Origin of the sequence: Anoxybacillus sp. CHMUD, from assembly GCF_013096965.1 — a bacterium.
GTDB lineage: Bacteria > Bacillota > Bacilli > Bacillales > Anoxybacillaceae > Anoxybacillus > Anoxybacillus kestanbolensis_A.
On record NZ_SDLG01000003.1, the window covers coordinates 56,981 to 114,651 of the forward strand.

Annotated in this window: 52 protein-coding genes and 2 riboswitches (2 of these 54 running past the window's edge); of the genes, 15 read left to right on the forward strand and 37 right to left on the reverse strand. The window is 44.5% G+C overall.

Annotation, left to right across the window (positions count from 1 at the left end; all coding sequences use genetic code 11):
• From ETB99_RS02735 to metH, 3 genes are all read left to right on the forward strand, one after another.
• Nucleotides 1-387, forward strand: partial view of a YajQ family cyclic di-GMP-binding protein gene (locus ETB99_RS02735; protein WP_021094041.1) — the 3' portion only. 105 nt of this gene lie to the left of the window's left edge; the window shows 387 of its 492 coding nt (coding positions 106-492); its start codon lies off the left edge, out of view; the stop codon is at nucleotides 385-387.
• 90 nt (nucleotides 388-477) lie between these two features.
• Nucleotides 478-579, forward strand: a riboswitch (SAM riboswitch).
• A gap of 69 nt (nucleotides 580-648) precedes the next feature.
• On the forward strand, nucleotides 649-2,496 hold the full coding sequence (locus tag ETB99_RS02740) for a bifunctional homocysteine S-methyltransferase/methylenetetrahydrofolate reductase (RefSeq protein WP_171699839.1): 1,848 nt from the start codon (nucleotides 649-651) through the stop codon (nucleotides 2,494-2,496).
• Nucleotides 2,489-5,878, forward strand: coding sequence for a methionine synthase (metH, locus tag ETB99_RS02745; protein ID WP_171699840.1), 3,390 nt, complete (start codon nucleotides 2,489-2,491; stop codon nucleotides 5,876-5,878). The genes ETB99_RS02740 and metH overlap by 8 nt, the downstream gene beginning before the upstream one ends.
• Before the next feature lie 40 nt (nucleotides 5,879-5,918).
• Here metH and cobO read toward each other — a convergent pair whose 3' ends face one another.
• The 25 genes from cobO to ETB99_RS02870 form a co-directional block, all read right to left on the reverse strand.
• Entirely contained in the window at nucleotides 5,919-6,440 is a 522-nt protein-coding gene (cobO, locus tag ETB99_RS02750) for a cob(I)yrinic acid a,c-diamide adenosyltransferase (protein ID WP_077427678.1), read from the reverse strand.
• The gene (cobA, locus tag ETB99_RS02755) at nucleotides 6,434-7,183 is read right to left on the reverse strand and encodes a uroporphyrinogen-III C-methyltransferase (protein ID WP_171699841.1); all 750 of its coding nucleotides are present in this window, start codon (nucleotides 7,181-7,183) and stop codon (nucleotides 6,434-6,436) included. Before cobA ends, cobO begins: the two co-directional genes overlap by 7 nt.
• Nucleotides 7,176-8,201: a nicotinate-nucleotide--dimethylbenzimidazole phosphoribosyltransferase gene (gene cobT / locus ETB99_RS02760; protein ID WP_171699842.1), complete on the reverse strand. Its 1,026-nt coding sequence runs from the start codon at nucleotides 8,199-8,201 to the stop codon at nucleotides 7,176-7,178. Before cobT ends, cobA begins: the two co-directional genes overlap by 8 nt.
• Entirely contained in the window at nucleotides 8,191-9,705 is a 1,515-nt protein-coding gene (locus ETB99_RS02765; protein ID WP_171699843.1) for a cobyric acid synthase, read from the reverse strand. The genes cobT and ETB99_RS02765 overlap by 11 nt, the downstream gene beginning before the upstream one ends.
• Complete coding sequence (locus ETB99_RS02770) at nucleotides 9,698-11,056, reverse strand: cobyrinic acid a,c-diamide synthase CobB (RefSeq protein ID WP_171699844.1); 1,359 nt, start codon at nucleotides 11,054-11,056, stop codon at nucleotides 9,698-9,700. Before ETB99_RS02770 ends, ETB99_RS02765 begins: the two co-directional genes overlap by 8 nt.
• Nucleotides 11,053-12,132, reverse strand: coding sequence for a cobalt-precorrin 5A hydrolase (locus tag ETB99_RS02775; RefSeq protein ID WP_171699845.1), 1,080 nt, complete (start codon nucleotides 12,130-12,132; stop codon nucleotides 11,053-11,055). The genes ETB99_RS02770 and ETB99_RS02775 overlap by 4 nt, the downstream gene beginning before the upstream one ends.
• Nucleotide 12,133: 1 nt before the next feature.
• A complete protein-coding gene (gene cobM, locus ETB99_RS02780; RefSeq protein ID WP_171699846.1) occupies nucleotides 12,134-12,901 on the reverse strand; it encodes a precorrin-4 C(11)-methyltransferase in 768 nt (255 codons plus the stop codon).
• Complete coding sequence (gene cobI, locus ETB99_RS02785; protein ID WP_171699847.1) at nucleotides 12,898-13,599, reverse strand: precorrin-2 C(20)-methyltransferase; 702 nt, start codon at nucleotides 13,597-13,599, stop codon at nucleotides 12,898-12,900. The genes cobM and cobI overlap by 4 nt, the downstream gene beginning before the upstream one ends.
• Nucleotides 13,589-14,800: a precorrin-6y C5,15-methyltransferase (decarboxylating) subunit CbiE gene (cbiE, locus tag ETB99_RS02790; RefSeq protein ID WP_171699848.1), complete on the reverse strand. Its 1,212-nt coding sequence runs from the start codon at nucleotides 14,798-14,800 to the stop codon at nucleotides 13,589-13,591. The genes cobI and cbiE overlap by 11 nt, the downstream gene beginning before the upstream one ends.
• The gene (locus ETB99_RS02795) at nucleotides 14,766-15,878 is read right to left on the reverse strand and encodes a cobalt-precorrin-5B (C(1))-methyltransferase (protein ID WP_171699849.1); all 1,113 of its coding nucleotides are present in this window, start codon (nucleotides 15,876-15,878) and stop codon (nucleotides 14,766-14,768) included. Before ETB99_RS02795 ends, cbiE begins: the two co-directional genes overlap by 35 nt.
• Before the next feature lie 2 nt (nucleotides 15,879-15,880).
• The gene (locus ETB99_RS02800) at nucleotides 15,881-16,528 is read right to left on the reverse strand and encodes a precorrin-8X methylmutase (RefSeq protein ID WP_021094025.1); all 648 of its coding nucleotides are present in this window, start codon (nucleotides 16,526-16,528) and stop codon (nucleotides 15,881-15,883) included.
• On the reverse strand, nucleotides 16,529-17,305 hold the full coding sequence (gene cobK, locus ETB99_RS02805) for a precorrin-6A reductase (RefSeq protein WP_171699850.1): 777 nt from the start codon (nucleotides 17,303-17,305) through the stop codon (nucleotides 16,529-16,531).
• Nucleotides 17,306-17,315: 10 nt separating this feature from the next.
• Nucleotides 17,316-18,149 (reverse strand): sirohydrochlorin chelatase, encoded by an 834-nt coding sequence (locus ETB99_RS02810; RefSeq protein ID WP_171699851.1) that lies wholly within the window; start codon nucleotides 18,147-18,149, stop codon nucleotides 17,316-17,318.
• A 5-nt stretch (nucleotides 18,150-18,154) separates the two neighbouring features.
• Nucleotides 18,155-19,675 carry a precorrin-3B C(17)-methyltransferase gene (gene cobJ / locus ETB99_RS02815; RefSeq protein ID WP_171699852.1) on the reverse strand — a complete coding sequence of 507 codons (1,521 nt, stop codon included), beginning with the start codon at nucleotides 19,673-19,675 and terminating at the stop codon, nucleotides 18,155-18,157.
• Between the two features lie 6 nt (nucleotides 19,676-19,681).
• Nucleotides 19,682-20,461 carry an energy-coupling factor ABC transporter ATP-binding protein gene (locus tag ETB99_RS02820; protein ID WP_171699853.1) on the reverse strand — a complete coding sequence of 260 codons (780 nt, stop codon included), beginning with the start codon at nucleotides 20,459-20,461 and terminating at the stop codon, nucleotides 19,682-19,684.
• Complete coding sequence (locus ETB99_RS02825; RefSeq protein ID WP_171699854.1) at nucleotides 20,445-21,167, reverse strand: CbiQ family ECF transporter T component; 723 nt, start codon at nucleotides 21,165-21,167, stop codon at nucleotides 20,445-20,447. The genes ETB99_RS02820 and ETB99_RS02825 overlap by 17 nt, the downstream gene beginning before the upstream one ends.
• A complete protein-coding gene (locus ETB99_RS02830) occupies nucleotides 21,160-21,429 on the reverse strand; it encodes an energy-coupling factor ABC transporter substrate-binding protein (RefSeq protein ID WP_171699855.1) in 270 nt (89 codons plus the stop codon). The genes ETB99_RS02825 and ETB99_RS02830 overlap by 8 nt, the downstream gene beginning before the upstream one ends.
• The gene (locus ETB99_RS02835; RefSeq protein ID WP_171699856.1) at nucleotides 21,426-22,178 is read right to left on the reverse strand and encodes an energy-coupling factor ABC transporter permease; all 753 of its coding nucleotides are present in this window, start codon (nucleotides 22,176-22,178) and stop codon (nucleotides 21,426-21,428) included. The genes ETB99_RS02830 and ETB99_RS02835 overlap by 4 nt, the downstream gene beginning before the upstream one ends.
• A complete protein-coding gene (locus tag ETB99_RS02840; protein WP_171699857.1) occupies nucleotides 22,175-22,537 on the reverse strand; it encodes a (2Fe-2S) ferredoxin domain-containing protein in 363 nt (120 codons plus the stop codon). Before ETB99_RS02840 ends, ETB99_RS02835 begins: the two co-directional genes overlap by 4 nt.
• Before the next feature lie 138 nt (nucleotides 22,538-22,675).
• Nucleotides 22,676-22,856: riboswitch (cobalamin riboswitch) on the reverse strand.
• A gap of 83 nt (nucleotides 22,857-22,939) precedes the next feature.
• Nucleotides 22,940-23,974 carry a LacI family DNA-binding transcriptional regulator gene (locus ETB99_RS02845; protein ID WP_171699858.1) on the reverse strand — a complete coding sequence of 345 codons (1,035 nt, stop codon included), beginning with the start codon at nucleotides 23,972-23,974 and terminating at the stop codon, nucleotides 22,940-22,942.
• Nucleotides 23,975-23,990: 16 nt separating this feature from the next.
• Nucleotides 23,991-26,318, reverse strand: coding sequence for a glycoside hydrolase family 31 protein (locus ETB99_RS02850; protein ID WP_171699859.1), 2,328 nt, complete (start codon nucleotides 26,316-26,318; stop codon nucleotides 23,991-23,993).
• An 18-nt stretch (nucleotides 26,319-26,336) separates the two neighbouring features.
• Nucleotides 26,337-27,854, reverse strand: a complete 1,518-nt coding sequence (locus ETB99_RS02855) for an alpha-amylase family glycosyl hydrolase (protein ID WP_171699860.1) — start codon at nucleotides 27,852-27,854, stop codon at nucleotides 26,337-26,339.
• Between the two features lie 95 nt (nucleotides 27,855-27,949).
• On the reverse strand, nucleotides 27,950-28,792 hold the full coding sequence (locus ETB99_RS02860) for a sugar ABC transporter permease (protein WP_019417913.1): 843 nt from the start codon (nucleotides 28,790-28,792) through the stop codon (nucleotides 27,950-27,952).
• A gap of 1 nt (nucleotide 28,793) precedes the next feature.
• On the reverse strand, nucleotides 28,794-30,077 hold the full coding sequence (locus tag ETB99_RS02865; RefSeq protein WP_171699861.1) for a carbohydrate ABC transporter permease: 1,284 nt from the start codon (nucleotides 30,075-30,077) through the stop codon (nucleotides 28,794-28,796).
• A gap of 111 nt (nucleotides 30,078-30,188) precedes the next feature.
• Entirely contained in the window at nucleotides 30,189-31,481 is a 1,293-nt protein-coding gene (locus ETB99_RS02870) for an extracellular solute-binding protein (RefSeq protein WP_171699862.1), read from the reverse strand.
• A 278-nt stretch (nucleotides 31,482-31,759) separates the two neighbouring features.
• On the opposite strand from ETB99_RS02870, the gene ETB99_RS02875 reads away from it, so the two are divergent.
• Nucleotides 31,760-33,523: an alpha-glycosidase gene (locus tag ETB99_RS02875; protein WP_171699863.1), complete on the forward strand. Its 1,764-nt coding sequence runs from the start codon at nucleotides 31,760-31,762 to the stop codon at nucleotides 33,521-33,523.
• Here ETB99_RS02875 and ETB99_RS02880 read toward each other — a convergent pair.
• Nucleotides 33,507-34,355: a helix-turn-helix domain-containing protein gene (locus tag ETB99_RS02880; protein WP_128999840.1), complete on the reverse strand. Its 849-nt coding sequence runs from the start codon at nucleotides 34,353-34,355 to the stop codon at nucleotides 33,507-33,509. The genes ETB99_RS02875 and ETB99_RS02880 overlap by 17 nt on opposite strands.
• A 114-nt stretch (nucleotides 34,356-34,469) precedes the next feature.
• Here ETB99_RS02880 and ETB99_RS02885 point away from each other — a divergent pair, with 114 nt between their 5' ends.
• A complete protein-coding gene (locus tag ETB99_RS02885; RefSeq protein ID WP_171699864.1) occupies nucleotides 34,470-35,822 on the forward strand; it encodes an MATE family efflux transporter in 1,353 nt (450 codons plus the stop codon).
• A 34-nt stretch (nucleotides 35,823-35,856) separates the two neighbouring features.
• Here the strand turns inward: ETB99_RS02885 and asnB are convergent, their stop codons facing one another.
• Entirely contained in the window at nucleotides 35,857-37,707 is a 1,851-nt protein-coding gene (gene asnB / locus ETB99_RS02890; RefSeq protein WP_171699917.1) for an asparagine synthase (glutamine-hydrolyzing), read from the reverse strand.
• Between the two features lie 124 nt (nucleotides 37,708-37,831).
• On the opposite strand from asnB, the gene ETB99_RS02895 reads away from it, so the two are divergent.
• Complete coding sequence (locus ETB99_RS02895; protein ID WP_128999838.1) at nucleotides 37,832-38,353, forward strand: DUF2777 family protein; 522 nt, start codon at nucleotides 37,832-37,834, stop codon at nucleotides 38,351-38,353.
• Here the strand turns inward: ETB99_RS02895 and ETB99_RS02900 are convergent.
• Both ETB99_RS02900 and ETB99_RS02905 read right to left on the reverse strand, forming a co-directional pair.
• Nucleotides 38,347-40,290, reverse strand: coding sequence for a putative bifunctional diguanylate cyclase/phosphodiesterase (locus tag ETB99_RS02900; RefSeq protein WP_171699865.1), 1,944 nt, complete (start codon nucleotides 40,288-40,290; stop codon nucleotides 38,347-38,349). The two genes, ETB99_RS02895 and ETB99_RS02900, sit on opposite strands and share 7 nt — an antisense overlap.
• A gap of 108 nt (nucleotides 40,291-40,398) precedes the next feature.
• On the reverse strand, nucleotides 40,399-40,755 hold the full coding sequence (locus ETB99_RS02905) for a YisL family protein (RefSeq protein ID WP_006318991.1): 357 nt from the start codon (nucleotides 40,753-40,755) through the stop codon (nucleotides 40,399-40,401).
• Between the two features lie 96 nt (nucleotides 40,756-40,851).
• Here ETB99_RS02905 and ETB99_RS02910 point away from each other — a divergent pair, with 96 nt between their 5' ends.
• On the forward strand, nucleotides 40,852-42,093 hold the full coding sequence (locus ETB99_RS02910) for an ornithine--oxo-acid transaminase (RefSeq protein WP_171699866.1): 1,242 nt from the start codon (nucleotides 40,852-40,854) through the stop codon (nucleotides 42,091-42,093).
• 20 nt (nucleotides 42,094-42,113) lie between these two features.
• Here the strand turns inward: ETB99_RS02910 and ETB99_RS02915 are convergent, their stop codons facing one another.
• Nucleotides 42,114-42,977: a fumarylacetoacetate hydrolase family protein gene (locus tag ETB99_RS02915; protein WP_077427708.1), complete on the reverse strand. Its 864-nt coding sequence runs from the start codon at nucleotides 42,975-42,977 to the stop codon at nucleotides 42,114-42,116.
• 186 nt (nucleotides 42,978-43,163) lie between these two features.
• Between ETB99_RS02915 and ETB99_RS02920 the strand changes: the two genes are divergently transcribed.
• Nucleotides 43,164-43,343: an aspartyl-phosphate phosphatase Spo0E family protein gene (locus tag ETB99_RS02920; protein ID WP_035046237.1), complete on the forward strand. Its 180-nt coding sequence runs from the start codon at nucleotides 43,164-43,166 to the stop codon at nucleotides 43,341-43,343.
• 5 nt (nucleotides 43,344-43,348) lie between these two features.
• Here ETB99_RS02920 and ETB99_RS02925 read toward each other — a convergent pair whose 3' ends face one another.
• Together ETB99_RS02925 and ETB99_RS02930 are read right to left on the reverse strand one after the other, a co-directional pair.
• Nucleotides 43,349-44,458: a DUF418 domain-containing protein gene (locus ETB99_RS02925; RefSeq protein ID WP_171699867.1), complete on the reverse strand. Its 1,110-nt coding sequence runs from the start codon at nucleotides 44,456-44,458 to the stop codon at nucleotides 43,349-43,351.
• Between the two features lie 71 nt (nucleotides 44,459-44,529).
• Nucleotides 44,530-46,122: a long-chain-fatty-acid--CoA ligase gene (locus ETB99_RS02930; RefSeq protein ID WP_171699868.1), complete on the reverse strand. Its 1,593-nt coding sequence runs from the start codon at nucleotides 46,120-46,122 to the stop codon at nucleotides 44,530-44,532.
• Nucleotides 46,123-46,261: 139 nt separating this feature from the next.
• Between ETB99_RS02930 and ETB99_RS02935 the strand changes: the two genes are divergently transcribed.
• The 7 genes from ETB99_RS02935 (at nucleotide 46,262) to ETB99_RS02965 (ending at nucleotide 48,376) form a co-directional block, all read left to right on the forward strand.
• Nucleotides 46,262-46,486, forward strand: a complete 225-nt coding sequence (locus ETB99_RS02935; RefSeq protein ID WP_009361956.1) for a spore germination protein — start codon at nucleotides 46,262-46,264, stop codon at nucleotides 46,484-46,486.
• A gap of 3 nt (nucleotides 46,487-46,489) precedes the next feature.
• Entirely contained in the window at nucleotides 46,490-46,711 is a 222-nt protein-coding gene (locus ETB99_RS02940) for a spore germination protein (protein WP_021093991.1), read from the forward strand.
• Nucleotides 46,712-46,723: 12 nt separating this feature from the next.
• Nucleotides 46,724-46,936, forward strand: coding sequence for a spore germination protein GerPB (locus tag ETB99_RS02945; RefSeq protein WP_077427714.1), 213 nt, complete (start codon nucleotides 46,724-46,726; stop codon nucleotides 46,934-46,936).
• 73 nt (nucleotides 46,937-47,009) lie between these two features.
• The gene (gene gerPC / locus ETB99_RS02950; protein ID WP_171699869.1) at nucleotides 47,010-47,594 is read left to right on the forward strand and encodes a spore germination protein GerPC; all 585 of its coding nucleotides are present in this window, start codon (nucleotides 47,010-47,012) and stop codon (nucleotides 47,592-47,594) included.
• Nucleotides 47,591-47,788 (forward strand): hypothetical protein, encoded by a 198-nt coding sequence (locus tag ETB99_RS02955; protein WP_021093988.1) that lies wholly within the window; start codon nucleotides 47,591-47,593, stop codon nucleotides 47,786-47,788. The genes gerPC and ETB99_RS02955 overlap by 4 nt, the downstream gene beginning before the upstream one ends.
• Nucleotides 47,785-48,180 carry a spore germination protein GerPE gene (locus ETB99_RS02960; protein ID WP_171699870.1) on the forward strand — a complete coding sequence of 132 codons (396 nt, stop codon included), beginning with the start codon at nucleotides 47,785-47,787 and terminating at the stop codon, nucleotides 48,178-48,180. Before ETB99_RS02955 ends, ETB99_RS02960 begins: the two co-directional genes overlap by 4 nt.
• The gene (locus tag ETB99_RS02965) at nucleotides 48,155-48,376 is read left to right on the forward strand and encodes a spore germination protein (protein WP_077427720.1); all 222 of its coding nucleotides are present in this window, start codon (nucleotides 48,155-48,157) and stop codon (nucleotides 48,374-48,376) included. The genes ETB99_RS02960 and ETB99_RS02965 overlap by 26 nt, the downstream gene beginning before the upstream one ends.
• On the opposite strand, the gene ETB99_RS02970 is transcribed toward ETB99_RS02965, so the two are convergent.
• The 5 genes in view from ETB99_RS02970 to addB are tightly spaced (at most 12 nt apart) and all read right to left on the reverse strand, a layout consistent with a single transcriptional unit that may run on beyond the window.
• Nucleotides 48,373-48,651: an HNH endonuclease gene (locus ETB99_RS02970; RefSeq protein WP_171699871.1), complete on the reverse strand. Its 279-nt coding sequence runs from the start codon at nucleotides 48,649-48,651 to the stop codon at nucleotides 48,373-48,375. The two genes, ETB99_RS02965 and ETB99_RS02970, sit on opposite strands and share 4 nt — an antisense overlap.
• Nucleotides 48,652-48,663: 12 nt before the next feature.
• Nucleotides 48,664-52,023, reverse strand: a complete 3,360-nt coding sequence (locus ETB99_RS02975) for an AAA family ATPase (RefSeq protein ID WP_171699872.1) — start codon at nucleotides 52,021-52,023, stop codon at nucleotides 48,664-48,666.
• The gene (locus tag ETB99_RS02980) at nucleotides 52,020-53,180 is read right to left on the reverse strand and encodes an exonuclease SbcCD subunit D (RefSeq protein WP_171699873.1); all 1,161 of its coding nucleotides are present in this window, start codon (nucleotides 53,178-53,180) and stop codon (nucleotides 52,020-52,022) included. Before ETB99_RS02980 ends, ETB99_RS02975 begins: the two co-directional genes overlap by 4 nt.
• 1 nt (nucleotide 53,181) lies before the next feature.
• The gene (addA, locus tag ETB99_RS02985) at nucleotides 53,182-56,811 is read right to left on the reverse strand and encodes a helicase-exonuclease AddAB subunit AddA (RefSeq protein WP_171699874.1); all 3,630 of its coding nucleotides are present in this window, start codon (nucleotides 56,809-56,811) and stop codon (nucleotides 53,182-53,184) included.
• A 4-nt stretch (nucleotides 56,812-56,815) separates the two neighbouring features.
• A protein-coding gene (addB, locus tag ETB99_RS02990; RefSeq protein WP_171699875.1) for a helicase-exonuclease AddAB subunit AddB crosses the window boundary here: on the reverse strand, nucleotides 56,816-57,671 show its 3' end. It continues 2,609 nt past the right edge of the window; 856 of the gene's 3,465 nt are visible here — the last part of the coding sequence; its start codon lies beyond the right edge, outside the window — the gene reads right to left on this strand; its stop codon occupies nucleotides 56,816-56,818.

Sequence of the window (57,671 nt, forward strand, 5' to 3'; positions counted from 1 at the left end):
AAAGGGAGCAAAAGCGACATTTCGCTTGAAAAAGATGAGCTTATTCTCATTTCTGACGATGAATTTAAGCTTGAACAACTGAAAGATGTGCTCATCGGCAAACTTATTAAACGTGGCGTCCCTACAAAAAACATTCAATACGGAAAAGTGGAAGCTGCGTCTGGCGGAACGGTGCGCCAGCGTGCGAAACTCGTTCAAGGCATCGACAAAGACAACGCGAAAAAAATTAACACAATCATTAAAAATACAGGGTTAAAAGTAAAAAGTCAAATTCAAGAAGACCAAATTCGCGTCAGCGGCAAAAGTAAAGACGATTTGCAAAAAGTAATCGCCGCGATTCGCGAAGCAGATTTACCGATCGACGTCCAATTCGTCAACTACCGTTAAGAAGGCGCGCTGCCTTCTTTTTCTTTTCTAATTAAAAATAGTTGAATATTTCTAAAAAATCAGTTACATTTATGAATAACTTCATACAACGTCTTATCGAGAGAAGGGGAGGGACTGGCCCGATGAACCTTCAGCAACCTGACGATCGTCAAGGTGCTAAGTCCAGCAAGCGATTCGCTTGGAAGATAAGAAGGAGCGCTTCACGTCTTCTTCTTATGAGGAAGACTTTTTTACTTTAAACGGAGAAATGGAGGAATGGACGTGGGATTGTTAAATGACTTAAAAGAACGCATCGTCATCGCGGACGGAGCGATGGGCACGTTATTATATGCACACGGCATCGATCGTTGTTTTGAAGAATTAAACGTCACAAAACCTGAAGAAATCGTTCATATTCATGAAGCGTATATTGATGCAGGTGCTGAAATCATTCAAACGAACACATACGGCGCTAACTACGTCAAACTGGCGCGTTACGGGCTACAAGATGACGTAAAAAAAATAAACGAAGCAGCGGTCAGTCTTGCGAAACAAGCCGCAAAAGGACGCGCCTACGTGCTCGGTACGATCGGAGGATTGCGCAGCACAAACAAAAGTACGATTTCCCTTGAAGAAGTGAAACGAACGTTTCGTGAACAGCTGTACGTCTTGTTAAACGAAAATGTTGATGGGCTTTTACTTGAAACGTATTACGATTTTGAAGAATTGCAAACTGTTCTGTCCATCGCTCGCCAAGAAACAACGTTGCCGATCATCGCCCACGTCACATTGCACGACATTGGCGTCTTACAACATGGCATGCCGCTTGCAGATGCGCTGTATCAACTCGAACAGCTTGGCGCCGATGTCGTCGGCTTAAACTGCCATCTCGGCCCATATCATATGTTGCGCTCGCTTGAAGAAGTGCCGATTCCATCGCGCGCCTTTTTATCTGTATACCCAAACGCAAGCTTGCCGCAATATCGCGACGGGCGATTCGTTTACGAAACGAGCGAACAATATTTTGAAGAAACCGCTCGTGCGTTTCGCGATCAAGGGGTGCGCCTCATCGGCGGCTGTTGCGGCACAACGCCAAAACATATTGCCGCCATCGCTCGCGCCCTTTCTGACCGCACACCTGTATATGAAAAAAAAGTGAAACAACGGCATACAATCGTCGTGCAAGAAGCGGAACAAACATCTGCACCTTCCCTAGCTGACATCGCGCGCATGCGTCGGTCAATTATCGTCGAGCTTGACCCGCCGAAAAAACTCGGCTTAACGAAATTTTTAGAAGGCGCAAAAGCGTTAAAAGAAGCACATATTGATGCGCTAACGCTCGCCGACAACTCGCTGGCGACACCACGCATTAGCAACGTCGCTGTCGGAACGATCGTCAAACAACAACTGAACATGCGCCCGCTCATTCACATTACATGCCGCGATCGCAACTTAATCGGCCTACAGTCACATTTAATGGGGCTTCATACGCTCGGCATGACCGATGTGCTTGCTTTAACCGGCGATCCATCGAAAGTCGGCGACTTTCCGGGGGCAACGTCCGTATACGATTTATCGTCATTTGACCTTATTTCGTTAATTCGGCAATTTAACGAAGGGCTTTCGTATTCGGGCAAACCGCTCGGACAAAAAACGAACTTTTCGATCGCCGCTGCCTTTAACCCGAACGTGCGCCATTTAGATAAAGCGGTGAAACGGCTCGAGAAAAAAATTGAATGTGGTGCCCATTATTTTTTAACACAGCCGCTTTATAGCGAAAAACAAATTGAAGACGTCTATGAAGCGACAAAGCATTTATCAACACCGATTTACATCGGCATTATGCCTTTGACAAGCGCGCGCAACGCCGACTTTTTACACCATGAAGTGCCGGGCATTACATTGTCTGATGACATTCGCGCTCGCATGGCCGCTTGCGCCAACGACCCGATTCAAGCAACAAAAGAAGGATTGGCAATCGCCAAATCGCTTATCGACGCAGCATTCGATTTATTCCAAGGCATTTATTTAATTACACCGTTTTTACGCTACGACATGACAGTCGAACTCGTTCGCTACATTCATGAAAAAGAACGGCTCGCAAAAGAAAGGACGGTTTACTATGGCTAGTTTATTTGCACAGCTTGAGAAAAAAATTTTAATTATTGACGGCGCGATGGGGACGATGATTCAAGCGGCCAATTTAACGGCGGACGATTTTGGCGGGGAAGCGTACGAAGGATGTAACGAATATTTAACGCTCACCGCCCCTCATGTCATCTCACATATTCACGAAGCATATTTCGCCGCAGGGGCGGACATCGTTGAAACAAATACGTTTGGCGCGACCCGCATCGTCTTAGACGAATACAACCTCGGGCATTTAGCGCTTGAATTAAACATTGAAGCAGCGAAACTCGCCAAAAGAGCGGCTGAAAAATATACAACGAGCGATCACCCTCGCTTCGTCGCCGGTTCGATGGGTCCGACGACAAAAACGCTATCTGTCACAGGCGGAGCGACGTTTGCCGAACTCATTTCTTCCTATGAAGAACAAGCGCGCGGTTTATTGCTTGGCGGCGTCGATTTGTTGTTGTTAGAAACGTGCCAAGATACGTTAAACGTGAAAGCTGCGTTTCTCGGCATTACGAAAGCGTTTCAAGCGGTTGGAAAACAAGTACCGCTTATGATTTCTGGAACGATCGAACCGATGGGAACGACGCTTGCCGGGCAAACGATCGAATCGTTTTTTATTTCGATTCAACATATGAAACCATTTGCCGTCGGCTTAAACTGCGCCACAGGGCCGGAATTTATGACCGATCATTTGCGCTCGCTCGCCTCCCTCGCCAACACAGCCGTCAGCTGTTATCCAAACGCCGGTCTTCCGGACGAAGAAGGATGTTATCACGAAACGCCAGACATGCTCGCGAAAAAAATTCGCCAATTTGCCGAAAAAGGATGGTTAAACATTGTCGGCGGCTGTTGCGGTACGACGCCTGAACATATTCGCGCCATCGCTGAAGCCGTTCGCGATGTGCCACCGCGCGTCATTCCGAAACAGTTTCCGATGCATGCCGTCTCTGGCATTGATGCGCTCATTTACGATGAAACGATGCGTCCGCTTTTTGTTGGGGAACGAACGAACGTCATCGGTTCGCGCAAGTTTAAACGGCTCATTGCGGAAGGAAAATATGAAGAAGCGGCAGAAATTGCTCGCGCTCAAGTCAAAAACGGGGCGCACGTCATCGACATTTGTTTAGCCGACCCTGACCGCGATGAAAAAGAAGATATGGAGCAATTTATTCAACAAGTCGTGAAAAAAGTAAAAGTGCCGCTTGTCATCGACTCGACCGATGAAGACGTCATCGCTTGCGCCTTGTCGTATTCGCAAGGAAAAGCGATTATTAACTCGATTAACTTAGAAGACGGCGAAGAACGATTTGAAAAAATTGTTCCGCTTCTTCATCAATACGGAGCAGCGGTCGTCGTCGGCACGATTGACGAACAAGGCATGGCGATCGAAGCGAAACGAAAACTTGATATCGCCCTTCGTTCATACGATTTACTCGTCAACAAATACGGTGTCTCACCGCACGACATCATTTTCGATCCGCTCGTTTTTCCGATCGGCACAGGAGATGAACAATATATTGGTGCAGCGAAAGAAACCATTGAAGGCATTCGCCTCATTAAACAACATTTGCCGAACTGTTTAACGATGCTCGGCATTAGCAACGTCTCATTCGGTTTGCCACCTGTCGGGCGCGAAGTGTTAAACTCCGTCTTTTTATACCATTGCACACAAGCTGGTCTCGACTATGCGATCGTCAATACCGAAAAATTAGAGCGATTCGCTTCCATTCCAGAAGAAGAAGTACGTTTAGCCGAGGCGTTGTTATTTGACACAAACGATGTAACGTTAAACGCTTTTATTCAATTTTATCGCGATAAAACGAAGCAACCGAAACAAACAAACGTTCATATGACGTTAGAAGAACGGCTCGCCGCATATGTCGTTGAAGGAACGAAAGACGGGCTCATTGAAGATTTAACGCTCGCATTACAAACGTACAGCCCGCTTGACATTATTAACGGTCCGCTTATGAACGGCATGGATGAAGTCGGCCGTCTATTTAACGATAACCAGCTCATCGTTGCGGAAGTGTTGCAAAGTGCGGAAGTGATGAAAGCCGCGGTCGCCTTTTTAGAGCCGTATATGGAGAAAAACGAAACGAGCGTGAAAGGAAAGGTGCTTCTCGCAACCGTCAAAGGAGATGTACATGACATCGGCAAAAATTTAGTCGACATTATTTTAAGCAATAACGGGTTTCATGTCGTTGACTTAGGCATTAAAGTGACACCACAACAACTCATCGAAGCGGTGCGACACGAACAGCCCGATATGATTGGCTTATCAGGACTGCTTGTTAAATCCGCACAACAAATGGTGCTTACCGCCCAAGACTTAAAACAAGCCGGCATTTCGTTACCGATTTTAGTTGGCGGAGCGGCTCTGTCACGCAAATTTACCGATACGAAAATTGCCCCTGAATATGACGGTATCGTTTTGTACGCCAAAGATGCGATGGAAGGACTGACGCTAGCCAATCGCATCGTTCAACAAGATATCGTCTATGAGAAAAAAGAAAAAGTGGAACATGTAACAAAACAGCAAAACGCTGTCGCCGTCATGACAAAGTCCAATGTGAAGCAAGCACCTATTTACGTTCCGACCGATACAGAAAGGCATATATTACAACACATTCCGCTTTCACATATCGAACCGTACGTCAATTGGCAAATGCTTCTTGGTCACCATCTTGGCTTAAAAGGAAACGTCAAACAACTGTTGGCGGAAGGAAATGAAAAAGCGATCATGCTAAAAGAGCTCATCGATGAATTACTTGCCGAGGCAAAACGAACGAACTCGCTTGCGCCAAAAGCGGTATATCAGTTTTTCCCGGCAACAAGCGACGGCGATACGGTGATCATTTACGACCCACGCGATCAACAAACGGTCATTGAGACATTTACGTTTCCAAGACAAACGAAAGCACCGTATTTATGTTTAGCAGACTATCTTTCTAGCGAACAAATCGACTACGTCGGGCTATTTGCCGTTACCGCTGGCGCAGGCGTGCGCGATTTAGCACAACGGTTCAAAGAAGAAGGGCAGTTTTTGAAAAGCCACGCCATTCAAGCGTTAGCGCTTGAACTAGCGGAAGGATTGGCGGAACGCGTGCATCAAATTATGCGCGACCGCTGGGGCTTTCCAGATTCGCCCGACTTTACGATGGAGCAACGGTTTGCGGCAAAATACCAAGGACAACGCTTTTCTTTCGGCTACCCTGCTTGTCCAAATCTCGAAGACCAAGAAAAACTGTTCCGCCTATTACGTCCAGAAGAAATTGGCATTCAATTAACAGAAGGCTATATGATGGAGCCCGAAGCATCCGTTTCCGCCATCGTCTTCGCTCATCCGGAAGCGAGATATTTTAACGTGTTGTGAAAAAGCTGATTTTAATCAGCTTTTTCACAACATCCATTCTTTACAAATCAATCCCTTTTATCGCATGAACGCCTTCACGGTAATAATGTTTCACTTCTTTCATTTCCGTCACTAAATCGGCAAGTTCGATCATTTCCTCTTTTGCCCCTCTTCCTGTCACAACGACATGTGTGTGTGCTGGCTTATTCGCCAATGTGTACACAACATCTTGAAGCGGCAAAACATCATCAATCGGAAAAGATGTAATCGCTAACGCAACATTTAATTCGTCTAAAATAACGACATCATACATACCTGATTGCACGCACTCTTTCGCTAGCGCCCACCCTTTTTGCAATGCTTCGCGATGCTCAGCCGGTGTTTTCGTCCATGTGAAACCAACACCTGTTTGGTGTACGGCGATGCCAAGTTGTTGGAATATTTTCGCCTCACCATATGGACGATGCGGCGATTTAATAAATTGAATGACAATCACTTTTTTCCCATGCCCCGCGGCCCGAACAGCAAGACCGACCGCTGCAGTTGTTTTTCCTTTTCCGTCCCCTGTGTAGACGATCACCATATTTCTTCCACCCACTTTAGCTTGTCATGTAATTGTACAACATCGCCAACAACAATGATGGCCGGGGAAGAAAAGTTGTGCTCCTGCACGAGATGGACGATCGTTTGCAACGTACCGACGACCGTCCGCTGCTTATTTGTCGTTGCCCATTCAATGACCGCCACCGGCGTATGCCCATCTTTCCCATGACGTCGTAGTTGTTCACAAATGTAAGCGATATTTGCCATCCCCATATAAAATACGATCGTATCTGTTGCCTCGCTTAATGCGTCCCAGCGAATGCGATCACGTTCCCCGCTCTGATGTCCTGCAATAAACGTCACCCCTCCAGCATAATTGCGATGCGTCACAGGAATGCCAGCGTACGCTGGCGCAGCCACACCAGCTGTCACCCCGGGGACAATTTCATACGGAATGCCGTATGCGCGTAAATGCTCCGCCTCTTCCCCGCCGCGACCGAACATAAACGGATCGCCGCCTTTTAATCGTACGACTGTTTTTCCTTGCAACGCATATTGTACAAGCCATTCGTGAATTTGTTGTTGAATATTTCCATGCTTTTTCGGTTCTTTGCCGCAATATAAAAGCGTTGTTCCTTCTTTGGCATAAGTCAACAGCTGTGCACTCACGAGTCGGTCGTAAATGATGACATCCGCCTTTTCAATACATTCACGTCCGTATACAGTAATGAGCTTCGGGTCGCCTGGACCGGCCCCAACGATATATACTTTTCCTTTATTCATCATGATCGCTCCCTGTCGCTACGTTTGCTGATGAAAATGTCGCCATATGAAGCATCGCCAGCGCCATATTGACAATCGGAAAGGCCACCGCCGCTCCACTTCCTTCTCCAAGACGCATGCATAAATCAAGAAGCGGCTCTTTATGTAACAACCCAAGAGCGATACGATGACCCGGTTCTTGCGATCGATGCCCCGCAATCATATAATGAACGACGCGTTTATTTATTCGTTCGGCGATTAACGCTGCGACGGTACAAATAAAGCCATCAAGCAAAATCGGAATGCGTCGCTCTGCGGCTGCGATCATCGCTCCTGCCATCGCTGCAATTTCAAACCCTCCGATTTTTGTCAATAAATCGATGGCATCAGACGCACTCGGCTTATGTTTTGCAAGGGCACGTTTAATCACGTCTCGCTTACGTTTCAATGCTTCATCATGAACGCCTGTTCCTTTGCCGACAAGTTCAGCAACGTTGCGGCCGCTTATCGCTGCTAACAGAGCGCTAGCTGTCGTCGTATTGCCGATCCCCATTTCCCCAACGATCAAACAGCGGATGCCGTGATCAATCATCGCATTTGCTTGGCGATATCCTGCTTGCACTGCTCGCTCCGCCTCTTCTTTCGTCATTGCTTCCCCATCGGCAAAATTGTTCGTTCCATATGCTACCTTTTCGTCGATGACACGTTCTTCATGAATATCAGTTGCCACGCCAACATCGACAACTGAAAATATGGCGCCAATTTGTTTGCTAAATACGTTAATGGCAGCCCCGCCGCGCACAAAATTAAGCACCATTTGCGCGGTCACTTCTTGCGGATACGCAGACACCCCTTCTTTCGCAATACCATGATCGGCCGCAAACACGAGCACGCCCGGCGGCGTCACGCTCGGAAAACGCTCCCCTGTCATTTTCGCAATGTCAATTGCTAGCTCTTCAAGCCGCCCAAGGCTTCCACGTGGTTTCGTTAGTTGATCAATATAGTTGCGTACTTCTTCCCCAATTTGTTCATAAAGCATGATTGTCTCCCCCTTGAAATTCCATCATTTTTCGTTCAATTGTTGTCACATTGACGCTCGCTTCGACCCAATTAGCTAGTTCATCAAATGCCTGCATGCGCAATTGTCGATAAAGCGGTCGTTTAGGAAGTGACGGAAGTTGTTTTTTTCTCCGCACGTCGTTTAATAAATGATGGCGAAACGCATCGTTATGAAATAAATCGTGCATATATGTTCCAATGATACGTTCATCTTTCGTTTTACAGCCGTCTGTTTTTCCATTGAGCGAAATAAGCGGTGCTCCGCTTTTTATGATCGAACGTCCCATATGAATTTCATATCCGCTCACATGAAACGTTTCGCGTTGAAACGTCAATATCCCTTCACATAACACCGTCGTTTTTTCACAAGCGAGCGTCGTTTCAATCGGCAGCAAATTTAATCCCTCTACCTCATCGAGTGGCGTTTCGACATGAAACGGATCTTTTATACGTTCTCCAAGCATTTGATAGCCACCGCAAATACCGATCATGATCGTATCGCTTCGTTCATATAAACGGCGGATCGCTACAAATAGTCCTGTTTCTTTTAAAAACTGCACGTCTTCAATCGTATTTTTACTGCCCGGCAAAATAAGTATATCTGGCTCACCTAACAACGACGCGTCCGTCACAAACCGCACCGAACAGTCCGGCTCGGCAAAAAACGGATCGATATCAGTAAAGTTAGACATGCGCGGATATTGAATGACCGCTACATCGATCGCTTTCGTATCATCTTTTTTTGTCGCATACCGAGAAAGTGTCACAGAATCTTCCGCATCGATGCGCAAATGCATATATGGAACGACGCCAAGCACCGGCACGCCTGTATATTGCTCGAACCAACGCAATCCCGGCTGAAGAAGCGCAACATCACCACGAAATTTATTAATGATCACCCCGATGACACGTTTCCGATCACACTCATCTAACAACTGCAATGTGCCAACTAAACTCGCAAACACTCCTCCGCGCTCAATATCACCAATTAAGACAACGGGAGCGTTCGCCATGCGTGCCACGCGCATATTTACAAGCTCACGATCGTTCAAATTTACTTCCGCCGGGCTTCCCGCCCCTTCAATGACTAGTCGATCGTATTGTTTCATTAACACATCGAGCGACTGTTGAATAATGTTCAGTCCCGTATGAAAAAACTCGGTGCGATAAGCACTCGCTTGCATGTTTTTGTACGGTTTTCCATGTACAACAATTTGCGCTTCTTGATCGCGACTCGGCTTAATTAAAATCGGATTCATATGCGTAGTCGCTAACACGCCTGCCGCTTCCGCCTGCACTCCTTGCGCGCGTCCGATTTCTTTTCCGTCAGTCGTTACGTATGAATTAAGTGACATATTTTGCGACTTAAACGGTGCTGTTTTCCAACCGTTGCGGGCAAATATGCGACAAAAAGCTGTCGCGATCACACTTTTTCCCGCATCTGAATGCGTTCCTTGAAACATAATTGGCAGCGCTTTACGCATCGCCTTTCACCTCGCTACACGCCTTCAACCACCGCTCAACAAGCAAAGGGTTCGACGGAAAATAAAAATGAATGTAACCAGCGACTAACCGCTGATCCATATATCCGTCTCGTTTACATCCGCGCAGCCCTTTCGCTTCATATGAAAATTTTTCTTCTTCGCGTCGAATAAACGTTGAATAATGAAATTCATGTCCTTTCGCTTGATCTTGTTCAAATAAAAAGTTTCCTTCCATTCCTGTCACTTCGCGATATCCGAGCGCCACAAGCTTTCGATGCATACATACGTGCCCCGGAATGACGCCGACCATCTCGTAATATTGTCCGCCAGTCGTTTCGATGCCTTCTGTTAAATACATAAATCCACCGCACTCGGCAAGCGTCGGTAAACCGCGCTGAATGGCTTCGGCAACCGATCGTTTCACTTTTTCGTGACGCGCAAGCTCCGCGGCAAATTCCTCTGGAAAACCTCCACCAATGTACAATCCGTGCACATCGTTCGGCACACATTCACCGGCAAGCGGAGAAAAATAAACGAGCGTTGCCCCATACGCCTGAAGCATTTCTAAATTTTCTTCGTAATAAAAATGAAACGCTGCATCTTTTGCGACAGCCACGCGCACATCGTACGTTTGTTTTGGTGTAAAAAACGGCTCGCTATGAAGGACGGTCGTTTCCGCTAGTTTCCATATAGCATCTAAATCGACCGTTTGAGCGATGCGCTCACCAAGCCGCTCAAAAAACGGTTGAAGCTCTCCACGTTCCACAGATGGAACAAGCCCTAAATGACGCTCTGGAATCGTCAAATCGCTTTCTTTTAACAAATAGCCAACGACAGGAATACCGCATTGTTGTTCAATCGCTTCTTTGACGAGGCGAAAATGCCCTTCGCTCCCAACGCGATTCGCAATAACTCCAACAATGCGAACTCGTTTATCAAACAGTTGAAATCCGCGCACAACTGCCGCAGCGCTACGCGCCATGCCTGAACAGTCGACAACTAACAAGACAGGGCTTTCGGTGATCATGCTAATTTCTGCAGTGGATCCTTCATTTGTCGTCGCTCGCTTCCCGTCAAATAACCCCATCACCCCTTCAATAATCGATAAATGCGCTCCTTCGCTCCCACGGCTACATACGTAGCGCACAATTTGTTCATTCCCCATCCAACTATCTAAGTTGCGCGAACGTCTTCCTGTTACCGCGGTATGATACGTCGGATCAATATAATCTGGCCCACATTTGAATCCTTGAACAAAGTATCCCCGCTGTTTGAACGCGCTCATTAAACCGAGTGTGATCGTCGTCTTTCCAACACCGCTCCCCGTTCCTGCAACGACAATTCTCCTCATTTCCGTTCCTCCCAAAGTGCAACAGAAATCGTCACATTTCCGCTCTTTTTTTTCGTTAACACAAGCTTATTTTGTCCGCTATATCGCTTCGCTGCAGGTTCGCTTACCCCATATGCTCCCGTGTAGCGAAATACTGTTTCAGACGGCTCATCAATCGGAACGTCGTTCAACTGCTCAGGCGTGTAAAAAATGAGCGGCCATTGATATTTATTTGCGACAGCTAGCAACCCTTCTTCATCTTTTTTTAAATCGATCGTGCATAACGCTTTGACACTTTTCATTGAAAAACGAAGCTGTTGTAGCGTTTCATCAATGACGTGTTCAATTTCTTCTGCGCTTGTCCCACGATTACACCCGATGCCAATAACAATCACTTTCGGACGATATAACACCCCGTTTTGTAAAATCGCTTCTTCCTCTTTTTCGAGCAAGCGATGCGTGACAATAAGCGCCGCATCCGGCTTCGCTTCAAGCGCCTCAGCAATCGAATCATATTGCCGAATGTTTGCTGGAATCGGCGTATCATACGTCCACCAATTTTGCTCTCCCGATTCTTGTACAATCGCGACATGTTGCTCATTGACAACCGCAGCGCTCACAGGCGTCAAATTGTTTTCATTTTCCCATTCCCATCCGAACGAGCGACCGAATAAGTCAACCGCAATCGTTTGCTGCACATCGGATGCTGTCGTGATGACCGGACGAGCGCCAAGCAAATTCGCCACTTTTTTTGTCAGCTCATTGGCTCCTCCTAAATGACCGGATAATACACTAATGACATGTTCTGCTTTATCATCAATCACAACAACAGCAGGATCTGTTTTTTTGTCTTTTAGCAACGGAGCAATCATTCGTACGACAGCACCGAGGGAAATGATGAGAATCAGCCCGCGATACGTTGAAAACAATTGCGGCAACAACAATCGAACATTTCCTGAAAATAAATGAATTCCTTTCTCGTGTTCGTCCCCTTTCGCAAATTTATCCGTATAATAAATGTGCGCATGCGGAAGTTGATCGTATAGCTTTCTCGCAATATGTACCCCGTGTTTTGTAATGGCGACAACAGCATACATCTCACTTCCCTCCCTTGCGATAGCCGTGAGTAAATGTTTCATCGTACAATTTCGAGCGATACGATTCATCTAGTTCATTCGAAAGCGCCCATCCCGCTAAAATAAGAGCGTGTTGGCGAATGCCGTGACGCTGCATATCTTCATGAAGCATACCAACCGTTGTGCGTACAATTTTTTCGTCCGGCCACGTCGCCTTATACACAACAACGACAGGCGTTCGATCGCTCCATCCCGCTTCAAGAAGAGCAGCAGTTATTTTTTTCGTTAACGTCGCGCTTAAAAATAGGGCAATCGTACAATGATGTTTCGCAAGAGAAGCGAGCTGTTCTTTTTCTGGTACAGGCGTTCTTCCTTCTGCACGCGTAAAAATAACCGTTTGCGTTAAGTTCGGCACCGTCAACTCCACTTGCGCCGCAGCGGCAGCAGCAAATGCTGAGCTGACTCCTGGTACAATTTCCACGTCGATTCCCTCTTTTTTCAAAAGAGCAATTTGTTCCAACGTCGCTCCATAAATCGACGGATCGCCTGTATGAAGCCGCACGACAACGCGTCCTTTCTTTACTTCTTCACACATAAGCGAAACGATTTGTTGCAAATGCATGCCAGACGTACGAAAAATACGCGCCTCTGTTTTCGCATATGTAAGCAGCTCTTCATTGACGAGTGAATCAGTATAAAAAATCGCATCCGCTCGCTGCAACAACTTCATTCCTCTGACTGTAATTAAATCGCTCGCTCCCGGACCAGCTCCAACAATATATATTTTCACTTTCTCACCACCATCAACGTTAAATATGGCAACGACACATGTTCTAATTGCCCGATGTCCCATAGCACTTCTTCATGTGACGTCACTTTCGTCACAACTGCCGCTTTTTTTGTTAAGTTCATCTCTTTTAAAATCGATAAAAGAAGGGGCATCACTTTCGCGACTTTTAAAAAAACGACACAATCATGTGCTTCGATCGCTTTTTTCATCGCGTCGTAATTATCTCGTGCGGGAACGATCGCAATCGTCTCATCCCCATCAGCTAGCGGTAATTGCAACCGTGCCGCCGCCCCATTAATAGAAGAAACACCAGGAACGATTTCGATCGATACATCCGGATATTTCATTTGCATCGTGCGCATAAAATGAATACACGTGCTATACAAAAGCGGATCTCCTTCCGTCACGAATGCAACATGTTTTCCTTCGCGCAAATGTTCCCATACATCATTTACCGTTTCATCCCATTTTTCGCGCAGCACGTTTTCATCTTTTGTCATCGGAAAAACGAGGCCAAGCATATGCTTTTCGGATGGGGAAAAGTATGCCTCTACAATTTGTTGTGCATAACTTTTACTGCCGTTTGTCTTTTTCGGATAGGCGATGACATCTGCTTCTTTTAAACGCCGAAACGCTTTTACCGTCAATAGTTCAGGATCGCCCGGACCAACGCCTATGCCATATAACTTACCGATCATTTTTTTCATCCTTTCGTGCTGAAATAATATAAATTGGATTTAACGCATCAAAACGTGTCAATTGTAAAATCGGTTTGCTTCGTGAAAATTGGGCAAGCAAAATATCGGCATGATACCCATATTGCCGAAACGCTTCCATCGCTTCATATAGCGTTTCAATCGTCACCGCATTCACGACGATGCGTCCCCCTTGTTTTAACCGTGCGCAACAAACCGCAACAATATCCCGTAAACTTCCTGATGTCCCTCCAATAAAGACGGCATCTGGATCAGGAAACTGTTCTAAATGTTCTGGCGCTCGACCGTGAACAAGTGTAACATCCGCACGAAACTTTTTCATATTTTTCTGACATATTTCTATGTCATGAGCGTTTTTCTCAATCGCAAATACGGCTCCTTCACGAGCTATTTTTGCTGCTTCAATCGCTACCGATCCTGTACACGTCCCGATATCCCACACGACGCTTTTTTCATGAAGGCAAAGCGCTTGCAAGCTTAAGACGCGAACTTCTTTTTTCGTAATGAGCCCTTTTTCTGGTTTCCGCTGAAAAAACTCTTCATCCTCTATACCAAACGTCCAACTCGGTCCTTTATGGACACGTCGTAAAACAACAATATTTAAGGAAGCGAACATGCCATCTTTCATCTCTTCTAACGTCATGAATCGACAACGTTCGTTTTCTCCCCCAAGGTTCTCCCCAACAAACGCCTCATATTCTGTCATCCCATATTCTAAAAGATATGAAGCAATCGCACGCGGATCGTTCGTTTCATCTGTTAAAATGGCTACTTTTTCTTTTCCATCTATACGCTGAGCAAGCCCTTTTATCGAACGTCCGTGCAAACTAACGACATATGCATCGTGCCAGCTTTCTCCCATTTTCGCAAACGCCCATTGGAGCGAACTGACAGAGGGGTATACTTCAATCGGAACTTTTTTCGCTAAATAACTACCGATTCCGTAAAATAGCGGATCACCGGATGCTAAAATGACCGTTTTTTTCGGCTCGTTTACAAGCGTTTCAAAAAGCGATGATAAGTTGCTTCGAATGACGATTTTTTCCCCTTTGTAGTGAGGAAAAAAAGATAGTTGCCTTTCTCCGCCAACGAGCCGCTCGCTTTCATGAATCCATTGTTCATACAGCGATGGAAGAGAATTTCTTCCATCAGCTCCAATTCCGATTAATTTCATTCGCTCCATCGTTTCGCACCGCCCTTCCTAGTTGTTGTCCTTTTAACGTATAAAGCGTCGTTTCAACGATCATTCCTCCATTCACTTCCCGCAACGCATGTTGACAACAATAATCACATAACAAATCGAAAAACGATAAATATCCTGCTTCGTACATCATATCTCCAACTTGTGACGCGGTATTCGCTTGTTTCACCGCTTCAATGAGGGGTGTCGGAGCACCTGCTTGCTTCGCAACTTCTGCTAAAAATTGAAAGTCAACAGGCGCACTTTTGGAATGAACCATCATGACGCCTTGGGCGACTTTTGAAAATTTCCCCATCATCCCAACGAGCGACACCTTCTGAATCCCAAGCCTTTTGCATTGTTTCAACGTAAATCCAACAAAATCGCCCATTTCAATAAATGCTTCTTCTTTCAAATGAGGATATTGTTTCATCGCATACGTTTCGCTTCTTCCGCCTGTCGTGAGAACAACGTGATCACAACCGCAAGCAACCGCCACTTCGAGCGCGCGTACAATACTTGCTCGGTACGCGGACGTGGAAAACGGAACGACGATGCCGCGAGTTCCTAAAATAGAAATGCCACCAACGATCCCAAGGCGCGCGTTTAACGTTTTTTTCGCTATTTCCTCTCCATTTGGAACAGAAATGATAATGCGTACTCCACGTGTTAAACGATGCTCGGTCAGTAAATGACGGGCGACGTCCGTCATCATTTGACGCGGTACGGGATTGATCGCCGCTTCGCCAACTGGAATAGGCAATCCCGGTTTCGTTGCTCTTCCGACTCCTTCTCCTCCGTCAATATGAATTCCTTCTTCCGTCCAGCAAACCGTCGCAACAATAGAAGCACCGTGCGTCACATCAGGATCGTCTCCCCCGTCTTTCACCACGGTCGCGCTCGCTCGATCTTTCTCAATTTCACAAGAAACGATCGGAAAAGTGACTTCTCGCCCGATCGGCAACATAATTGTCGCTTCTGTTTGTTTCCTTCCAGTAATAAGCGCACATAACGCCGCTTTTGTCGCAGCCGTTGCACATGCGCCAGTTGTATATCCTTCGCGCAATTTTTCTTTCTCCATACTTATTCTCGCTCCGCTAAAATAGACAAGGCATTTAAAGCGGCAACCGTAACCGTGCTCCCCCCTTTTCGTCCAACGTTCGTAATAAACGGCACGTCAAGCTTTGCTAATTCCTCTTTCGATTCCGCTGCCGAAACAAAGCCGACCGGTAAACCGATAATGAGCCCGGGGCGCGCTTCACCTTCTTTCACGAGGCGAATAAGCTCAAGAAGCGCTGTCGGCGCATTCCCGATCGCAAATATCCCTCCATCTGCCTCCTTTACTGCTTTGCGCATCGCAACAATCGCGCGCGTCGTGTTTAATCGCTTCGCCTCTTTCATGACGTCATCATCAGAAATATACACGTGCACACTCCCACCATATTTTTCAAGACGTGCTTTATTAATTCCAACTTGCACCATTTGCACATCAGCGACGACTTTTTTTCCTGCGCGGATCGCTGAAATGCCCGCTTCAATCGCACGTGGATGAAACAATAAACTTTTCCCTAATTCAAAATCGGCGCTCGCATGAATGACGCGCTGAACAACCGCATATTGTTCGTTTGAAAACGAGTGTTCCCCGATTTCTTCATCAATGATTTGGAAGCTCTTTTGTTCAATTTGTTCTGGTTGCACCGTTACCGGGCGAAACGTTGTTCGAAAATCCATTTATTTTTCTCCTTTCATTTTTATTTCTTCCAACGCGCGAATGACGTCAGAAAACTCATGATAAACGACAGGATAAGAAAGTTTCGGACGGCGAATAACGACCGTTTCAATGCCAAGTTCTTGGGCTGCAGCAATTTTTTCATCGACAAATCCAACTCGTCCACTTTCTTTCGTCACAAGAAGCGTCACACCGAAATGTTGCATCAAAGCGATATCTAATTGTTTCGTAAATGGACCTTGCATCGCGATAATGTTTTCTTGCGGAAAGCGCAATCGTTCACACAATTCCATGTTGTCTTTTCGCGGCAACATGCGGGCAATTAAACGAACATCAGGAAGTGGAAGCAACATATCAGCAAAAATCGGCAACGTTTTACTGCCCGTCGTCAACATCACTACCCCTTTTTTATTTGCAGCATACTGTGCTGCGGCTTCATAACTATCAACAAATGTGACGCGATCATACGTAATGACGCTTTCTTTTCGTTCATACCGAATATACGGGACATTTGCTTCTTCTGCTGCTTTCATCGCTTGACGCGACGCTTCTTCTGCAAACGGATGGCTCGCATCAACAATTGCTGTCACTCTATGTTGCTGGATAAGCTGAACCATTTCACACGCTGTTAAACGCCCGACATGCGCATGCAATCCAACATGTGCCATTTGTTCTGCTGCATGCTCTGTCACAACTGTTGCAAACACGTCGTATCCAGCATCGCGAATCGCTAGCGCTAACTGTCTCGCATCGCTTGTTCCTGATAACATCATAATCATTCGTTTCACCTCAATGGTCGTGATGATGGTGGTGATGGTGGTGGTGATGATGTTGAGCGACATGAATGCGATATTGACACGTATCGCAATTCATTTGCACGGAATCACTCATTGCTTCTTGTAACCGATCGAGCACAATCGTCTGTAGCGACGGATGAAAGCCGAAATAATGCCCAAGTATAAACGAAATGTGCGGATAAGCGCTTTGAAACTCGGAAACTTTCTTTTCTAATCGCTTAATGAGCACGCCTGTAAATAAAAAGTAAGGTAAAATAACGATTTTTTTTGCACCGAGCTTGACACATCTTACGACTGCCTCATCTAATGACGGATTTGTGACGCCCATAAACGCAGGTTCAACGATCGCCTGTTTATTTCGCTCCCAAAATAAACGGGCAATTTTATATAAATCGCTATTGGCATCTGGATCGCTCCCGCCGCGCCCAAGCAAAATGATCGCTGTATGCTCATCTAAAACAACCTCTGCTTCTTTTAAACGATCTTGTAAAATCGTAAACGTTGCATCGTGAATGCCAAGCGGTCGTCCATACGTAAACGAAACGTGCGGATAGCGTTGTTTCGCTTCGTCAATGGCTGCTGGAATATGTAATTTCGAATGACCAGCTGGTAACAAAATAATTGGAATGATGACGACATCTTTCGCTCCCTGTTCCACACAATGGGCGATGCCGTCAATGACCGATGGAACACCAAACTCTAAAAAACATGTATGCACATAAAACGTTTCATTGATTTGCGGACGGATCGTTTGTACAAACTGGCGAACTTGTTCGTTCCCTTCTTCATCACGGCTTCCGTGTCCAACAAATAAAACAGCTTTCATCTTTTTCACTCCCCACATGCAGCCGACTCTACTTTCATTGTTTGTCCGTAAACAAAGCCACCGACTTCCCTTTTTCGTTCAAAAAATTTATGAAAACGTTCGTTTGCATATCCTTCTTTTTTGTATTGCTCAATAATACGTGCGATCGTGGCAACGATGTCATCAGGGTGAATTCCTTCAGCAACAAGCTGACCCGGATGAGCGTTTCTTCCCACTGTTTTTCCTCCTAAAAATAAATCAAATGCCCCTTTTCGATAAACGACGCCAATATCTTCATTTACTGCACCGTAACACGCCATACCGCACCCATTAAATCCGAGACGTAACTCTTTCGGCAAAGACGTCCCACCAAATTGCTTGTACAACTGTTCAGCATAAGGAATGGCATCTTTTTTCTCACCGTCGCAAAAATCGCACGCTTTCATCATAAGCACATCCCCCACTGGCGCAACCGTTAATCCTGCTGCTAAAAAAGAGGCAATGACTTCATCCGGCCTCTCTGTTTCCATTGTCACCTTTAAATAATGATCAGGAGTATACACAATCGTCCCTCGTTCCCCAACGATGTGTGCAATGTTCGTCATTTGTTTTGGTGTCAACGTTTTGTTTGCCACTCCCGGACTAACCGCTACTTCTAACCGTTCCATCTTTTTTGGAGACGTCACTTTTTCATATGCTTCTTCCGCTAATGTGCGCACGTTCGCGAGCGCCCACGGTTCCGCTTCTGGCCGTAACCGTTCATGCGGCTTTAACGGTTGAACAGCGCTTGATAGCGTATATTTTCGCTCGTAACCGCGCGGGGTAATTATCAAACCATCATGAACGAATGTAGAAGAGTTTCCAATAATAACAGTCGTTAGCATACCAATCTCATGTTGTAACATATCTCCTAAATTTGTAATGACGACATGTTGCCGCTCGCGATACGCGCTTTTGACAAGTCCAACGGGCGTATTTGGCGAGCGATACGTTAATAAAATGCGCTGCGCCTCAACGATTTGTTGCGTACGGCGGCTACTTTTTGGATTGTATAGCGCAATGACAAAATCCGCTGCGGCAGCCGCTTCAATTCTTTTCGCAATCATATGCCACGGAGTTAAATGGTCGCTTAAGCTAATCGTACATGCATCGTGCATAATCGGCGCCCCTAACAAAGCAGCGCAAGAATGAATCGCTGAAATACCTGGAATAATTTCTACTCCGACTCCTGTTTCTTTTTTCCATCCTTTTTCAATTAACACTTCATAAACGAGTCCCGCCATCCCATAAAGTCCAGCATCTCCGCTTGAAATGACAGCTACCTTTTTGCCGCGCTCCGCTTGCTTGATCGCCTCTTGGGCTCTTCCTACTTCTTCCGTCATTCCGGTACAAATGACTTCTTTTCCATGAATGAGATCCTTCACTAAATCAACATACGTTTTGTAGCCGACAATGACATCGCTTTCCTCTATCGCTTCACGCGCCCGTTTTGTCATATGATCCACACTTCCCGGTCCAAAGCCAACAACAAACAATTTTCCCGCCATACATTTTCACCCCTTTTTCCATCGTTCAATCCATTGCGCGAATTGTTGTTCAGTATACGTTTTCTTTTCATGCTCCCATATGCGTAAAAGAAGCGGCAATGGGAAATGAAGTTCACGAAATATATTCGTTTGCGTAAATACAAAGGCGGGTGGTCCATGCAAAACGATGCGCCCATCATGCATGACAAACACTTCGTCCGCCCACTGCCAAACAAAATCGAGATCATGTGTAATAACGACAAGCGTCGTACCTGCTTCGTGCAACTCATTTAATTTACTGATTAAGCGCTCGCTTTGCAAACCGTCTAAATAAGCAGAAGGCTCATCGACAATAAGTAAGCGAGGTTGCGGAGCCATAGCTACCGCAAGCGATAACCATTTTTTTTGTCCAAGACTTAAGTGGTGAATCGGTATATCTCTCCATCGATGAAGTGAAAACTGCTCCATCACTTCATCCATCCGCTCGCGATTTGATTGCAAACTAATCGCCAGTTCTTCTTCAATGGTCGGAGCTAAAAATTGGTGTTCTGGGTTTTGAAAAATGACGCCGACATGTTGTCGTAACTCGCGCCTTAACCGCCGATCTTCTACCTTTTTTCCTTCCCAATACACGTCTCCTTTCGTCGGACGGTAAATGCCGTTTGCATGAAGGAGCCATGTCGTTTTTCCACAACCATTTTTCCCAATTAACGCATATTTTTTCCCACGCTCAATCGTAAGCGATACACCTTTTAGCACATATACGCCGTTTTGGTACGTATAATGAACATCATGAAACGTTAACATATAAGCCCTCCATCATAAGTAAAACAACGAGCCACACACATGTTTCGATCACATATTTTCGCGGCAATTGTTCGTCCGCACAAATCGGAAAAACAAATGATGCGTTCCTCGTCTCTTGTGCAATGATCGTTGCTTCATAGTCGCGCATCGTTTGGCGAAACAGTTGTGCAACAGCAAGTGAGGCGAGGTGCCAACTTCGTTCGTCATTTTTTATTCGCACCGTCATAAACAATTGCATCGCTGCTTTTTCTAACACAAAAATGAAGCGATACGTCAACAACAATAGCTCAATAAATGCTTTCGGGACGTGCCATTTGCTTAATGCATGAGCAATGCGAAAAAACGGCGTTGTGATCGCGAGAAAAAAGAGAGTAAACGAACTTGCCAATGCTCGCAAGCAAATCGTCGCCACTTCCGCCATATTTTCGCTGACAAAATGAATCGTCCGATCAACGGTAAAAAGAAGTGGCACGCAGCTTCCGATCATGATAAGAACCATAACAATAAAAAAGTGAACACAAACACGCCAAGGTAAGCGCGCATGATAAAGAAGCCAGACGAATAGCCAAACGATAATGATACAGCGAACGACATTCGTTCCACATAACGCCCATATGAGTAACATACACGTAAGCATCAATTTAAATGTGACATTTAATTTAGCAAGCTTGTTTCGGTAAGCCCATTCATCAAGCCAACTAACCATTTCGCTGTCGCCCTTTATATAGCCCGATAATATATCCAATCACTCCCGCACCAAGCGCTGCTTGTACCGAAAATAGTAACGTCTCTACCTCACCGCCTGGCGGCTCAAATAAAACATGAAACCACGGTTCATAATGCGGGGCGATTTGTTGAATCATTTCTTCCGCAAGCGTATCAGCCCCAGCAAACTCCGTATTTTTCACAATAAATAGCGGCAACACGATCAACAATGCAGCAATGAACAACAATATACGATTGTTCATTTGAAAGACACCCCCCTCTCCTTTAACACGTCTAACTCTCGCTTCGAGTACGTATGCAAAAAGTTCCATACGACGACGGTAAGAAGTCCCTCCGTGATCGCAAGCGGTACTTGTGTCACCGCAAAAATGGAAGCGAATTTTAAAAATGCGCCCCATACGCCGCTTGTCACATCTGGAAATGCTAGGGCGAGTTGAAACGACGTCATGACGTATGTCGCCAAATCAGCCATCATCGCCGCTAAAAAGACGGAAATGCGCAGCGATATTCCACACTTTTTACATAGAACGAACAAGACGTACGCAACGAGCGGACCAACGACAGCCATGGAAAACGCATTCGCACCAAGTGTTGTCACTCCGCCATGCGCAAGTAAAAGCGCTTGAAACAATAGCACCGCCGTACCAATGACCGTCATCACGAACGGTCCGAATAAAAGTGCACCAAGACCTGTCCCAGTCGGATGAGAGCTACTTCCTGTAACAGACGGGATTTTTAACGCCGAAAGAACAAATGTAAACGCCGTAGCTAAAGCAAGCAATAACTTTACTTCGGGCCTTTGCCTCATCAAACGCGCAACGTTGCGCATACCGATCAAGAAAAACGGTAAAAATAACAGCCACCAAACGAGCGCCCACTGCCAAGGCAAAAATCCTTCCATAATGTGCATCGCATATACAGAAGGCGAAAGCGCAAATAAAATATAGATGGTTACGCACGCACTAGCGAAAAAAAACAACGGTTTCTTCACTTTTCCTTCCCCCTTGTCGCAACGCTATGTTCAGGTATGACAAACCCTCCATCGTATGTGTACGTCACATAATCAAGCAATACTTTGCCATCTTTTACATGTTTTCGTACAATATCCCTACCGACTTGCTCATCAATCGTACGATACCAAACACCTTCTGGATAAACGATGACGACACATGCATCTTCGCAGCGCCCGTTGCACCTCGTCCGCGTCGTATGAACGCGCCCATGTAACTGCAACCGATCAATTTCATCGCGAATCGCTTGTGTCACCTCTTCCCCTCCTTTTCTCATGCAGCTTCCTCCATTGCAAATAAGCATGTGATGTGTCGTTCCTTGTAAATTCCATGTTGCCATATATGTCGCCCCTTTTTTCAAAATAAAAAAAGCACCCCTAGGTAGAGGTGCAGAAAAAACGAAATATTCAAACAATCATGCATTCACAACCGTTGCTTTCCATCGTCTCCGCACGTCCACCTATATTCCCGTAGGCAGCCGACGTATCGCAAGCAGGCAGGTCTCCTGGCTTAGGTTCATCATTTCGTTGCGCCTTCCCAAAAATCAGTGGCATATTGCAACGAAACTCCCCATCACAGTGGCGGGTACCGCGACGGCTTTGCACCGTTCTTCCCTTTTAAGCATACGGACGTATGCACCGTACTTGCTCATCATATATATTTTTTCAAAGAGCGTGAATGTTAAGAATATAATACACCATTTTTTTCTTCTCGCCTAGTCCATTTACAAAAAAAGCGCCCTCTATTGAGAAGGCGCTTTGTAGTAGTCGCATGAAAACCGTTTGACGAGCGTATGCGGAATAATGATGCGTTTAATTGGCTCATTCGGGTTTTCGATTTGTTGAATTAAATTTCTTGCTGCTTCAAAGCCGAGCTGGAAAATGTTAATGTCTACCGATGTTAATGGCGGACGGGAAATTTCTGATAAAAGCACGTTGTTAAAGCTCACGATCGACAAATCAGCTGGTACGCTTAGCCCCATTTCCGCAAGCGTATTTAATACACCGAGCGCCATTAAATCGTCGGCGACAACGAGCGCAGTCGGCGGTTCTTTCAATGAAAGCAACCCTTTCATCGCCTCTTGGCCGCCTTCTTTTAAAAATTCTTCATGTACAATGTAATCTTTTCGATACGTCAGCCCGGCCGATTTCAACGCTTTTTCATATCCGCGCAAACGATCCATCGTCACAATGAGATTGACGTTTCCGCCGACAAAAGCGATGCGCTCATGACCGAGTTCAATTAAATATTCTGTCGCCTCGCGTGCCGCACGCACGTTATCGTTATCGACATGTGTAATTTCCTCCGCTTTTTTATGCGGTTTCCCGATGACGACAAACGGCACGTCTTCTTTTTGTAAATACGCCATAATTTTATCGTTCGCACGCGAATATAGCAAAATGACCCCATCGACGCGTTTTCCTTGCACCATATGGACGACACCTTCATAAATTTCCGCTTCCGTCTCCCCTGTCGACAACTGCAACGCATATTGTCGATCATGCACCGCTTTGCTAATGCCGCGAATGACTTCTGGGAAAAACGGGTTTTGAAACGCTTTATCGGCTGAGCTTGGCATAATTAAGCCGATGACTTGCGTCGATTTATTTGCTAAACTGCGGGCGATAAAATTCGGATGATAGCCGAGCTCTTTCATCGCTTCGCGCACTTTTTTCTTCGTCTTTTCACTAATGCGCGGACTGTCAGCAATGACGCGCGAAACAGTCGATGGTGCCACGTTCGCTCGTTTCGCTACATCTTTAATCGTTACTGTCATAAAAATCCCCCATCTCTTACAAAACAAACGAGTTTGTCGCTTCATCGACAAATCTTTGTTCACCGTTGACTATGACCGTTGACGGCACATGTCCAACAAACATGACACGCATACGCCACGGCGGCTGATACGTCCCTTCCGCTTCGACGTGAAAATGAACGGTATCGTGTGAAAATACCGCACGAATGTGCATGTTCACATACTCTCCTTTTTCGTATGCAAACGTTGTGCCGTCATCATCGTATAACGTATATGATGATGTTCCTTCTTCCATCGTATACACATACAACGTCAACTGTTCGTCCGCAATGGACGTCGATTGTTTTGCTTCGGCACGGGCAATCATCGCCCCTTCTTTTACAAATATCGGCAACCGGTCAAGCGGCGCTTCAACAATATATCGTCTGCCGCCTTCAAATTTTTCTTTCGTCCAATAATCAACCCAGCGTCCTTCTGGAAAATAAACGATGCGATGCGTTGTATACGGACGGATGATCGGTGCAATCATCACTTGCTCGCCAACCATAAACTGATCCGAAATATTCCACGTTTCGCGATCGTTCGGATATTCCATCATAAGCGGACGCATCATCGGCACACCTGTTTGATATGCTTCAAAACATAACGTGTACAAATGTGGGAGCCACTCGTAGCGCAACTCAATATATCGCTTCACCATCTGTTCATATGTTTCACCGAACGCCCACGGTTCTTGACGGGCGAAACCAATCGCACAATGATTGCGGAAATATGGAAAAAAAGCGCCGACTTGCGTCCAACGAACAAGCAATTCCCCATGAGCATCATGAGCGAAGCCGCCCACATCCGCCCCACAAAATGCAACGGCAGATAATCCTAAATTTAAACACATCGGCAAAGATAGTTCAAGATGTTCCCAAAAACTGCGGTTGTCTCCTGTCCACACAGCAGCATATCGGTGAATGCCCGAAAAACCGGCGCGCGTTAACACAAACGGACGCTTCCCTTTCAGTTGTTTTTTCAATCCGTTGTACGTCGCTTCCGTCATCATCATTCCGTATATGTTATGCACTTGACGATGCGTTTTCCATCCGTCATGAACGACTTGATCGTCCATCGTTTTCGTTTCGTTAAACACAGACGGCTCATTCATATCATTCCAAATGCCTTCAATGCCGATGCTCGTGTAAAACGCATGTTGTTCGCCCCACCATTTGCGCACTTTTTTCTTCAAAAAGTCAGGAAACACGCTCGTCCCCGGCCAAACGTCTCCTTTAAACAACGTTCCGTCTGCATATTTACAAAAATAATCTTTTTGCACGCCATCGCGATACGTATCGTACTCTGCATCTACTTTCACGCCCGGATCAACGATCGGAACGATGCGAACCCCTTGTTCACTCGCATATTGAACGAGCGATTTCGGATGTGGAAACCGATTTTGATCGAACGTAAATACACGATATTCATCCATATAATGAATATCTAAATATACCGCATCGAGCGGAATATGTTTTTTGCGAAATGTGTCAATTAATTCACGCACTTCTTGTTCTGTTTCATAACTATAACGCGATTGATGATACCCAAGCGCCCATTTCGGCGGGAGCGGCATGCGACCAACGAGATGCGTATATTGCGTTAACACATCTTTTGGGTGCGGGCCGGCAAACACGTAATAGTCGAGAGCACCGCCTTCTGACGTGAACGTATAAAACGACTCATACCGCAAGTCAAACGTCGTTTCATACGTATGATCAAAAAAGACGCCGTGTGCATGTCCGTCTTTTAACACCATCATATACGGATGCGACTGGTACAGCGGGTCCGTTTCTAAATTGTGCGGGGCATACACATCTGTATTCCACATCTTCCATACAGAACCACGTTTATTCAACACCCCTGTTTTTTCTCCTAATCCATATACGACATCTGTCGGAGCAAGCGCATGAACGCAACGCATACGCCCTTTTGCTTCAAAACATACAGGTTGTTCATCACGCACGAGCAATATTCCTTCATTGTCGTATATCGCCAGACGAAACGGACGTCGTTCGATGACGACTGTCAACTGTTTCGTCCGCAACTCCCAGCCGTCTTCTTTTTCTTGAACGTGCACATCCACTTTTTTCGGCGTTGCGACCACTGCTGGACTCACAGAAACATACTTTCCGTCGAATGGATCGAGCGTCACTCGAACGATATCGTCACGATAAAAATGTATTTTACCCGACGCGTTCTCGCATGTGAATGCAAATATTTGCTTTTTTTCTTCAATTTTTTGCACATCGCCAACCGATTGCCACACATCTATTTCATTCGTCCCATTTGTCGGCCGAATCGCAAAGCTCGTCTCCTCTAGCATACATGCCGCCTCCTATCGTTATGATCGCTTCCGTTTTCGCGCTAAATATAAAAACAGTCCAAAAGAAGCATACACCGCTACAAGCGCCGCAATAAACGGAATGTTTAATCCTGTTTTTGGCGCAAGCACGTAAATTTCCGCCGTTTCGCGATCTAAAATGATATCATACTTGCCATCTTTGCTTCGGACTAAATCGCCAGCAAGCAAGCCGCGCAACTCTTTTCCTTGTTCTAATTCGTCATCGAGCGTCACTTTTTGCGTTTTTGACGTGTTGTTAATGGCGATCACTGTTGTTTCCTCTTCATACGTCCGTTTAAACACAGCCATTCCGCCTTGTTCATACAACAATTCAAAATCACCGCGGCGAAGCGACGGCAATTTTTCACGCAATTCACCAAGCTTTGTCACATAATCAATGAGCTCTTTATCGGTACGGAAATTCATTAAACGACGGTTGTCTGGGTCTTCTCCGCCATCAAGCGCAATTTCCGTTCCATAGTACATAATCGGAATACCCGGCGCTGCAAACAAATACGTCAGTCCAAGTTTTAAACGCGTCACCGGATTGATGCGATTTTGTAACGCTAAGCGAGTAAAGCGAACGGTATCATGATTATCTAAAAACGTCCCAAGCAAATACGGACGGTCATAAAAAGCCTCGTTTCGCTTCCATACGTTGTAAAGTGGTTCAAGCGATTGATCGACGTTTGAAAAAATCGTTGACGCTTCTCTATAAAACGGAAAATCAATGAGCGCATCAATTCCGTGCTTCCCATATTCCGCTACGTAACGCGGATCATCGTGCCATACTTCACCAAGCAAAAAAAAGTCTTCCTTCACGGACTTCACTTCTTTTGCAAACTCTTCCCAAAACCATTTCGGTACATGTTTAACCGTATCTAAGCGATATCCGTCAATATCCGTTTCTTGAATCCACCATTTCGCCACGTCAAATAAATACGCTTTTACTTCCGGATTTTCTTGCGCTAAATCTGGAAGGCCAAACAGCCAGCCGTTTTCAACTTCCTGTTGATCGGCCCAATTGAAAATGTCTTTTTTCTCATGAAACCAATCTTTTTTTGAAGGATCATTCAGCCACGGGTGGTTGTAGCCTGTATGATTGACAACGAAATCTAAAATGACTTTCATATCTCGATTATGCGCTTCTTTTACAAGCCGTTTGAAATCATCGAGCGTACCAAAATGTTCTTCCACTTTATAAAAATCTTCAATCCAATAGCCGTGGTAGCCGCCTTTTTCGTTCGCAAAAATGGGGGTAAGCCAAATAGCTGTAAAGCCCATGTCCTTTATGTAATCGAGCTTGTCAATAACCCCTTGCAAGTCGCCACCGTGATACGCTTTCGGGTCGTGCACATCGACGTCGTAGTCATTTTTCGGATTCCCATTATTAAAGCGGTCAACCATAATAAAATAAATGCGTTCATCTTGCCATGTGCGCTCTGTTTTTGCGCTTGCCGGCAAAGCAAAGGAAAACAATAATATGATAGCTAGACATATACGCCATACGTTTTTCATTCCATTCCACTCCTATTCATTCCAAGCTTCTTATGTTAATATATCTCGAAATAGTAAGAAAGGAAAGAACCTAAACGATTCTTTCCTTTCGTTTCTCATCCTTTTGTTCCACCTGCCGTTAAGCCAGAAACGAAATACTTTTGGAATGAAAGGAAGAGAATAGCGATCGGCACGGCAATTAATACAGAACCTGCCGCAAACGTCGTAAATTCGCTGCCGAACTGCTTTGCAACTAAATCGTACAATCCGACCGCAAGCGTATACTTTTCTTTGCTGCGAAGCAACACGCTCGCTAAAATGAAATCGCCAAACGGTGCGATAAACGTAAAGAGCGCCACGACCGCAATAATTGGTTTCGCAAGCGGCAACACAATTTGAAAGAAAATGCGCAAATGCCCAGCTCCATCAATTTTCGCTGACTCATCGAGCTCTTTCGGAATCGTATCTAAATATCCTTTCATTAACCACGTATTCATTGGAATCGCGCCGCCGACATACACGAGAATTAACCCTAAATGCGTATCAACTAATCCTGTTAAAAGCGCCAAAATGAAGATGGCAATAAGCGCCGCAAAGTTCGGAATCATTTGCAAAATCAAAAACGTCATTAAGCCGTTTTGACGCCCGACGAAACGGTAACGGGAAAACGAATACGCCGTTAAGCTAACTAAAATAACGGAAAAAATCATCGTCAACGTCGAAATTTTTAACGAGTTCCAATACCAAGTCAAATAATCGCTTTGCGATGTATCGAACAATTTTTTATAGTGCGCTAGCGTGGCGTTGTCTGGAATCATTTTTGACCCAGATAAGCTTTGTCCCGGATTAAATGACGAGCCAACGACCCAAAGAAGCGGATAGACGATAATGATCGTCATCACCAAAATGACGGCATACGACAACGTCAACCGAATGAGTTTTTGTCTTTTCATATCCATATTACATCATATCCTCTTCTTTAAATGATTTTGTTCTTCTAAACTGCCATAATGCGACAGATACGACAACGAGCGAAAGCAATAACGTAATTGCCGCCGCTTTCGAATATTGCGCAGACGTCATCGTTAAACGATAAATCCACGAAATTAAAATGTCTGTCGCACCAGCATTTTGCCCAGATACCGCAGGGCCACCACCATTAAATAAGTAAATGATGTTAAAGTTGTTGAAGTTAAACGTATATTGCGTAATTAAAATTGGCGCTGTCGCATACAACACGAGCGGAAGGGTAATTTTCGTAAACTTTTGCCAACTTGATGCGCCATCAACTGTCGCCGCTTCATACAATTCATTCGGAATAGCTTGCAATACCCCCGTTGTCATCGCAAAGACGAACGGGAAGCCGAGCCACGTTTGAATGAGAATTAACGCCACTTTCGTCCAAAACGGATCGGTCATCCATTCAATCGGTCCGATGCCTAACGACGCCAAAATCGTTTTATTAATCACTCCGAACGATTCGTTAAACATACCTGAGAAAACGAGAATCGTTACAAACGCTGGAACTGCCCAAGGTAAAATGAAAATCGTCCGAATGATCGCTTTTCCTTTTAAATCTTTTTGGTTCACGATAATCGCCAAGAAAATACCGAGCGCAATTTGTAACGTTGTTGCCCCAAACGTCCAAACGATCGTCCAAGCAAGTACGCTAATAAACGTTTTCCGCCAAAGATCGAGCTTCACTAGGTCAATGAAGTTTTGAAACCCAACCCAGTCAACAAGTTTCGCTGGCGGTGAATGATATAAGTCATAGTTTGTAAACGCCAATAAGACGACGAAAATAATCGGGAAAATAACGACAAACACAAGTAAAAGAAATCCTGGTGAAATCATTAAATATGGAAAGCCGTTGTCAACGAGCGCACGATATTGCTCGCGCAACGAGCTAATTTTCAACCCTAAATCACGCTTTTGCCCGTTTTTATAGGCATCGCGCAAATTAAATGCATAAAACCCAAGTCCAAACACCGAAATAATGACCGCTAAAATGCCCTCAACGAGCAAGAAAATGGAATGGTCTCGTCCAACAACTTCACCGAGCGTAAATAACCCCCACCATCCCATATTTAATAAATCTTTAAAAACAATAAGAAACGAAGCAGCTAAAACAAAAAATGCGACGCCTTTCACGTATTGACGATTATACAGTTGTCCAAATCCCGGAATAATGGATAAACCGAGGGCAATTTTCCGATGATTCGATTGATACATTGGTGTTTCCATTGATTTTGTCTCCTTTCTAAACAATGGCGAGGAGCGCACTTAAATGTGAATAAATAAACAAATAAAAGAAAGTTGAAGCAGTACCTCTACAAGAGAGGTACCGCTCGTTCCTTAGTTGCTTGGATGATTTGCTTCAATGTTCGTTTTAATTGTTTTTACAGCTTCATCAAGCGCTTGTTTTGGCTCCGCTTTTTGATTTGCCACAAGTTGAAGTGCTGTCGCCATTGGTCCCCATACTTCTGCCATTTCAGGAATGTTTGGCATTGGAACCGCGTATTGAGATTGGATCGCAACCGCCTTTGCTCCTTCGTCTTCCGCGATTAACGGATCGTTAATGAGCGATTTTACTGGCGGAATTTCACGCGTTAACTCAAAGCGTTTTTTCGCATTTTCTTCGTTTGTAATAAACTCAATTAATTTTGTTGCCCATTCAGGATGTTTCGAGAACGCTGATACGTGCCATCCTTTTACACCCATAAACGTTTTCACAGGCTCACCGTTTGGCAATTTTGGCATTGGCGCCACTCCGATATCGATACCTGCATCACGCATACCTTGGAACGCCCACGGACCGTTCATGACAGATGCCGCTTTTCCTTCGTTGAATAAACCGTCCATCGCTGAACCGCCGTTTTCACCGATAATACCTTTCGGGAACAATTCTTTATACCATTGTTGAATGTATTCTGTCCCTTTTACTGCACCTTCGTTATTTAAACCGATGTCATTGCGATCTAACGCACCGTTATTGTTTTTAAATACGTAGCCGCCCATACCAGCAATGACACCGTGCGCAAAATAGAAGTTATCCCAAAGCGCTAAGAAACCGTATTGGTCGCCTTTTGTAAACTCTTTTGAGAACTGATATAGCTCATCCATCGTTTCAGGCGCTTTGTCCATTAATTTTTTGTTATAAATAAATACAGGCGTTTCTACTGCTTTTGGAAGTCCGTATAACTTTCCATCATACATTTGCGCCGCAATTGAAGATTCTGTAAACGTATCTAATACAGCTTGGTCGACTTGAATTTCACGAATTAATCCTTCTGTAACGAGCTGACCGATTTGGTCGTGCGGAACAGTAATAACGTCAGGACCTGTTCCTGCTGGGCCGTCCAAACGAAGTTGATCGCGCTGTTTTGTCGCCATTTCAACTTCTTTGTACTCTACTTTAATGCCATACTTTTCTTCGAATGCTTTAATTGCTGGCTCTAACGCCACACCGCGATCCACGTCTTCCCAAACGACAAGCTTTTCCGGTTTCGGCGGCATGCCATCTTCCGTTACTTCTGTTTTACCTTCATTTTCGTTTTCGGTTGGTTTTGCCTCATCTTGTGGACCACAACCTGCCATGACACCTGCAAGCAATGCAAGCGATGAAAAAATAGATACCGTTTTTTTCATTTCGACCCCTCCTGTTTTCAAACATATACAAACGCTTTCACTATGTCGTTTTGTGAAAACGATTGCACAATCTTTATCTTTATTATACAATCATTTTCCGTTTTGACAACTATTTTTTTCATCTTTTTTTTGAATGAATGTTGACTTTTTTATTCGTTTCATTTTACGCTTGACATAAGCATTGTATCCGCTTCCTTAGTTCAAAGAAGAGAGAGCGTACAAGTATGTGATAAGAAGCGCAATCGATTGCGCGATAAATAGAGAGGAGAGATTGAAACATGTTAAAAGAAGCGATTTATCACCGTCCAAAAGATGCGTTTGCTTATGCATACGACGAACGAACGCTACATATTCGTTTGCGGACAAAAAAAGATGACGTCGATGCCGTTTATTTGTTATTTGGCGACCCGTACGTATGGGAAGATGGCGCATGGCAATTTGACAAGCAACCGATGCAAAAAAGCGGTTGTGACGCTTTATTTGATTATTGGTTCATCGCTGTTGCTCCACCTTATCGTCGCTTGCGGTACGGCTTTGAATTGCATGCGGAAAACGAAGTACTCATTTATACAGAAAAAGGATTTTATCAAGAAGCACCAACAGACGATACTGCCTATTACTTTTGTTTTCCGTTTTTAAATCATGCGGACGTCTTTTGCGCGCCCGCTTGGGTGAAAGATACGGTATGGTATCAAATTTTCCCTGAGCGTTTCGCCAACGGCAATCCACGTTTAAATCCGCCAAATACGCTCCCATGGGGAAGTATCGATCCGACAACGACGAGCTTTTTTGGCGGCGATTTTGAAGGCATTATTGAACGATTAGACTATCTTGTCGAACTCGGCATTACCGGCATTTATTTTACACCGATTTTCAAAGCGCCATCGAACCATAAATACGACACGATCGACTATTTTGAAATCGATCCACAATTTGGCGACAAACAAACATTTAAACGGTTCGTTGAAGCATGCCATAAAAAAGGCATTCGCGTCATGCTTGATGCAGTATTTAACCATAGCGGCTATTACTTCGCTCCGTTTCAAGACGTATTAAAAAACGGCGAGAAATCACGGTATAAAGATTGGTTCCATATTCGTGAATTTCCACTTCAAACGGAACCGATTCCAAATTACGATACGTTTGCTTTTGTACCAGAGATGCCGAAACTAAATACCGAAAACCCAGAAGTGAAGCAATATTTACTAGACGTCGCAACATATTGGATTCGCGAATTTGACATCGACGGCTGGCGATTAGACGTCGCGAACGAAGTCGATCATCAATTTTGGCGCGAGTTTCGCCAAGCGGTGAAAGCGATCAAACCGGACGTGTACATCCTCGGTGAAATTTGGCACGATGCGATGCCATGGCTAAGAGGAGATCAATTTGATGCGGTCATGAACTATCCGTTTACAAACGGCGCACTCAACTACTTTGCGAAAGAAAACGTAAAAGCAAGCGAATTTGCCCATACGATCGTAAACGTGTTGCATAACTATCCGCAAAACGTCAATGAAGTCGCCTTTAATTTGCTCGGCAGCCACGACACGCCGCGCATTTTAACGCAATGCGGTGAACGAAAAGAAAAGGTAAAACTCATGTTTACGTTCCAACTTTCTTTCAGCGGTTCTCCGTGCATTTACTACGGAGATGAAATCGGCTTAACAGGCGGGCAAGATCCGCTTTGTCGCAAATGTATGGTATGGGAAAAAGAAAAGCAAGACCGCGATTTATTTACGCACGTACAAACGCTCATTGCGTTGCGCAAACAATATCGTGCCTTGCGCTTTGGCGAATTTCATGTGTTAGAAGCAAACGATGAAACGAATCATATCGCTTACGTCAAAACGTACGACGATGAAACGATCGTTTGCGTGTTAAACAATGCAGACGCATCGCTTACATGGACCGTTCCATTTTCACTTCAAGACAAAACGGTCATCAACCTTTGGACGAACGAACAAATGACTGAACAAACGATGACAATTGAGCCGTACGGCTTTCGTATGCTACTTGTACAGCCTACGTCCGCTGTATAAAACGGCGATACTCGCTTGGGGTCATCCCTTCTAATTTTTTAAATACACGCGAAAAATATGCACCATCTTCAAATCCGACTTGTTTAGCAATCGCCGCGACCGTCTCGTTGGTTGCGGCTAATTTTTTCTTTGCTACTTTCAGCCGATAATCATGTACATATTGCAGCGCACTCATTCCGATCGTTTTTTGCATACAGCGTGAAATGTAGTCAGGGTGAAGTCGGAGAGCATAAGCAAGATGCTCCATTTCAAACGATTGATCATAATGACGATGAATATATTCCATCGCTTCTCTACATACATGCTCCGCCGCTGATGGAATATGAAGCGTTTGTTTTTGCAATTGAACGATCCATTGTGCAAATAACAGCTGTTGCGCCAACGAATGATCCGGTGTTTGTTGCTCACGAACGATATGTTGCAACATCGTCTCCATTCCTACTTTGTTCAACTTTCCGTATTGTGGAATAAATAAACGATATTGCGCATAATCGACATACGTTGCCTCTCGTTCAATAATATCGCTCCATCCATACGGCTGTTTTTCAACAAGCTCGTATTGCGACACTGAAAAATGAATCCAAATAAAGTATGTATCTTCACCACACGGTTCATGCCCATAATGTTCAAACTGTGGGCATAAAATGACGTATTCTCCTTCCCGAACGGTAAACGTTTCTTCGTGTTCCGTCATATATAACGTTCCTTTTTGCACATACAGTAAATCAAATACCGAAAACGTGCGTCGAAAATGTTTCATTCCTTTTCGAAAAACCGCCTCACCACCTTTAATGAAAACGGGAAACGGCGGAACGGAAAACGATATATACATAAGCGCCCTCCTTTAAGTCGGAAATGTACAAAAGTTATCGTCTTTTTCTCTTTTTTTTCATTATAACAATCCATTAAAATAAAAACAGTTTGCAAGTCGGAAAACGTAAAGGGGTTGTCTTGTTTGGCAAAAAAGCTTTCTTTATTTGCGCTCACTTGGCCCATTTTTATTGAATTGACGCTTCATATGTTGACGGGCAATGCCGATACGTTTATGCTCAGTCAATATGCCGATGAAGCGGTTGCGGCTGTCGGGGTAGCCAATCAGTTATTGTTTATGATCGTTGTCATGTTTGGCTTTATCGCAACAGGAACATCGATTTTAATTGCACAATATGCTGGGGCAAACGATGAAAAAACAGCTTCCTATATTGGAGCTACTTCCATTTGGGCAAATTTATTATTTGGCGTCGTATTAAGCGTTGCGCTTTGGATAGGAAGCGATCATCTCCTTCAAGTAATGAACGTTCCAAACGAGCTAATGGCTGATGCGCGTGCTTATTTATGGATTGTTGGTGGTTTTTCATTTGTGCAAGCGCTCATTATGACGCTCGGGGCGATATTGCGCAGCTACGGGTTTACACGCGATATGATGAATATTACGATTGGAGTCAACATATTAAACATCATTGGCAACTATTTCGTGTTGTTCGGACCGTTTGGCTTACCGGTTTTAGGTGTTGAAGGGGTCGCTTGGTCAACAACGATCAGCCGGATGATCGGGCTTGTCATTGGATTTTTGCTCATCATGAAACGTCTCCCACATCCTCTCCCACTGTTATCGAAAGAGGCGTTTTCATTTGCTTACGTTAAACAATTATTAAAAATTGGCATTCCATCTGCCGGCGAACATGTCGCTTACAATACGTCACAACTTGTCATCACATATTTTATTACAATGCTTGGCACAGAGGCGTTAACGACGAGAGTATATACACAAAACATCATGATGTTTATTTTTTTGTTTAGCGTTGCCATCGGGCAAGGGACACAAATTATGATCGGGCATCTCGTTGGGGCAGAACGCTTTCATGAGGCATATACTCGTTGCTTACGAAGTTTAAAACTTGCGGTCATCATTTCGTTTACGATGGCAGCATTGTTTTCCGTCTTTTCCGACCAACTGTTTTCCATTTTCACAAACAACAATCGGATGATTGAAACAGGCGGGACGCTCATTTTACTCACGATGCTTCTTGAACCGGGGCGTTCATTTAACCTTGTAGTCATTAACTCGTTGCGCGCTGCGGGCGATGTGAAATTTCCTGTCTATATCGGCATCGCTTCGATGTGGGGAATAAGCGTCCCGCTTGCCTACCTCCTTGGCATTTCATTCGATCTTGGTTTAGTCGGCATCTGGCTCGCCTTTGCGGCGGACGAATGGATACGTGGCTTACTCGTCTATTGGCGTTGGAAATCAAACGTATGGCGCACAAAATCGTTCGTCAAAAAGGAAGCGACAGCTTAAAAACCCGAACAACGACGACGTTGTTCGGGTTTTCTCAGTTTTCTTTTAAATGAATGTTATAATGCTCAAACCATTCATGAAACTGAATAAAATACGCCAAAAGTTGCGGACCGGACATCAATTGCCCGAACCATGGAATGCGAAACGACTGTCCTTTCGTCTCCACTAATTCCTTTAACTTCTTTGCATCAAACAGTTCATATAAAACGGACGAGCGATTCGCTAAAATGGTCTCTAGTCGTTCCGCTACGATGTCTGTATAGCGCGGATGATGCGTTTTCGGATACGGACTTTTTTTCCGATACAATACGTCATCAGGCAACATGCCTTCTAACGCCTTACGCAAAATCCCCTTTTCGCGATTGTTATGCATTTTCATCTCCCACGGAATGTTCCATACGTACTCGACAAGGCGATGATCCGCAAACGGGACGCGCACTTCTAAACTTGCCGCCATGCTCATTCGGTCTTTTCGGTCTAAAAGCGTCGTCATAAACCAAATCATATTTAAGTAAAATAATTCGCGTCGGCGCGCTTCTTCTTTGCTTTCTCCGTCCGCGTGAGGAACTTCACGAAGCGTTTCTTTATAACGCATATCGGCATACTCATGAAGCGGCAGTTTTTCACGCCACGTTTCATTTAACAGATCGAATCGTTCATGCAATGAACGCATCCACGGAAATCCGTCTCGCTCAAAATCTTCTTTTCTATGGAACCATGGATAGCCTCCAAAAATTTCGTCGGCACACTCTCCAGATAGACTCACAACAAACTGTTGCTTAATTTGGCGACAAAACCAAAGAAGCGATGAATCAATATCCGCCATGCCCGGCAAATCGCGCGCAATGACTGCTTCTTTCAATTCATCAGCTAATTGTTGTTGCGAAATGACACACGTATGATGAACGGTTTGAAACGCATCAGACATTTGTTTAATCCAAGGACCATCGCTATTCGGCTGAAAGGCGTTCGCAGTAAAATATTGTTCATTTTCTTCGTAATCAATGGAATACGTATGAAGCGGTCCTTTTCCTTCTCGTTCAAACGCCTGCGCCGCAATCGCCGTAATGGCGCTTGAATCGACCCCACCCGATAAAAACGTACACACAGGGACGTCTGAAACGAGTTGGCGCGTAATCGCATCTGTCAGCAATGTCCGAAGATGTTCAACCGTCTCATGAAACGAATGAACGTGCGGTGCGCTCGTTACATTCCAATACCGCCACTGTCGCACACCATCTTTTGCGACAATCATCGCATGTGCCGGACGTAGCTCATGAATCGTCCGAAACACGCCATGTCCTGGTGTACGCGACGGTCCAAGCGCTAAAATTTCGCACAAGCTTTCGCGGTCAACTTCTGCTCGGACGTTCGGATGTGATAAAATCGCTTTGATTTCCGATGCAAATAAAAACTCTCCTTGTTCATGGCGGTAAAAAAGCGGCTTGACACCTAATCGGTCGCGCGCTAAAAATAAATGGCGTCGCTCATCATCCCAAACAGCAAATGCAAAAATGCCGTTGAAATGATCGACACATTGTTCCCGCCATTCCATATATGCTGTAAGCAACACTTCCGTATCCGAATGCCCTTGAAACGTATATCCTTTTTTCAATAGCTCTTTCCGAATATCTTCCGTATTGTAAAGCTCCCCATTATAACAAACCGTATAGCGATAGCCGTTTTTCATTCGCGTCATCGGCTGTTTACCGCCTGTTGGATCGACGACGACAAGCCGTTTATGGCCAAAGGCGACATGGTCATCAAGCCACACATTCGTATCATCCGGCCCTCGAAAAGAGAGCGTATTGGCCATCTTAAGCACCGTTTCTTTCTCTTTTTGTAAATGACGCTCAAAATGAACCCATCCGGTAATTCCGCACACGTCAATCATTCCCTTCTGTTGTGAACAAGTATGAAGCATGCTTTTATTTTATGCATCGTTTATATAAATGATGAGTTGTCTATAATGGCGTACGAAGGGAATTGACACAAAAGGAGTGAAATAAATGGATCGCCTTGCATCATTGCGCGCACAAAAACGAGCTTACATATACGGCGTTGTTGAACAAGTAAATGGGGAATGGGTGTTTTTTGACGAAGAGGATGAAGCGCATGAACTAACAAGTTTACCGGAGGAAGTCGAGCTTTTCCGTTTCGGTCAATGGATAAAAGGGTGGCTTGGAGAAGATGGGGACGTGTATATGACCGAACGGTACGCATTAAAAAACGGTGACCGTCTCCGCTACATGAAACCGTTGTCGCACGCATACGAACAATGGCTTTCTCAGCTACCCGATCACGCGTTTTTTCATTTTATTCACTTAGTTAACGAGTGGCATTTTTCCGTATATGACTGTTTGTATTGTTATAACTATATGTTATTTGCTGAAAAAGGGGTTAATTTTTTAATATTTGATAACTCGGTTGACATGTGTAGTGTTCACCATTATTTTGACGAAAAACAACATCGCTTTGAACTGACGTTACAAACAGGGAAAAAAGTGATCGGTGTCCAACTCGATTATTGAATGACCACGTTCCCTTGTAACACTTGTTGTTCAAATTGTTCCGCAGAAAGCGGCTTAAAAATGGCATACCCTTGCGCATAATGACATTTTAATCGCTTTAACAATTTCATTTGTTCAGCCGTTTCTACCCCTTCGGCGACAACTTTTAAACGTAATCCATGTCCCATCGTAATAATCGATTTGACGATCGCAATGTCCGAACGATCTTTATGAAGTTGGTAAATGAACGAACGGTCAATTTTTAACGTGTTAATCGGTAAATCTTTTAAATAACTAAGCGAGGAATATCCTGTACCGAAATCGTCAATCGATACGTGTACACCTAGTTGTTGCAGCTGTTTCATCACCTGAATGCTGTAATACATATTGCGCAGCATCGAGCTTTCCGTTAATTCTAAATGTAAACAATGCGCAGGAAGTTGCGACTGTTTAAGTGCTCGTTGCACATCTTCAAAAAACGTTGGATGTTGAAATTGCGATGCAGAGACGTTGACCGAAACCATTAATGAATGGAAACCAAGATCGTGCCATTTTTTCGTTTGCATGCACGCTTCTGTTAATACCCAACGACCGAGATCGTGAATGAAACCAATTTCTTCGGCAAGCGGAATAAATTCGAGCGGGGAAACGAAACCGATTTTCGGATGCTTCCAACGCAGCAGCGCTTCACTTCCAACAATTTTTCCCGTCACTAAATCAAGCAACGGCTGATAAACGAGAAAACATTCATTTTTTTCGAGCGCTTTTCGTAAATAACGTTCAAGCTCAACGCGATACATCACTTGTTCGTTCATCTTTGTTGCGTACAGCATCACGCTGTTGCCACCTTTTTGTTTCGCGCGATTCACCGCCGTATCTGCATTTTTTAAGAGCGACTGGGCATCTACACCGTCCGCAGGATAAAAACTCACACCGACGCTTGCCGTTAAAAAAAACTCTTTTTCTTCATATACAATCGGAAGCGCGATATGTTGAAGCAATTTTTTCGTCCACTCAATAACTGTCTGAGCATCTGTTTGCTTCGTCAGCAACAAGCTAAACTTATCCCCCCCGAAACGACCGAAATGCGCACCGGCTGGCAATATTTTTTTTATTCGCTCCGCCATTTGTTTTAATATGTCATCCCCGCCGTAATGACCGATCGTATCATTTACGATTTTAAACCGATCCATATCGATAAATAATACCGCAAGTGTCCCCCTTGTTCCTTTCGCCTCGTTAATAGCTTGCTTTACGATGTTCGTAAATTTTAACCGGTTCGGTAGCCCCGTATCGACATCGTGATAGGCGATATATTTTATATGTTCTTCCGCCCGCTTTTGTTCCGTAATGTCCCTTCCGATACCGTAAACCCCCACCTTTTTTCCATCAACGATAATCGGGACGTTTTTAATTTGGAATAAACGCACCTCTCCCGTCTTCGAAGGAATTTCTAAATTGTACTGTTGCACTTTTCCTTTTAACGTACGATAAAAATAGCGACGCACACGAGGAATATCTTCTTCTTTAATGTAATCAAGCGAGTTCGTATGCAAAATTTCGTCTGCCTTATACCCAAACACTTGCTCAAATGCAGGATTGACGCTCGTAAAATTGCCTTCTAAATCGGTGGAATATACAATGTCTGGATTATGTTCAAATAAAGAGCGGTAATATTGTTCAGATATTTTCATTTTTTGACGCATCTCGTCTAAGTCCGCGCGACATTCATCAGAAACGAGGGCACAAATGACTGCTTGTTCCGATGCATCCCCAATCATCGGAAGCAGTTGTGCTTGAGGCAAATGATGTTGTACGTATCGGTCGACTTGCATGCGAAACGAAGGGGAAAGCGAAGAAATGAAAATCGTTAGTTGGTCATACTCATATAAACGATAGTCGCTTACCCACCGTTCCCAATCCGCAAACGTGTTGCAAACTGTTTGAAATAATTTCATCCCCTTTTTCCCACTCTTTCTTTCTCTTTTTTAGAATTATCAATCAATTTATATTATAACATATTTCTATATGATGGAAAAAGAAAAAAGTTGGCACATATGCCAACTTTACGAAAAGAATGAAAAACCGAACGGCAATTTAAAGCCAAGATATAACACAACAACGAATGCGACAATGAACTGAAGCCAAAGAACGTTCGTATTTTTTCCTTTTGCTGTTCGAACGAGAATCATTTCCATCGTTCCGATGACCCATAAACCGACAATCACTTTGACGATATACAAAAATGGAAATGCGGACATGCTATGTAAAATCCACGCACCTGTCGCAATGATTAAAATGTAAAATAAGCGCAACAACATGTGCAACATTTTCGTTTTTTCATGTCCTTTCGCTTGAAGCGCAATCGCCACGACAAATAAAATAAGCGCAACGACCCACGTTGTAATATGTGCATGTGTCATAACTATGCTCCTTTCTTCACTTCATATATGCTTATAATAGCACGTCCGTACGTGAATTGAAAAAGAAAACGCTCTCCTTTTCTATTTACTTTCTATATGCACTTCAAGTATGTTATATATGTGACGATCGAAATAGGAGGGATTGACGTGAAAACAACACAAATCATCGAACTAACAGAAAAATACGGTGCAAATAACTATCATCCACTTCCAGTCGTCTTATCAAAAGGCGAAGGTGTATGGGTAGAAGATCCAGAAGGGAATCGTTATATGGATATGTTAAGCGCTTACTCAGCGGTCAACCAAGGACATCGCCATCCGCGCATCGTGCAAGCGCTTATTGAACAAGCAAATAAAATTACATTAACATCGCGCGCATTTCATAACGACCAGCTCGGTCCATGGTATGAAAAAGTGGCAAAATTAACGAACAAAGAGATGGTTTTACCGATGAACACAGGAGCGGAAGCGGTCGAAACAGCCGTCAAAGCTGCGCGCCGTTGGGCGTATGACGTCAAAGGCGTTCCTGCCGACCAAGCGGAAATTATCGTTTGTGAAGACAATTTCCACGGACGGACGATGACAGCTGTATCGATGTCATCGAACCCAGAATATAAACGCGGATTCGGTCCGATGCTTCCTGGCATTAAAGTCATTCCATTCGGTGATGTCGAAGCGCTCAAACAAGCCATTACACTAAATACAGCAGCGTTTATTTTCGAACCAATTCAAGGGGAAGCAGGCATTAACATCCCACCAGAAGGATTTTTAAAAGCGGCATACGACGTATGTAAACAACATAACGTGCTATACATCGCCGATGAAATTCAATCAGGGCTTGGCCGCTCAGGTAAAATGTTTGCGTGCGATTGGGAAGAAGTCGAACCAGACATGTACATTCTCGGTAAAGCGCTCGGTGGTGGTGTATTCCCAATTTCATGCGTAGCTGCAAATCGCGATATTCTTGGTGTATTCAACCCAGGCTCGCACGGATCGACATTCGGTGGTAACCCGCTTGCTTGCGCCGTTTCGATCGCTGCGCTTGATGTAATCGTTGAAGAAAAATTGCCAGAGCGTTCATTTGAACTCGGTCAATATTTCCAAGAAAAATTGCGCGAAATCAACCATCCAGACATTAAAGAAGTGCGCGGCAGAGGGTTGTTTATCGGCGTCGAATTACACGTCCCTGCTCGTCCATATTGTGAAAAGCTACAAAAAGAAGGGCTATTATGTAAAGAAACACATGATACAGTCATCCGTTTCGCTCCGCCACTCGTCATTACAAAAGAAGAGCTCGACTGGGCGATTGAAAAAGTGAAAAAAGTATTTGAACAATAAAAGCTGGGGCATCCCAGCTTTTATTTCACGACATTTCGCAACGTTCCAATTTGTTCAATTGTAATTTCAATGACATCCCCCGACTGTAAAAAGCGTGGCGGATTCATGCCTTTTCCGACTCCTGCTGGCGTTCCTGTCGCAATCACATCTCCCGGCTCTAACGTCATTCCTTTCGACAACGTCGCAATGATCGTTGGAATGTCGAAAATAAATTGCGCTGTCGTGGCCGATTGTCTCACTTCGCCATTTACTTTCGTTTCAATATGTAAAGCATGCGGCTCGGTCATTGCTGAACGATGAACGATCCACGGTCCCATTGGACATGACGTATCTAAGCTTTTGCCAAGCAAATATTGTTTATGTCTCTCTTGTAAATCGCGGGCCGTCACATCGTTTATAATCGTATAACCGAACACGTAATTAAGCGCTTGATCTTTCGGAATCGCCTTTCCTTTTTTTCCGATGATAATCGCAAGTTCCCCTTCATAATCTAGCTGGTCGGTTACATCCGCATGGCGTAAAATCGGTGCTTCATGTCCGATGACCGTCGTTGGCGCTTTCGAAAATACAATCATATTTTCGCGATCCGCTACGCTTCCCATTTCTTGTGCGTGATCGGCATAATTTTTTCCGATGCAAAAAATATTTTTTGTCGGCCGCGGAATCGGCGCAAGCAACTGCACATCATCGAGGGCGTACATCCATTCCAATTGCACGTTTCTAAGCACACGTTGCACTTTTTCAATAAACGATTCACCAAGTTCGAGACATTCGATCATCGTATTCGGTATCGTTTCATCCGCTTTCGATAAATGAACGACTTTTTGCTCGTGAACAACCCCGACAAACACGTCCGATCCGGCGTGCGCTGTAACAAATTTCATCTCCTCATCCCCTTTTTCGTATGATCGAACATTACCATTTTCTCTTTTTCACATGTAAACTCCTTTGTAAAAAAATTATTTTTCAGCACATTATCCTATTTCCTTTTTCTTCAGAATATGTATAATAGTTTATACGTACAGTTGTTTACAGACTGTTGACGAAAATGAAAAATGTTGGTGAACATTATGTCTCTTTCCCTTATCGAAAAGAAAAGACGACAATTAATTGAATTGGCGCAAATGTACGGTTTTTCGGCGAAAGAAACGATCCAATGCAGTCAAGAGCTCGATGAATTGTTAAATAAACATTTGAAAGAAGCCGTGCTTTTCCATAAAGAAAAAGAGGACAAGCCATGTACGACATGATGCATTCATGTCGTTTTCTTTTTTCCATACGTCATCCATCGCCATACGCGCTCCAGCGGCCCGATGCGATGTCTTTTCAGCCACCAATGACTCCAACATATTTGCATAGCATATACACCGAGCGCCACAGCGAGCGCTTGTTTTGGCGTTACTTTCCCATATAATCCGAAGCCGTAAGAATAAAAAATCGTTGTACAAATAATTGATTGCATCAAATAGTTTGTGAACGCCATTTTGCCAACAGGGGCTAAAAAACGAATCACTTTCGCTGATACAAACAAGAAGGCGGTCAAATAAAATAAAGCGAGGGCAGGCCCGCCAATCATATCTTGGGCATACGTTGTGACGATATTTTTTTCAATATACGGCAACAATTTAAAAATAATACCAACAATAAGCGCGCCGATGCACCATTTTTGTATGGTGGAACGATGCTGATTAACATCATGAAACCACTTCTCTTTTGCAATATATGCACCAAATAAAAAAAATGGTAAAATCGTTAAAACAAAAATGAATGCTTGTGTCAATGAGTTGACGTACAACCAATCATATGCTCGCTGCATAAAAATTTGTTCCCATGTGCCTTGTTGATAATTTGCGATCGCCTGCCTTGCCAGCTCTGGCTCTGAAAAATCGACATCGCCACTTACTTTCCACATCAGCCACATGAGTATCGTTGAACCGCCACCCCAGCCCATCCAAAGCGAAAGCGCCCAGTTACGTAATGTGTTTGCGCTCGCTTGAAAAAACGGAAAAAGAAACAAACCAACTATCGCATACCCGATTAAAATATCGCCATGCCAAATAAAAAACGCATGAATCATACCAAATAACAACAACGCAAGCAATCGACGTAAAAAAGTCGCTCGAAACCGCTCGCCCCCTTTTTCAAACATCACCCATGCTCCCCAGCCGAACAATAACGAAAAAAGCGGATAAAAGCTCGCTTGCGCAAATATATCTACAAATGCGAGCAGAAAACGATCAACCCCATCTTTCGCAAATACCGACGCATCAACATATAACATTGGAAGCGAAAAATCAAGAACGTTTACAAGCAAAATACCGAATAATGCCAAACCACGCACCGCATCTATTGTTGCAATACGCATATTCTCCCTCCTTTTCCATTTCAGCGTAAAGAAAAAAGAGCCGTCTGTCAATCGACAACGGCTCTTCCTTATTAATTCACATATCTTCCCGCCTTCCCAAGCGATTGCCAATATTCGTTGCGCAAATGTACTTTTTGTATTTTTCCTGATGCGGTTTTTGGCAATTCTTGAACGAATGTCACCCCGGTAATCGCTTTAAAATGTGCAAGTTTTTCACGTGAAAAAGCGATGAGTTCTTGTTCGGTCACTTCTTTTCCTGGACGGACGACGACAAACGCATGCGGCGTTTCACCCCATTTTTCATGCGGAACGGCGATGACAGCTGCTTCAAGCACAGCTGGGTGCTCGTACAACACCCCTTCCACTTCAATTGATGAAATGTTTTCCCCACCGCTAATAATAATATCTTTTTTCCGATCAACAATGTCAATGTTTCCGTATGCGTCAATCGTCGCCATGTCTCCTGTATGCAGCCAACCGTTGCGAATCGTCTCCATTGTCGCTTCTGGATTTTTCCAATATCCTGCCATCACCCCGTTGCTGCGCACAATGACTTCCCCGATCGTTTTCCCGTCGCGCGGCACTTGTTCGCCATGCTCATTGACGACTTTTACTTCACAGCCAATCATCGCATAGCCTGCTTTTGCTTTCATTCGATATTGATCGCTAAGTGGTAAATGGTCGAGATGCGCACGAATCGTCGACACCGTACTTAATGGCGATGATTCCGTCATGCCGTATACTTGAATAAACTCCCAACCTAATTCTTTCTCCACACGCGTCACAAACGCTGGTGGCGGCGCAGATCCTGCAATAACGACACGCACATCATGCTCAATTGTCGGTACATGTTGCTCATAATATTGCAAAAGCGCATTTAACACCGTCGGCGCCATATGCATAACGGTTACTTTATATTGATTGACGTACTCAAAAATGACTTCAGGAGTCGCTTTCCGCAAGCAAACGTGCGTCGCTCCGTTCGCTGTGTAATAAAACGGCGCCCCCCAGCCGTTTACGTGAAACATCGGCAAAATGTGCAAATATACATCGCGGTCTGACACGCGCAAATGGTGCATTGTACTTAACGCATGCAAGTAGTTGTTGCGATGTGTGAGCATGACCCCTTTTGGATTTCCTGTCGTTCCGCTCGTATATAGCAAACTACATACGTCGTTTTCATCGATGTCTGGACGTTCAAACGGTGACGACGAATATTGCGCAAGCCATGCATCGTAAGCGATTTCATAAATGTCGTCCGTTTTGCCGTGCACGATGATATGCTCAATCGTTTGCAATTGCTCTTTTACTGGCGCGATTAAGTGGTACAGTTCATAATCAACAAACAATACTTTACTCTCGCTATGATTTAAAATAAATACGTAATCATCTGGCTTTAGGCGAATATTCAGCGGTACCATCACAGCTCCTGTTTGAAACACACCATAAAATCCTTCAAGCATTTCTAATGTGTTTGGTGCTAAATATGCGACACGGTCGCCCTTTTTTATTCCTAAATCGCTCAACCCACGCGATAACTGATTCACGCGCTCGCTTAGTTCGCGATATGTAAGCGACTTCCCTTCGCTAATCACGCCAACTTTATCGCCATAAAGCGATACGGCACGGTCTAAAAAATGCGTTAATACTAATGGCACATTCATCCCCAATCCCCCACTTTTATATCTAAAAATTATCATTTTTCAGAAATATTATAACATATCTTTCTTTTTGTGGAGCACATTTCTTTTCTTGTTTTCATATAATTGGGTAAGGAAAAGAATGAGAGAAAGGACGATGGCCATGCCTTCCTATATTGCAGGTCCAATAAAAATTACGAACGTCAGCAGCGATGCGACCGTCAATTTCGGCGATACGTTGCAAATCGCCCCAAAAAGTTCATCGAAATCGCTTGCAGGTGCTGGTGGCGGAAATACAGGAGACTTTTTACAAACGAATACATTCATTAGCTTTACAAATACAATCGACCCCGACATCGCCGATGGCAACGTAAAAAGCAAGGGATAGCCAATGCCTGCCATTGTTGGAGCAGTTCAAATTAACAGCATTGGAAGCGGCGGCGTATTTCACATTGGCGATGTATTTGCCATCTCTCCGTATAGCGTCGCTAAAACATTTGCTGGGGCGGGTTCATTTAATACGGGAGACGGGTTGCATATTTACAACCAATATAGCAACACAAATACAAACGACCCTGATATTGCTGACAGCAATATCGCTGGAAACGCCTAGCGAGGTGAAAAGATGAACTTTTACATTCAACAAACGATTTCGATTCATCAATTAAAAATCGGTTCGCTCACAAACTCATCCGTTCTTCAAATTGGAACAACTGGAAAAGTACAACCACTCGCCACATTAAGCAATACCGGTCAATTTACACAACCAGCACCAGAAGCGAAAATCAATATTCAAGGAGAAAAAGGACCGTTCGTTCCACTCCAATCCCCTGTATAAAACTGTGCTACTTCTTTCTGCTCGGCCATACATTAGAAAATAAAAGGGGGCGGCAAAGAAGGGGGCATCATACATGTGGCACGATTATTTTAAACAACTTGAAGCTTATTTAAAATGGCAACAACAAAAAATGCAATCGCTTGAACAAGCAGTAAACGCTTTACAACAGCAATATGAACAATTAAAAAAAAAGCCGCATACAACGATCGAAAAAATTGAATATCATTTTGATCAATTAAAAGTGGAAACGTTAGAAGGAACGTTAAATATCGGTTTAAATCCTGCCACGTTTGGAGAAGATACGATCGAAAATTTTGCGGTTCCAAAAAGCCAAACAATCATTCCGCAACCAACACCTATTTTCCGCAACATTCAAACGACTGTCCATTCATATTTACAAGAAGAAGGAGAAAACATCATCGCCCGCATCGAACAAACATATGGACGTTCACTCGATCCGGCATACCGCGAATTTATACTGCAAGATATTGCGCGGCAAATCGATGATCGCATTCATTTTTATTTGCGCCAATACGGGGAACATGAACAAGCAAACGATGCATTACAACAAACGATCGTTTCTTATTTAAAGAGAGATATTGAACATTCGATTGACACGTTTTTAAAACATTTACCACGAGAGGAGACGAACGAATGAATATGACAGTTGTGAATCATCATCTATCCGTCGGTCATATTGCCATCGGAGGCGTAGCGAGCGCTTCGCTCGTATTAGTTGGTGATAGCGAAACGATTCAATTAGCTTCCGCATTTGATACACCACCTGAATCGTTAATTATCGGTCCGTTTCCGCCAAAACAAAACAATAAAAAAAATGAGGAAAAGCGATGAGCCGCCTTTCCGTCGTTCACTTGCTTCGCGCCAACGCTGTTTCCTTTAGCTCCGTCGTACAAATTGGGGATAGCCAAGAAATTCATCTGTCAGCGCGAGTACTTGCTGTTCAGCGACAGCTCGAATATGTGGATAATAGGGAATTCCCACTTACTTTTCCGATTTTTGCAAAAACGATTCCCGCTCCACCAATCGATGCTGAACTGCTTTGTCGCCATACATTGCACGATTGTCCGCTCATCGCTGTTCATTCTATGCGCATTATCGGGATTTCTTCTACATCTGTCGTGCATATCGGTTCAACAAAAACAGTAGAGGCAAATTCACGTGTCAAACATATTCGTCAACTAGAAGGGGGGAAGCCGTATGCCCGCTCTCGTCGGTCCGATTAAAATTAATCTCGTCGCTAGCGGCGCCGTCATGCAAGTGGGGGACACGTTATATGTGTCACCGAAAATCAGTTCGAAAACATTTGCTGGCGCAGGCGCGTTTAATACGGGAAACTTTATTATTACTAACAACGGCATTAGCTTCACAAACACGCTTGATTCCGACGTATTTGATCAAAACGTTGTCAGCAATGCTTAACGCTTTTGCCGCTTTGCTTTTTTTATTTTCGGTATCCGCCCAGCTGGTTGTTTGCGAATCCAGCGAACAAATGACGCAATTTGTTCATCATGTTGTAGCTGTTCCATTGTGTATAGTCGACTGGCTAGCTCCTCGTTTGTATATAGGGCGTGAATTTGTTTATGGCACGGGATGCATAACTTTGCTGTTTCTGTGCCACCGTACTCTTTTGTGGTTAAATGGTGAACAGTTAATACAACACCTTCTCTTCCGCAAAGTTCGCACATCCCTTTCATTGCAAATCTCCTTTACATCACTTCAAGATAAACGGTCGTTCCTTTTCCAGACGGTTCTGCTGGCTTCACAATAAGTCGTTTCGGCATACGTGCGTGCAACTCTTGCACGTGGCTAATGACGCCAATCGCCATATTGTCTGCCCGCAATCGCTCCAATGCGCTCATCACGACATCCAGTAGCTCCTGGTCAAGCGTACCGAACCCTTCATCTAAAAAGAAAAATTGAAGCGGATATTCTCCGCGCAACTGAATTTGCGCCGATAACGCTAACGCTAACGATAAAGATGTTAAAAACGTCTCTCCGCCAGACAGCGTCGTCACCGGACGACGTACACCACCGTTTGCGTCATCACGAATAACAAAACCGCCTTCGGAGTCTAATTCAATCGCATAGCGCTGTCTCGTTAATTCGCCAAGTCGTTCGGAAGCATAGCGCGTCACATGAACGAGCTGTTCCTCGGCAATAAATTCAACAAAACTGTTGCCGCGCAAAACTTTTTGCAATTCTTCATACTGACCAACGACCTTCTCTAGTTGCATTCGCTCTTGTTGCAATTGTACAAAGCGCACATGTTTCGTTTCCAAATCGGCGACGATTGCTTCGAGCGAACCGAGTTGACGCATATGTTCGTCTACTTGTTGCTTCACTTGTTCGTATGCGTACATCGTCTCTTCCCATTGCTGTTTCGTCATAACCGCCCCATTCATCGCTTCATGTAATCGTTGCCATTCATTTTGCAACTTCGTGAGCACATCGTTATATTGTTGAATGCGTTGAGCGATTTGTTGTTTCGTTTGTTCATCTAAACGAGAAACGCGTACGTCATCGACCGCTGTAAAAGAGCTAGTCTGCAATTGTTCAGCCAAAGCATATTCTGCTTCTTTTTTTCTTTTTTCTGCTTCTTGTAAAGCGACATCTGCTGCTTGTTTATCGGCTTGTAACGTTTGCAATTGTTGTTGTAAGTTCATCCAGCGCGCATACGCTTCTTCTTCTTCCCGTTTCATACGTTGTAGCGATTGTTCCATAAAAACGATCTGTTGTTGCACACGCTCCTCGTCTATCTCTTCGGGTAGCGTTCGTTTATATTGTTCGTATTGCTGCTTGTGCATATTCCATTCGGTCATACATTGTGCTTTTTGTTTCGTCATGTCTTGATATGTTTCTTTCCATCGCTCCAATTCAGCTCGTTTATCATCTAGCACAATGACGCTTTTTTCAATACGCTGTTGTAGCTGTTGAGCTTCGCGTTCCCGTTCGCGAAGATCAGAAAGCATCGCATCTACTTGTTCGAACGATACATCTGGATACGCCTCATGCCACATCTTTTTTTCTTCTTCAACTCGTGCACGTTTTTCTAAACATTTTTCTTCCCATTCACGAATTTGTTGACCGATCGTTTCCATTTGGTATGCATATTGCTGTTGTTTTTGTTTTTGTTCGTTCCATTGTTCCATGTAGTGACGCACACGTTCCCGACATTCCACGTAATCTTGATACAGCGCCTTTCGTTCGACTTCAGCCTCTTGTAACGAACAAAGCGGTGTTTCTTCAACTTCTCGTTTCACTTTTTCGACATCAACATGCTGCGGCAACGGTTGCTGCGCCATCAGTTCGGCCAATTGCTCCACTTGCACTTTGATTTGTTGCATAGCGATCATGAGCTGTTCCCCATGTTGAATGGAATGCTCCATTCGTTTCATCACTTCTTCCTCGAGCGCCATTTCTTTTCTTTTTGCTCGATTCGGATGATGCGTCGAACCACAAACAGGACAAGCCTCGCCATCACGCAAACGTTCGGCTAACGTTGCCGCTAAATCATGTAACCGCGCCGCTTCCATTTGCTTTCTTTCTTCTTTCTTTTGATAAACGAGTACCGCAACTTGCTTTTCGCGCTCACATACACGATGATACAACGATTCGACATAACGAAACGTTGCAACGAATCGCGCTTCGGTTTCTTTCATTTGTTTCATTACTTCGTCGTACGTTTGTTTCAACGTTTCGTACATTTTTTGTTTGTTTTCTTTTTCCTTTTCTAGCTCTTCAAGCTGTTGTTGCTGCAATTGAATTCGCTTTTTTATCTCGTATGCTTGCTCCAATCGCTCTTTGACATGTACGTCTACTTTTTTTTCTTCCCATTGTTTTTTCAACTCTGCTTGTTTCGCACTCCATGTCGTATATTCTTTCGTGCACATTTCAACCATTTGGAGCGCTTGTTGTTCTTTTTGCTCGATCTCTCGCAAGCTCGCGCGCAGCTTTGCTTGTTGTTGTTCAAGCGATCGCATAAGCGCCAACGTTTGCAACGCTTGTTTCAACTGCTCTTTTTTTTGCAACGCTTTCGGTTCTTCTTCGTTCTTTTTCACACGACATTGTTCATATTGTTTACTTGCTTGTTCATACATCACGCTTGTTTGTTGTAATTGGGAAGCTAGTTCACTTGCTTTTTTTTGCCAACTTACAACTTCTTGTGCACTTCGTTCGACTTGTTCCATATACGGCACAAGTCGCTCCGCCTCTTTACTTCGCTCATACGTTTGCGCAAGCTGTTTCATCTGTTCTTCTTGTTCGCGCCATTTGTTTAGTTCATGTTCGACTTTTTCTTTTTCACATTGCCATTGCCATAATTGCTTTTCTTTTTCGTATTGTTCATGGATGTGACGCAACTTGTTTTTCGCTCTCTCTAACTCCTCTTTTTTTTCTGCTAATGCTTGCTTTTGTTTCTCGACTTGTTCTTTTGACGCATCGCCAAGCCCTGCTTGTTCCCCTTTAATCGCCTCGAGCTTTGCTGACGCCTCGGCTAATTTATTTTTTAATTTTTTATTTAATTCGTCTCCATACCGTTCGAGATGAAACAACCGCTGCAACATTTGGCGGCGCTCTGACCCTTTAAGCGATAAAAATTCCGCGAATTTTCCTTGTGGTAACACAACGGCTCGTGTAAAGTCTTTCATTTCTAAACCGAGCAATTGTTTTACTTGCTCATCGACAAGCCGTGTTTTATCTGCAATGACGACTCGTTCCGCTCCTTCTTCAATTAGGCGGCTGACGACGGAGCGAATGCGCAACGCATCCGCACGCTTAAACGAGCGCTCAACGGTATATCGTTTAGCCCCACTTGCATTTTGCAACTCAAACGTAAACGAAACGAATAATTCGTTTTCTGCATGATTCATAATTCCGTTCGTTTGATTGGACGCACGCTCTACATTTCCGTATAAAGCGAGCGTCATCGCATCTAAAATCGATGACTTCCCGCTTCCTGTCGGTCCGAAAATGCCAAATAATCCACCTTCGCATAGTTTTTCAAAGTCAATCGTTTCTTTTTGACGAAAACTATGCAATCCTGCGATCGTTAAACGAATCGGCTTCATTGTTCGTCCTCCTCGGCAACGAGCTGTAAAAATAGTTGAACGATCTCTTCGGACGGTTTCCCTCCACCTGTTTGTCGTTCATAAAAACGCGTAAATAACGTTTCAATTGGCACATCGGTATGCACTTCACGAGTAACTTCTTCTTTCTTTAAGTAGTTCGGGCGAATATGAACAAATCCATCATACAATTTGCGTAGTCGATGTGTTTCTTCTAACGTTAACGATTGCTCGACATCAATTTCTAAATCAATCCACGCGCCGCGATCGCGCCCTTCCTCAATCCAACGATACACTTGCGCAAGCCCTTCTGCCCTCCATTTCACGAGTGGTCGACCTTTTGACAATAAATATTCTAAAATGATCGGTGTGCAACGTGGCTGTACATCAATGATCGTGACAGACTTGCTGTATCCTGCTTCGGAAAAACTGTAAGCAAGCGGTGAACCGGAATAGCGCGCCGGCATGACCGCATGTTTTACATCTTGCGGACGATGCAAATGACCGAGTGCGACATATTGCGCCTGCGCAGGAAAGCTTGCCGGCGACACCGTATACGCCCCACCGAGCTCAATCGGACGCTCGGAGTCGCACGTTGCCCCGCCTGCAACATATAAATGGCTCATCGCAATATTCACCGCATCCTCTCGAAACGATTCGTTCATTTTCGCAAAAATGGCTCGAATGCGTTCATCATATCGTGCGCGCAACAACGCTTCGTCGCACTCCTCCGCCAACAATTCATTCAGTCGCGCCTCTGACGGATAGGGAAGCGCTCCGACCATTAACGTCTCATCGCTTGATGGAACGTAAATTTGTTGCACACGATCGGTCGGAAAACCTAGCAACGTAATGGCGTGCATATTTGCAATCGGAGCGGCAGCGCTTAAACGTCCCGGATGATCATGGTTTCCTGCAATGACGACAACGTGACGCTTACCGTAATCGCTTAACCGCGAAAGCGCTTCATAAAAAAGCTTTTCCGCATCAGCAGGCGGATTGACTGTATCGAACGCATCTCCTGCAAGCAATACGACATCAATGTTTTCTTTTTGTACGATTTCGACCATTTCATCGATGACCGCTTCTTGCTCGAGTAAGCGGCTCCGTCCTTCAAGTGTTTTTCCTAAATGCCAATCGGCTGTATGTAAAATACGCAAATTAATTTCCCCCCATCGCTACAAGTAGCGCACCATCAAAAGCGTACACATACGTTTCTGTTACTTTCTTTCCCCAAATCGCTTCAATCGCTTCCCGATATAACGCCAATTGCCCTTTATATCGTCGCTTTAATTGTTCTTTCGGGTCGCTCATCCATGACACGCGATCGGTTTTATAGTCAATTAAAACGAGCCCATGTTCATCTTCAAACACGCAATCAATAACCCCTTGAACGACCACTGTTTCCCCTTCCATTTCGTGCGCCAAATAAAACGGTACTTCCCGTTCAAGCCGAGTCGCACGTTGCATTCGTTTACCAATCGGAGTGTGGAAAAAAGCGACGATGCTTTCTACATCAATAACCGTTGCCTGTTCTTCCGTTAACCATTCACCGTTCACCATGCGCGCGATTTGCTCCCGCACCGTATCAATCGTCACTTCTTTTGTGACATCAACATGTTGCATGACAAGGTGCATCATCGTTCCTCGCTCCGCTGGCGTCATCATTTTCGCTTGCAAAAAGCGCGGACGGTCAACAAGCTCTTTTCGAAACGGCTGTTCTGCATGATCACCGTATATGTCGCGTTGCCGCTTTAACTCCGATACGCTTTGTTTCGCTCTTAACACAGTCGCAGGAGCGTGCGTATACGTCCAAAATAGACGACGATTCACTTCTTCTTCGTATTCGCTTTTTATCGCCACAGGTTGCAGCTGTTGAATCGCCTCTACGATGTCACGATGTTCATTCGCTTGCTCGTCTTCTTGTTCGAGCGTATGCGCTGGCACGATGTGTATATCCCATAATGATGGATCATGAAGCACCGTTGAAGACGAACATATCCCTTGTTGGTGCCGAACTAATGCATAGCCAATCCAATCCGCATAGCTTTTCGCTTTTTCGATCACATAAGATGGCAATTCCCACGTTTGTATATAAGCAACTTCTTGCCATTTTTTCTTTTTCGCTTCCATATCTTTTGCGGTACAGACGATGTACAATTTTTCTTTTGCTCGCGTTAAGGCGACATATAAAATACGCATTTCTTCCGCTAGCAGTTGCCATTTCATTTTTTTCTTTATCGCCAATTGTGCAACCGTCGGGTAGCTTGCTCGCCACGCCGGGTGAACGAAGCGCATCCCTAGTCCGAAATCTTTATCTAATATATAGTCGCTGCGCAAATCTTGCATATTAAACGATTTTGCTGCACCTGCTAAAAAGACGATCGGAAACTCAAGCCCTTTACTTTTATGAATCGTCATCATGCGTACAACGTCTTCTTGTTCTGTCAACGATCGTGCAGCACCGAAATCGTCTTCTCGCTCTTTTAGCCGCTCAATAAATCGTAAAAAGCGGAAAATGCCGCGAAACGACGTTTGTTCATATTGTTTGGCCCGATCGTATAACGCGCGCAAATTTGCTTGTCGCTGTTTTCCGCCAGGCATCCCACCGACGTAATCGTAAAAATTCGTTTCTCGATACAATTGCCAAATCAAATCCGCAAGCGGTTTTTGTCTCGCCGCTGTGCGCCATTCTGATAAGGACGCAAGCCAACGTTTCATTTTTTCATGCAGTTCATCATCATGTGGCTCCTGTACAAAAGCACGCAACGCCTCATAAAAAGCTCCATCTTTCTTCGCTAAGCGAATGCGCGCCAACGCTTCTTCGTCTAAGCCGACAATCGGAGAGCGAAGTACCGCCGCAAGCGGAATGTCTTGATACGGATTGTCAATGACTTTTAAAAGCGACAACATGACCGACACTTCCGTCGCAGAAAAGTAACCGCTCGATAACTCGGCGTATACAGGGACGTTTTGCTTACGAAATTCTTCTAACATCGCTGAAGCTGATGACATCGAACGGCATAAAATAACGATGTCGCGATACATTAAACGTCGCTCTCCTTTTAAGCGACGATCGTAAACGAAAAACGGCTCAGCAAGCAACTGCTTAATTTTTTTAGCGATCCAGCGAGCTTCAAGCTGAATGGCCGTCACGTCCTCTTGTTCTTCTTCATCGCTTTCTTCTTTTGCTTCATTTATCCATACGCATTCAACCGGTACTTGTTTGTCAGGATAATCCTGCGCACCAAAGCGAAGCGCAGCATCGTCATCATAACGCATATCGCCGACCGTTTCGGTCATCAGTTGTCGAAAAATAAAATTTGTGCCGTCCAATATTTCTTTTCGGCTGCGAAAGTTTTTCGCTAAATCGATGCGAAGTCCACCGTCGCCATCTTTCGTAAACCGATTATATTTTTGTAAAAAAAGCGACGGTTCCGCAAGACGAAAACCGTAAATCGATTGTTTTACGTCTCCCACCATAAACATGTTGCCCGTTGCTTCATCATCGTTCGATACGAGCCGTAAAATCGACTCTTGCACCATATTTGTATCTTGATATTCGTCAACGAGCACTTCCGCAAATTGTGCTCGATAATAAAGAGCCGCTTCTGACGGCTTTAGCTCATGCTCGAGAGAAGGAGCGCGTAAAATGCGTAAACAGTAATGTTCTAAGTCAGAAAAATCGACGACGCCTTTTTCATCTTTTTTCGCTTGCAGCAAATCAGCAAACCGTTGCACCATTTGTACGATCGTTGCCACAATCGGCTTCATTTCACGCAAATGACGCACGTATGTCGCAGGTTGAAACGAAAACAATTCCTCTGTTAAACTACTTATTTCTTTTTTCACTTGATCGCGCAATTTTTTTACATCTTCCACAAGCTGTTCATCATATGCGCCGTCTTTCGGCTTTCTTTTTGCCGTTGCAAACGACACGTTTTTCATTGCTTCATGTAGCTTTTGCCACGACTCATGGCGCGCTTCTTTTAGCTTTGCAATGACTTGTTCGTCGCTTGCGAGCGTATCGTATAAATAAGCGGGACCGCCCGGCTCTTTCGTTTTTTGCAACGCCTGCGCTAAGCGATATTCTGCTGCTTCAAGCGCCAAATCAACCGCTTGAAAAAGGTAATGGGCATACGGTAAGTCATCGATGCGCGCACCTTCTTCCACGTCATACATATGAACGATTTGTTGCAACCATCCACTTGGGTTTGGATGCGAACGTGAAAACTCGTATAACCGCAAAATAAGCGTCTGTAAATCCGCATCTGTGCGATCGCTCGTATAGCGATCAACAACGGCTAAAAATGCTTCGTCGTTTTCGGCATAATATTGTTCAAATAACGCTTCTAACACTTCTTCTTTTAATAACGCCATCTCTCCCTCATCCGCGATGCGAAACACCGGGTCGATGCCAATGACGTAATAATATTTGCGAATGACATCTAAACAAAACGAGTGAATCGTGGAAATGGACGCCTTTTGCAAAAGGCTGAGCTGTCTCCGTAAATGAAGCGAATGTGGTTCTTTTTCAAGCGCTCTCTCTAACGCTTCCCCGATGCGTTGGCGCATTTCCGCCGCCGCCGCATTTGTAAACGTGACGACAAGCAATCGATCGACATCGATCGGCTGTGTCGTATGCAATATTTTTTGAATGATGCGTTCAACGAGCACCGCGGTTTTTCCTGATCCTGCTGCCGCGGCAACGAGCGTATGCTGGCCTGTGGCGTAAATCGCTTGCCACTGTTCATCTGTCCATTGACTTTCTCGTGGTTTTGGCGGAATCACACAATCACCCCTTTAACCATTCATCAATCTGTTTCGGTGTTAATACGCGATATTGTTCCGCATCAATCCCTTCGTCAAATTGGCATACATCGCGAAACTCACAATATTGACATGCGGTTTTATTTTTTTGTTTGTACGGTGCAATATGCGTCACACCTTCGATCATTTGTTCGCCAACATCAACAATAAAGCGACGTACATGTTGCCGTAACATCGTAAACTGTTGCTCTGTTAACACTTTTGAATGTTGCGCAAACGTTCCATTTTTATTTAAACGGACAGGAACGATAAGAGAGCTTGTCCCCGGCTCTACATGCTCATCCATTAAGCGAACCGTTTTTTCATCTGCTAATACATATCCGCCCATTTTAAACTGTTCTAAAAACTTTTTCTCTAACTCATGTTCATCAAGCCATTCATTCACTTTTATCGTTGGATTATGAATCGGGAAGTATAACACTCCAGCTGGAAACGCCGATGTACCAACGAGCTTTTCCGCATACTCAAGCACAATATCTAAATAGGCCAACATTTGCAACGCTAAACCGTAATACACTTCCGTTAAATCGAGCGTCTTTTGCTTTGATTTATAGTCAATAATGCGGAGAAGCACCCCTTGTTCGCTCGTTGCTTGGTCGACGCGATCAATGCGACCGACAAACTGCAATACGGTTCCGTCCGATAATGTAAATGTAAGCGGTGGAAGCGGTTCTCCATCACCAAACCCTAATTCTACACCAATCGGCACAAAGCCGCTTCGCTTGGCGTGCTCGCTTAATACGGTCGTCGCTTTCGTCATAATCGTCTGCAACTTTTTCTTCATATATCGGTAACGGTGTGTGCTTAACAACACTTCTTGT

What these genes read in the sequence shown, in the direction of transcription:
- ETB99_RS02880 (WP_128999840.1), bottom strand. Translation starts at nt 34,355, where the DNA reads ATGTATATATCGTTTTCCGTTCCGCCGTTTCCCGTTTTCATTAAAGGT.
- ETB99_RS02775 (WP_171699845.1), bottom strand. Translation starts at nt 12,132, where the DNA reads ATGTATGCTGTTGTCGCCATTACAAAACACGGGGTACATATTGCGAGA.
- ETB99_RS02960 (WP_171699870.1), top strand. Translation starts at nt 47,785, where the DNA reads ATGAGCCGCCTTTCCGTCGTTCACTTGCTTCGCGCCAACGCTGTTTCC.
- cobK (WP_171699850.1), bottom strand. Translation starts at nt 17,305, where the DNA reads ATGATTATGATGTTATCAGGAACAAGCGATGCGAGACAGTTAGCGCTA.
- ETB99_RS02870 (WP_171699862.1), bottom strand. Translation starts at nt 31,481, where the DNA reads ATGAAAAAAACGGTATCTATTTTTTCATCGCTTGCATTGCTTGCAGGT.
- ETB99_RS02840 (WP_171699857.1), bottom strand. Translation starts at nt 22,537, where the DNA reads ATGGCAACATGGAATTTACAAGGAACGACACATCACATGCTTATTTGC.
- ETB99_RS02795 (WP_171699849.1), bottom strand. Translation starts at nt 15,878, where the DNA reads ATGGAGAAAGAAAAATTGCGCGAAGGATATACAACTGGCGCATGTGCA.
- ETB99_RS02920 (WP_035046237.1), top strand. Translation starts at nt 43,164, where the DNA reads ATGTCTCTTTCCCTTATCGAAAAGAAAAGACGACAATTAATTGAATTG.
- ETB99_RS02915 (WP_077427708.1), bottom strand. Translation starts at nt 42,977, where the DNA reads ATGAAATTTGTTACAGCGCACGCCGGATCGGACGTGTTTGTCGGGGTT.
- ETB99_RS02900 (WP_171699865.1), bottom strand. Translation starts at nt 40,290, where the DNA reads ATGAAATTATTTCAAACAGTTTGCAACACGTTTGCGGATTGGGAACGG.
- cobI (WP_171699847.1), bottom strand. Translation starts at nt 13,599, where the DNA reads ATGATCGGTAAGTTATATGGCATAGGCGTTGGTCCGGGCGATCCTGAA.
- cobJ (WP_171699852.1), bottom strand. Translation starts at nt 19,675, where the DNA reads ATGGCGGGAAAATTGTTTGTTGTTGGCTTTGGACCGGGAAGTGTGGAT.
- ETB99_RS02875 (WP_171699863.1), top strand. Translation starts at nt 31,760, where the DNA reads ATGTTAAAAGAAGCGATTTATCACCGTCCAAAAGATGCGTTTGCTTAT.
- cobA (WP_171699841.1), bottom strand. Translation starts at nt 7,183, where the DNA reads ATGAATAAAGGAAAAGTATATATCGTTGGGGCCGGTCCAGGCGACCCG.
- ETB99_RS02970 (WP_171699871.1), bottom strand. Translation starts at nt 48,651, where the DNA reads ATGAAAGGGATGTGCGAACTTTGCGGAAGAGAAGGTGTTGTATTAACT.
- ETB99_RS02975 (WP_171699872.1), bottom strand. Translation starts at nt 52,023, where the DNA reads ATGAAGCCGATTCGTTTAACGATCGCAGGATTGCATAGTTTTCGTCAA.
- ETB99_RS02925 (WP_171699867.1), bottom strand. Translation starts at nt 44,458, where the DNA reads ATGCGTATTGCAACAATAGATGCGGTGCGTGGTTTGGCATTATTCGGT.
- ETB99_RS02855 (WP_171699860.1), bottom strand. Translation starts at nt 27,854, where the DNA reads ATGAAAAACGTATGGCGTATATGTCTAGCTATCATATTATTGTTTTCC.
- ETB99_RS02945 (WP_077427714.1), top strand. Translation starts at nt 46,724, where the DNA reads ATGAACTTTTACATTCAACAAACGATTTCGATTCATCAATTAAAAATC.
- ETB99_RS02955 (WP_021093988.1), top strand. Translation starts at nt 47,591, where the DNA reads ATGAATATGACAGTTGTGAATCATCATCTATCCGTCGGTCATATTGCC.
- cbiE (WP_171699848.1), bottom strand. Translation starts at nt 14,800, where the DNA reads ATGGAGCGAATGAAATTAATCGGAATTGGAGCTGATGGAAGAAATTCT.
- gerPC (WP_171699869.1), top strand. Translation starts at nt 47,010, where the DNA reads ATGTGGCACGATTATTTTAAACAACTTGAAGCTTATTTAAAATGGCAA.
- ETB99_RS02865 (WP_171699861.1), bottom strand. Translation starts at nt 30,077, where the DNA reads ATGGAAACACCAATGTATCAATCGAATCATCGGAAAATTGCCCTCGGT.
- ETB99_RS02935 (WP_009361956.1), top strand. Translation starts at nt 46,262, where the DNA reads ATGCCTTCCTATATTGCAGGTCCAATAAAAATTACGAACGTCAGCAGC.
- ETB99_RS02965 (WP_077427720.1), top strand. Translation starts at nt 48,155, where the DNA reads ATGCCCGCTCTCGTCGGTCCGATTAAAATTAATCTCGTCGCTAGCGGC.
- ETB99_RS02800 (WP_021094025.1), bottom strand. Translation starts at nt 16,528, where the DNA reads ATGGATTTTCGAACAACGTTTCGCCCGGTAACGGTGCAACCAGAACAA.
- metH (WP_171699840.1), top strand. Translation starts at nt 2,489, where the DNA reads ATGGCTAGTTTATTTGCACAGCTTGAGAAAAAAATTTTAATTATTGAC.
- ETB99_RS02850 (WP_171699859.1), bottom strand. Translation starts at nt 26,318, where the DNA reads ATGCTAGAGGAGACGAGCTTTGCGATTCGGCCGACAAATGGGACGAAT.
- ETB99_RS02895 (WP_128999838.1), top strand. Translation starts at nt 37,832, where the DNA reads ATGGATCGCCTTGCATCATTGCGCGCACAAAAACGAGCTTACATATAC.
- ETB99_RS02825 (WP_171699854.1), bottom strand. Translation starts at nt 21,167, where the DNA reads ATGGTTAGTTGGCTTGATGAATGGGCTTACCGAAACAAGCTTGCTAAA.
- ETB99_RS02810 (WP_171699851.1), bottom strand. Translation starts at nt 18,149, where the DNA reads ATGAAAGCTGTTTTATTTGTTGGACACGGAAGCCGTGATGAAGAAGGG.
- cobT (WP_171699842.1), bottom strand. Translation starts at nt 8,201, where the DNA reads ATGCTTTATGAACAAATTGGGGAAGAAGTACGCAACTATATTGATCAA.
- ETB99_RS02930 (WP_171699868.1), bottom strand. Translation starts at nt 46,122, where the DNA reads ATGAATGTGCCATTAGTATTAACGCATTTTTTAGACCGTGCCGTATCG.
- ETB99_RS02910 (WP_171699866.1), top strand. Translation starts at nt 40,852, where the DNA reads ATGCACTTCAAGTATGTTATATATGTGACGATCGAAATAGGAGGGATT.
- ETB99_RS02765 (WP_171699843.1), bottom strand. Translation starts at nt 9,705, where the DNA reads ATGCGTAAAGCGCTGCCAATTATGTTTCAAGGAACGCATTCAGATGCG.
- ETB99_RS02830 (WP_171699855.1), bottom strand. Translation starts at nt 21,429, where the DNA reads ATGAACAATCGTATATTGTTGTTCATTGCTGCATTGTTGATCGTGTTG.
- ETB99_RS02820 (WP_171699853.1), bottom strand. Translation starts at nt 20,461, where the DNA reads ATGTTAACGTTTCATGATGTTCATTATACGTACCAAAACGGCGTATAT.
- ETB99_RS02845 (WP_171699858.1), bottom strand. Translation starts at nt 23,974, where the DNA reads ATGACAGTAACGATTAAAGATGTAGCGAAACGAGCGAACGTGGCACCA.
- cobO (WP_077427678.1), bottom strand. Translation starts at nt 6,440, where the DNA reads ATGGTGATCGTCTACACAGGGGACGGAAAAGGAAAAACAACTGCAGCG.
- ETB99_RS02770 (WP_171699844.1), bottom strand. Translation starts at nt 11,056, where the DNA reads ATGAGGAGAATTGTCGTTGCAGGAACGGGGAGCGGTGTTGGAAAGACG.
- ETB99_RS02860 (WP_019417913.1), bottom strand. Translation starts at nt 28,792, where the DNA reads ATGGATATGAAAAGACAAAAACTCATTCGGTTGACGTTGTCGTATGCC.
- ETB99_RS02905 (WP_006318991.1), bottom strand. Translation starts at nt 40,755, where the DNA reads ATGACACATGCACATATTACAACGTGGGTCGTTGCGCTTATTTTATTT.
- ETB99_RS02940 (WP_021093991.1), top strand. Translation starts at nt 46,490, where the DNA reads ATGCCTGCCATTGTTGGAGCAGTTCAAATTAACAGCATTGGAAGCGGC.